Source organism: Pseudomonas sp. GW823-FHT06B06, assembly GCF_058795195.1.
Genome location: NZ_JBXAHO010000018.1, coordinates 76,718 through 133,523, shown reverse-complemented (window position 1 = coordinate 133,523; position 56,806 = coordinate 76,718). Strand labels below are relative to the sequence as shown.

Here is a 56,806-nt window from a genome sequence, read left to right as displayed (position 1 = left end):
CGACTCGCTAAAGGCGTAGTCAGCATGACTCAGGTCGCAGTCATATTGACAACATTCTGTAGAAAATCCTTACACACTCGGCGATCTACGGCACGACCAGGCCGCCCCAGGCTAGCTACGCTGATAATCCAGCCTGCAAAAACCTGCCAAGGAGACCCGCCATGCTACATGTGCAAAAACTCACCCCTTGCCTGTGGTTCGATGGTCAGGCCGAAGAGGCCGCCAAGTTCTACTGTGCGATCTTCGATCATTCGAAAATAACCGCCATCACTCACTACGGCGAGGCTGGAAAAGAGTTCCACGGCCGGGAAGTCGGTTCGGTCATGACGGTCAGCTTCGAACTCGACGGGCAAACCTTCACCGGTCTCAACGGTGGCCCGAACTTCACTTTCAACGAAGCGATCTCGTTCCAGGTCAACTGCCAGACCCAGGAAGAAGTCGACCACTTCTGGGGACGCCTGTCTGCCGGTGGGCCGGTCGAAGCACAGCAATGCGGCTGGCTCAAGGACAAATTCGGCGTGTCCTGGCAGATCGTGCCGGTCGCGATGATGGAAATGATCAAGGATCCCGACACGGTAAAATCCCAGCGCGCGATGCTGGCCATGATGCACATGAAAAAACTCGATATCGCCGAACTGAAACGAGCCTTTGAAGGCGAGAGCTAATACACTCAGGCGCTGATCTGCCAAGGATTGATCATGAAGCCCGCAAAGACCAGGGACACCGACAAGGCACCGCGCTTTTGGCGCGATGATGCCCTGCCCTTCATCGAAGCCCGCTCCATCGCCGACGGACGCGAGGTCTGTTACACCCGGCATGCCCACGAGCACTTTTCCATCGGTGCGATCACCGCCGGGCGCAGTACCTATGTCCATGAGCAATCGAACTTCGAGGTCTGCGCCGGGACCGTCGTGCTGATGAACCCCGGTGATGTCCATGCCTGCAATCCAATCGATGACCAGCCCTGGTCGTACCTGATGCTGTACGTCGACACCCCGTGGCTCACCGATTTACAGCATCAACTCGGGTTCGGCAACGATCTGGCGTTTCGCCGGTTCGCGGCCACCCACACCGCGGACCGTGCTTTGTTCGTTGGATTGCAGGCGTTGCATCAGGTGCTGGTCGATGCCCAGCAAGACGTGTTGGGTAAACACAGCGCGGCCGTGGAATTTTTCACCGAGGTGCAACTACGCCTGAACCCGGCCGAACAACCGCTGCACGAGCCCAATTTCAAGCTCGAACGCGCCGCCGACTTCATCCGCGAGCACTGCACGCAAATGCTCAAGCTCGAAGATATCTGCGAAGCGGCGCAGTTGTCGCCCTCCTACCTGATCCGCGCGTTCAAGCAGCATTACGGCATGACGCCCCACGCCTTCCTGGTCAACCGGCGTATCCAGTTTGCCCAGGATCAACTGCGCAATGGCAAGCTGATCGCCGACGTGGCGCTGGAAGCGGGGTTTGCCGACCAAGCGCATTTCCAGCGGGCGTTCAAGCAGCATCTGGCGGCGACACCGGGGCAGTATCGGGGGTGAACACGAGCAGTTGCACAACGAGCCGCCTGCTCCGATTACCTGATGGCATATTGGTGAATACACTCGATATTCCCAGCCAATCCGCACCGTTTAATCGCGATCATACTTCAGCTGGCGCTCTTTAATCTCTTGATTAACTTCCTGACGCCCTCGATATGCCGCTGCACTTTGTCCAAATGCCTTGAATAGATTATCCGATTGCGCGACAGTTCTTTCATGATTGCGTAAATAGGCATCGTACTCTTTCGGAGATTGAAGCCCCATCACTTCTTGAGAAATCGGATCTCGACCACTCATTCCAGGAAGATACGCCTCTGGATGCCACTGCACACCCATTACTGGCGCGCCATGGCGGGTTTCGAATGCTTCGACTTTACCTTCCGAAGTTGCAGTTATAATCAATTCACTTGGGGTTGTCGGCAACTTTGATTGATTCTGCAGTTCGCGTAAACCTGGCGCTGGGGTTGGGGTTGGAGTCTCGAGTGCGCTGGCCAAGGTGCCATCCTCGTTCGCCTTCACGCTAGCCCAGTGGGTAGTGTTCACCCACCCCAATTTGTCATCTCGCATAGCAGAAGGCTGCCCGTTATATCCATGCTCGTCTTTTTTCGGCATCGTACCGCTTAGGTTTGTATGCGAAAGCGTTATGTCGACGTCGTGACCCACATTCATGGTATCAGCACCTGGGCTGTAGTGTTTTTTAAGCTCGCTGCCACCAAATGTCTCTGTGCAGCCCCCATATGCTTCGGCCAAACGCCACGCTCCGGCGCAGATAGCCAATACCGGTTTCCCATGCAACCGCGCCTCTGCAATACTTCGGTGCTCGAACTGCGCACGACTATCCAGTTCGTTGCGCTTCGATTTATGTTTGCTATTTTGGCTCGGTATGTTAATGGCTTCCCCCTGCTGACTATGCACTGCCGATGGGGCGCCCGGGATGAACAGCCCATGCACTTCACTTAGTCCGCTATTGTGTTCATGCGCTGGCTGTTGAAAAGCCTCCTGTCGGCGTTGAATGACCTCCTTACTTTTCTGCGCATCCTCTTTATTGTTTCGAGTAAAATTGATGTTGGAAAGGCTCTTGGGCAAGGTGATCGGTTCACCGATCATGGGATTCAACTGACTCATCGTACGGACCGGAGGTTTATCGTACAAAGCATGCCCAGCACCAAAGTTATCTGGCCGGTAAATGATACCGATATGGACGTCACCACTTGCAGATCCCTTTGAAAACTGCACTGAAGAATTTGAAGCTTTAATGACCTGTGCAGCGAGCCTGTCTATTGGCTGAGAATGTTGCGGGAGGCTCGCTGATGAACTTTCAATCCTATCGCCGGTGTTCGAAATACTTGCTGAGATTTGCCGCGGGGTAATTAACGTCATTCATTTTTCCTTTTATGATTGGACATTTCCCGAGGCATTGAGAAGTGGCTCCGGTCGCATGAACGACGACGGTCGACCGCGCCACAATCGCCACAAAAAATTCGACCGGCGCAGGATGCCAAACAGCCCTTGGCTGATGATTGCAAATTTCGCTCATCATGAGTCGTTGTCACGAAATACCGAAGCGGGGGCCCTCAGGGCCTGAAGCTTTCCTGAAGTCACGTTTCTGTGCACCACCTTGAAATGGGTCGGGCAGCTCTCACGGAGTAACCCTGCACACCACAAAATGGCGTGTCAGTGCATCTCTGGCAACACCAAGTACACCGCACTCACCGCCAACAACAACGCCATCAACCGATTGAACACGCGCATGCCCGTCGGGTTGTCCAGGTAGCCACGCAAGAACGTCCCGGCGTAGGCCCAGCATCCGACCGACACGTAGCAAATCACCAGGTACACCGCAGCAAACTGCCACACCAGGTGGGCCTCGCCATCGGCGACGAACGCGCCCATGCCGGCCACGCAGGCCAGCCAGGCTTTCGGGTTGAGCCATTGCATGACCGCGCCATAGAGCATCGATGGCGCGCGGCCACTGTCCTTGGCCTCCAGCTGGCCGTTGTCGGCGGCCAGTCTGAACGCCATGTACAGAAGGAACGCTACCCCGGCCCATTGCACCACTTGCGTCATTGCCGGCCACCATTGCAGTAGCTCATGCAAACCCAACCCCATCAGGACCAGCAGCAGCACAAACCCCAGCGTCGCTCCGGCCACATGCCGCTGACTGGCGCGAAAACCGAAGCGCGCGCCCGAACCCAGCGCCACGATATTCACCGGCCCCGGCGTTATTGAAGCGGCCAATGCAAACGCCGCCATGGACATGATCAAACTCATCGCACACCTGCTCAGTCAATTGAACCAGGCGTCAAGATAGAGAGCCTGATGGTGCGCGTATTGAACAAAACTGCCCAAGGATGTGCCCGTCATGAGTAATAGCTGACCACCCTCTTCACCGTCACCAATGCCTGGCTTAGCGCGTCCATGTCCACCGAGCCCAGCGCCAGGCGTAGCGCATGCGGAACATGCTGGGTAATCGCAAAGGGTTCGGCGGGCGACACCGACACCTGCTCGCGCATCAGCGCCATGGCGATCTGATCGGCCCTGGCGTCTTCGGCCAAGGGCAACCAGATAAAGTACGAGGACGGATGGCTGATGATCCGCAGCCCCCTCAGCACCTCAAGAGCCAAGGCTTGGCGGGCCTGTGCGTCCGCGCGTTTTTGCGCCTCGAGCCGGCTGACAGTGCCGTCCTCTAGCCAGGCCGCGGCAATGGCGGTCATCACCCCGGGGGTGTTCCAGGTGGTCGCCATGATAGTGCGCTCAAACCCGGCAACCCATTGCGCCGGCGCGGCGACAATACCAACGCGCAAGCCGGTGGCGACATTCTTGGATAAGCCACTGACATACACGGTTCTTTCCGGTGCCATTTCCGCCAGCGGTGGCGGTGCGTTTTCGGCCAGGAAAGCGTAGGCCGCATCCTCAATGATCGTCAGGTCATACCGGCGTGCAATAGCCACCAGATGCTGGCGCTGATCAGCGTCCATTACCCAACCCAGCGGATTGTGCAGGGTCGGCATCGAATACACCGCTCGCACCGATCGAGTGCGGCAAAGTTTATCCAGGGCCGGCAGATCAGGTCCGTTGTCCGTTACGGGAATGGGCAGGACTTCGAGATGCAGTGTTTCCGCCAGCGTCTTGAAGCCCGGATAGGTCAAGGCATCCGCAACAATCACATCGCCAGGCTTGAGCAGGCTCATCAGTACCACTGCCAGGCCGTGCTGGGCGCCACTGACGATGAGCACCTGTTCGGCTGGCACGTTCAGGCCACGCTCGCCCAGATGTCGGGCGAACGCAGCCCGCTCATGCAGACGCCCGGCGTGAGGCTGGTAACGCAGGAGGGACTCCAGGTCACCGGACAACGCGAGCTGACGCAGGGCGTTGCGCAACAGGTCAGCCTGACCCGGCAAAGACGGATAGTTGAAGTTGAGGTCGATCATCCCCGCCGCGACCACCGATTGCGAAATGCCCTGGCCCGGCGGCAGTGAAGTCTCCCGGACAAAAGTCCCACGTCCGGTTTCACCACTGACCAGGCCCATGCTCTCAAGCTCGGCATACACCCGGCTCGCGGTGACCAACGCCAAACCGTGCTCAGTGGCCAATTGCCGGTGGGTCGGCAAGCGTGTACCCGGAGGCAAACGCCCCGAGCGGATGTCAGCGGCAAAGGCGTCAACCAGCGTTTTGTAGCGGGATCGAGGCATGTGCAAATGTATCCATGACAATTTTTTGATTGTATCGATAGTCAGCCATAGGATGGTTTCGTGCAATCAAACAATGAGCGTGAGTCACATGGAACGGACTTCTAACCTGCAAAACCCGACGCTGCAAAAAAATGCCAGCGGCTGGATCAACGGCCTGATTGGCGTGGTGATCTTCAGCGGCTCGCTGCCCGCGACGCGGGTGGCGGTACTCGAATTCGATCCGCTGTTCCTCACGGTAGCCCGCGCTACCCTCGCCGCAATTCTGGCGCTGTGCCTGCTGTTGCTGTTCAGGGAAAAACGCCCCGGCCGACATCAGCTTGTGCCCCTGACCATCGTGGCATTGGGCGTGGTGGTGGGGTTTCCGCTACTGACTGCGCTGGCGCTGCAGTACATCACATCCGCACACTCCATCGTATTTGTCGGCCTGCTGCCGCTGGCAACTGCGGTGTTCGGCGTCTTGCGCGCAGGCGAACGCCCCCGGCCAGTGTTCTGGGTCTTCTCGGTGCTGGGCAGCCTGCTGGTGGTCGGGTTCGCCGTAGCCCAGGGCCTGACGGCCTCACCCCTAGGCGACATCCTGATGTTGTTGGCGATCCTGGCTTGCGGCCTGGGTTATGCCGAAGGTGCAAAGCTATCGCGCACACTCGGCGGCTGGCAGGTGATTTCCTGGGCGCTGGTACTTGCGTTGCCAGCCATGGCTGCATTGACCTTGTGGCGGTTGCCTGGCTCGTTCGCCAGCATCAGTACGCCGGCCTGGTTCAGCCTGGGGTACGTGTCGCTGTTCAGCATGCTGATAGGCTTCGTGTTCTGGTATCGCGGGCTTGCGCAAGGGGGCATCGCCGTCGTCGGGCAACTGCAATTGCTGCAACCCTTTTTCGGCCTGGCACTGGCCGCCACCTTGCTGCATGAACACGTCAGCCTGTCCATGCTGGGCGTGACCGTGGCGGTGATCCTGTGTGTGGCAGGGGCGAAAAAATTCGCGCGCTAGCCACTGGTACGCTGCCTGTGTCCCTGACTGTACGGGTCAAGTCCCTGGGCAGCTGTGATAAAAATACGGCTTCTGCTGCTGGAGCCGAACATGGACCTCACCACCCTTACCCTCTTCCTTCCAGCCTGCTTCGCCCTGAACATGGCGCCAGGCCCGAACAACCTGCTGTCGGTCAGCAATTCGACCCGCTACGGCTACCGCACCGCTTGCCTGGCGGGCATGGGTCGCCTGCTCGCTTTCGCCGGCATGATCGCCCTCGCCTCGGCCGGTCTGGCGGTGGTGCTGCAAACCTCGGAATTGCTGTTCTACGCAATCAAGATTCTCGGTGCCGCGTACCTGTTTTATCTCGCCTGGCAATTGTGGCGTGCCCACCCCGGCGCAGAAACCGCGGTGAGCGCCCCGCCGGTGGGGATGCTGGCGTTGGCTCGGCAAGAGTTCCTGGTGGCGGCCGGCAACCCGAAGGCAATCTTGATCTTCACCGCGTTCCTGCCGCAATTCGTCGACTCGACCCACGCCATCGCACCGCAATTTGCGCTGTTGGGCGCGTTGTTCCTGATGCTGGAATGGATCGCTATCGGCGCCTACGCTTACATGGGCCTGCACATGCGCCGCTGGTTTGCCAAACCTTCGGGCAAGCGGATGTTCAATCGCTGCTGCGCAGGGTTATTGTCGGCGGCGGCTTCAGTGTTGCTGATGGCGCGTCGGGCCTGACCAAACTACCGCTCATGGGGACACCTGCCGATGGATCAATCAACGCCGGACGCACAGTCCATCTGCAGCCCCATTACCCGCAGCGCGATTTTTATCGTGGCAACCCTGGTTCCCGGCAGTGACGCCGCCAGCAAAGTGCGGGGCTGGTGCGCAGACATCGCAGCCCTCACACGCTCGGTAGGCAAACGGGTGCCCTCCGGTAACCTGTCGTGCATCTGTGGTTTTGGCTCCGCGGCATGGGACACCTTGTTTGGCCACCCGCGTCCCGCCTCGCTGCACAACTTCCGTGAATTCGGACCCGAGGAACGGCGCGCCATCTCCAGCCCTGGCGATCTGTTGCTGCACATTCGGGCTGAGCAGATGGACCTCTGCTTTGAACTGGCGACGCAATTGCTCTCAGCGCTGGGCAATGCGGTGTCGGTGGTCGATGAAGTCCAGGGCTTCCGCTATTTTGACATGCGCAGCATCATCGGCTTTGTCGATGGCACCGAAAATCCCGTTGGACGCAAGGCTGACAGCTTCGCGATGGTGGGCGATGAAGACCCGTGTTTCAGCGCAGGCAGCTATGTACTGGTGCAGAAGTACCTGCACAAGATGGATGCCTGGAACGCGTTATCCGTCGAGGCGCAGGAGCGGATTATCGGGCGGACGAAGTTATCCGATATCGAACTCGACGATTCGGTCAAGCCGAGCAATTCGCACAGTGCCTTGACGACCATTACCAAGGACGGCGAAGAAGTAAAGATCCTGCGCGACAACATGCCCTTTGGCCGGCCAGGCGCTGGCGAATTCGGCACCTACTTCATCGGCTATGCGCGCTCGCCCGAACCTCTGGAGCAGATGCTCGAGAACATGTTTGTCGGCAAGCCCGCCGGTAATTACGACCGCTTGCTGGATTTCAGCACCGCAGTCACCGGTGGCCTGTTTTTCGCTCCCTCCGCAGATCTTCTGGAAGAACTGGCGGATCGCGCGCCCTTGGGCACCTGCCGGTGAACGCGGGCAATTCCCTGTCGATTTTCCGGTGGAGGGGTTCTGCCCCGCCGCTTAAGCTCAACCCATGAACCTACAAAACACGCTACTGCCGCCCCACGCCGAGATGGTCCGCGCCATGCTCGAACGAGACACCGCCTACGAGGGGGTGTTTTTTACCGCGGTCAAGACGACCGGTATTTTCTGCCGTCCTGGCTGCACCGCGCGCAGCCCGAAACCTGAAAATGTCGAGTTCTTCGCCCACGCCGATGAATGCCTGGCGGCGGGCTACCGCGCTTGCCTGCGCTGCAAACCCATGGACGCCGCGGCGATAGCGCCGCACTGGGTCCAACAGTTGCTCAAGTCAGTGGACGCCGATCCCGAGCAGCGCTGGACCGATGCCCAGTTAATCGCCCAAGGCATCGAGCCGCTGAAACTGCGTCGCTGGTTCAAGCAGCATCTGGGCATGACCTTTCATGCTTGGCTGCGCACCCGACGCCTTGGCATGGCCTTGGGCGGGATCAAGCAGGGCCACTCCATCGACAGCGCCGCGTACGACTCCGGTTACGAATCCCTCAGCGGTTTTCGCGATGCATTCCAGAAGTCGTTCCACATCACGCCGGGCCGCGCCGTCAACAGTGAGCCGTTGCTGTTCACGCGCCTGATCACACCGCTTGGGCCGATGATCGCCATGGCCGAACGTCGCGGACTGGTGTTACTGGAGTTCCTCGACCAGCCCAGCCTGAGCCGGGAAGTGCAAGCGCTGCAAAACCGCTTTGGTTACGTCGTGGCGCCAGGGCATAACGGGCATTTGCAGCAAATCGAAGACCAACTGAGCGAATATTTCGCCGGAAAACGGACTGAATTCAGCGTTGCCCTGCACATGCCCGGCAGCGAATTTTCCCGCCAGGTATGGGCCGAACTGGCACACATCCCCTACGGCCAGACCACCACCTACGGAGCGATCGCATCCACCCTGGGCAAACCCGGCGCCAGTCGGGCCGTGGGGTTGGCCAACGGTCATAACCGCCTCTCGATTGTCGTACCCTGCCATCGGGTGATCGGCGCCGACGGCTCGCTGACCGGCTACGCTGGAGGACAGCCGCGCAAGGCATTCCTGCTCAGGCTGGAAAAGGCGGCGGTGCAGATTACCGAGCAACTGGCCTTTTGATCACAGGCGGCGTTCGTCAGCCGCTCCAAGGATGCTCTATGCCTGTCCCCTACCAACAGGCCACCCAATGGCTGGCGAACCTGGATGACGACTGGCGTCGCCACATCGACGCCATCGGCCCGTGCCTGCATCAACCTCACACAGCCCGCGATCCCTATGAGTCACTGGTGCGGGCGATCGCCTACCAGCAACTGCACGCCAAGGCCGGGGATGCGATTATCGGCCGGTTGCTGGCGCTGTACCCATCGGTGGCGTTTCCGCAGCCTGGGCAGATTGTCGCGACTGATTTTGAGCGACTGCGCAGTTGCGGCTTTTCCGCCAGCAAGATCGCAACCATTCAAGGCATCGCTCAGGCTGCACTGGACGGCGTGGTGCCGGATTACGCCACGGCGCTGGCCATGGACGATGAAGCACTGATCGAACGCCTGGTGACCCTGCGCGGCGTGGGGCGCTGGACGGTCGAGATGCTATTGATCTACAGCCTGGAGCGGCCGGACATCTTGCCGGCCGATGACTTTGGCGTACGCGAGGGTTATCGACGGCTCAAGGGGCTCCAGGTGCAACCGACGCGCAAGCAGATGATCGAGATCGGGTTGGCCTGGAGCCCGTATCGGACGGTGGCAGCGTGGTATTTGTGGCGGGTGCCCAGCCGTTAAACGGACTGTGGCGAGGGGATTCATCCCCGCTGGGCTGCGAAGCGGCCCCAAAAAATGGGACTGCTGCGCAGCCCAGCTCGCCACAGGTTTGCTTGGAGCTTGACTGCCCAAGCCCATCACAACCCCGATTTCAACCGGCTGAACGCCCGAATCAAAGCGCGGTTGAACGCCTTGCCATTGTCATTCTTGCTGTACAACGACGCTCGCACCGCCTGCGGCGGATAAGTCCCCGGATCATTGCGAATCGCCGGATCGATCAAGCTATCCGCCGCCGTGATGGCATTGGCATAGTGGATGGTGTCGGTAATCGGCGCGATCACTTCAGGTGTCATCAGGTAGTCCATCAATGCCAGTCCCGCCTCGGGATGCGGCGCGTCCTTGGGAATGACCATGGCATCGAACCAGATCAGCGTGCCCTCTTTCGGTATCCGGTACTTCAATGAAAACGGCTTTCCTGCCGCTTTTGCCTGGCCCGCCGCAATGGCCACGTTCCCGTTCCACGACATCGCCACGCAGGTATTGCCGTTGGCCAGGTCGCTGATGTTCAGGTCGTTGTCGAAGTAGCGAATGTAGGGGCGAATCTTCGCCAGCTGCTGTTCGGCCAGTTTCAGGTCATCGAGGTTCTGGCGGTTGATGTCCAGGCCCAGGTACTTCATGACCGCCGCGAACACTTCGTTCGGATCGTTGAGCAGGCTGACCCCGCAATCGGCGAATTTCGAAACCACCGTCGGGTCGAACAGCATTGCCCAGCTGTCCGTCGGTGCATCGGGCAGGCGCTGCTTGACCGCCTCCTCCTGATAACCCACGCCAGTGGTTCCCCAGGCGTAGATCCCGGCGTAACGGTTACCCGGATCGAACACGGCCATGTGCTGACGGAACTCTTCGCCGACGCCGGCAAAGTGCGGTATCTGCTGTTTATCCACGGTCTGGATCGCACCACTCTGGATGGCTCGCGACAGATGCTGCCCCGCCGTCAGCACCAGGTCGTAACCGCTACGACCAGTGAGCAATTTGGTCTCGACGGTTTCCAGGGAATCGAAGTGATCGACGACCACATGGATACCGGTTTTCTTCTCGAAGTTGGTCAAGGTGTCCGGGGCCAGGTACTCGCCCCAGATGTACAGGTTCACCACCGGTTTGGCGGTGTCGGCGGCCTGCACACACAGGGGTGCAAGCACCAGCAGTAACGCTTGGGTCAGTTTGTGCAGGCCCATGATCAAACTCCCTGTTCGTTGCAGGCAGTACCGGCGTACTGCGGCATGGTGATGCACGCGACATTGCCGCCACCGAGGAGAATTTCCCGGGAGTTTTCGATGCCGACGATCTTGTGCCTCGGGAACAGTTCGGCCAGGGTCGCCAACGCCACCTGATCATTGCGGTCGCCAAACAGCGGCACAACGATCGAGGTGTTACCGGCGTAGTAATTGATATAGGACGCGCAGATTTTCGTGCCAGCCCGGCGAGCATGCGTGCTGTCCTGTTGGTCCAGGCCCTCGGCCTCTTCGGCTGTCCACTCCAGCACATCCGGTTGTGGCAGCTTGTGCACGATCAGCTCGCGACCACGGCTGTCGCGGGTACTGCGCAGGATGTCGTAGGCCTCCTGGTAGATTTCCCACTGCGGGTCGTCGCGATTGTCGGTCCATTGCAGCACTACCTCGCCCGGGCGTACGAAGCACGCCAGATCGTCGACGTGGCCGTCGGTTTCGTCGAACTTGCAGCCCCGTGGCAGCCAGATGACCTGCTCGGCGCCGAGGTAATCGGTCAAGCGCCTGGTGACTTCGTCCTTGCCCAGATGCTGGTTGCGGTTACGGTTGAGCAGGCATTGCTCGGTGGTGAGAATGCTGCCCTGGCCGTCGCTCTGGATACCGCCCAGCTCTGCAATCAACGGTGCCCGATAGCGGTCGAAGCGTTCGATTTCGAGGATTTTGCTGGCGATCTGATCGTCCTTGTCCCACGGGTAGTACAAGCCGCCGTCGAGGCCGCCGTAGGCGTTGAACTCGAAATCCACGCCGCGCACTTCACCGCTCTGGTCGTTGACCACGAAGCACGGACCGCTGTCGCGGAACCAGGTGTCGTTGCAGGTCATTTCCACTACACGTACTTGCGGCGGCAACTGGCGGCGAGCGGTGGCGAATTGCGCGGCCGAAGCGCAGACGGTAACCGGCTCGCTCTGGGAGATCGCGGTGACGATCTGCACCCAGACTTTCTGCGCAGGCTTGGCGCCATTGCGCCAGACGTCGGTGCGTTCAGGCCAACCGAGCCAGCAGCCGGACTTGGTTTCGAATTCACCGGGCAACCGGAAACCGTCAAGTTTGGGCGTGGAGTCGAGCAAACGTGCCATGGGCAAACCTCATCAGCGGGGATTGGAATGACCACAGGCTAAGGTCGCGAGCGCCCTCCTCGCCAACGATGATTATTTCGGAACACTTGAATTCAACTCATCAATCGATCAGTTGATCGTTGAACCATTCGAGCATCTGCGTCACGGCAGGCCGCTCCAGGCGAACCCGCTCGCACACCAGCGCGTATTGCCCCAATGCCGTTATGCTTGAGGTGAATGGCCGGACCAGGCGACCGCTGAGCAAATCTTCCTGGGCCGTCAGGTTATCGCCCATGGCGACGCCCTGCCCCTGGGCCGCGGCTTCCAGGGCCAATCCGGCATGGGCGAAGTACAGTTGCCGTTCGGGGCGCTGGTCGCCGGCATGGCTGGTGAGCCAGGCGGTCCAGGTCTTGCCATCCTGATCGTCATGCAGCAAGCAATGGCGGGCCAGGTCCCTGGGGGTTTTCAGGGTGCCCTGGTTGAATAGGCCAGGACTGCACACCGGAAAAAACTGCAGCGCCGGCAATGGCCGGACGAAATACGCACTGCTGTCCACCGGGCCCGTGCCGTAGGTGATCGCCAGGTCGATGTCTTCTCCCGGCGCCGTGGCATCGATCGGCTGTTCGTAGAGGTGCAAGGTGATGTGCGGATAACGCGCATAGAAATCCGAAAGGCGACTCATCAGCCACTTCTGCGCCAGCTCGGCAGTGACCGCCAGGCGCAACACCGCCAGGGACGAAGGGTCGCGAAGCTCATCGCAGGCATCACCGATCAGTTCAAAGGCCTGCTGCAAGCTTTGCATCAGGCGCCCGGCGGCCACGGTCGGACGAATCTGCCGGCCTTCGCGCACGAACAGCGAAACGCCGAGCTGTTCTTCCAACTGGCGGATCTGATGACTGACGGCGCTGTCAGTCACGCACAACTCCGCCGCCGCCCGGCCAAAATGAGCGTGACGGGCGGCGCATTCGAAGGTTCTGAGGGCTGCGAGGGAGGGTAATCGGCGCATCGGGTCGAGTCCGGGTTTCGAGGCGCCCATGCTGACCCGGTGGAAGGTAGGCGTCCAGTGGGACCGCGTTATCGTTCTTCGCGAGCAGGCTCGCTCCCACAAAGGTTTTGTGGGCTTTGCGGATCATTGTGGGAGCGAGCCTGCTCGCGAAGGCGTCGGCAATCGCGCCGCATATCTTCTAGGCTGAACCGAGTCAATTCGGCCACTGGAGATTCCCATGCAACTCGAAGGCTCATGCCATTGCGGCGCGGTGTCGTTCAGCCTGACCAGCGCCCATCCCTACCCCTATCAACGCTGCTACTGCTCGATCTGCCGCAAGACCCAGGGCGGTGGCGGTTATGCGATCAATATTGCCGGTGACGCCCATAGCCTCAAGGTGCGCGGGCGCAAGAACATCGCGATCTACCATGCGCTGCTCAAGGGCGAAGGCGAGCAGCGCGCCCACCGCAGCAGTGCCGAGCGGCATTTCTGCTCGCTGTGCGGCTCGGGCTTGTGGCTATTCAGCCCTGAATGGCCGGAATTGATCCACCCATTCGCCTCGGCGATCGACACGCCGCTGCCCTTGGCGCCGCAGCACACACATTTGTTGCTGGACTCCAAGGCCTCCTGGGTGGAGGTCGAGGTGAAGCCTGGCGATAAACAGTTCGAGGGTTATCCCGAAGAATCGATCGCCGAGTGGCATGAGCGCCTGGGCTTGAGCCGTTAAGCCCGCGATTTGTTGATTTTTACGCCGCCACTGGCACGCCACTGTGGAAGCGAAACTCCACATCCGGCGATTCGATCAGTTCCTGCTCGGCGGCCCGCACCTTGTCTATCACCTGGGCGATGTCCTTGGCGTCCCCGTACTGGTACGCCAGTTTCAGGTAGCCCTGGAAGTGCCGGGCCTCGCTTTTGAGCAGGCCGAAGTAGAACTTGCCCAGTTCCTCGTCCAGGTGTGGTACCAACGCCTCGAAACGCTCGCAGCTGCGGGCCTCGATGAACGCACCGACCACGAGCGTATCCACCAGCTTGACCGGTTCGTGACTGCGTACCACCTTGCGCAGTCCCGAGGCGTAGCGCCCGGCGGACAGTTGGCGCAACCCGATCTTGCGTTTTTTCATCAGGCGCATGACCTGCTCATGGTGCACCAACTCTTCCCGGGCCAGACGCGACATCATGTTGATCAGGTCGACGTGGGAGTGGTACTTGGCAATCAGGCTAAGCGCCGTGCTGGCCGCCTTGAACTCGCAATTCTTGTGGTCGATCAGCAAGGTGTCCTGATCGGCCAAAGCGGCCTGAACCCAGCCATCCGGGGTGCGGCAGCCGAGGAACTCGTGAATTTCGGGAAGGATCATGGGGCTCACGGAAAAAGGGTAGAAAAGGTATAAAACGAAGGGCGCCGATTATACCGGCCTGCCCGAAGACCACCAGTCACACCGTTGATATGCATCAAGTCACCGATTGCCGCACAGCAACTATAGTTGTGCAACGCCATGCTTTTTCATTTTCAGGAGATCCCGATCATGCAAGCCATTCGCAGCATCCTGGTGGTCATCGACCCCGAGCATTCGGAAAGCCTGGCACTCAAACGAGCCAAACTGATCGCCGGTGTAACCCAGGCGCACCTGCATTTGCTGGTGTGTGACCGCAAGCACGATCACAGCGCCATGCTGGGCGTGCTCAAGGCTGCCCTGCTGCAAGACGGGTACAGCGTCACGACCGAACAGGCCTGGAATGAAAGCCTGCACGAAACCATCGTCGACGTGCAGCAGGCCGAGGGCTGCGGGCTGGTCATCAAACAGCATTTCCCTGACAGCTCGCTGAAAAAGGCCCTGCTGACCCCAGTGGACTGGAAACTGCTGCGCCACTGCCCTACCCCGGTGCTGCTGGTGAAAACCGCCGGTTCGTGGAAGGACAAGGTGATCCTGGCGGCTGTCGACGTTGGCAATATGGAAAGTGAACACCGTCATCTGCACAACACCATCATCGATTACGGCTACGACATCGCCAGCCTGGCCAAGGCGCATCTGCATGTGATCAGTGCTCATCCTTCGCCCATGCTGTCGGCAGCCGACCCAACGTTGCAGCTGAGCGAGACCATCGAGGCGCGCTATCGCGAACAATGCAAGGCGTTCCAGGCCGAGTTCGACATCGACAACGAACACCTGCACATTGCCGAGGGCCCGGCGGATGTGTTGATTCCGTTCATGGTGCACAAGCTGCAGGCGGCCGTGACAGTGATCGGCACCGTGGCGCGCAGTGGTTTATCGGGGACGTTGATCGGCAATACGGCGGAAGTGGTGCTCGATGCGGTAGAGAGCGATGTGCTGGTGCTCAAGCCCCAGGAAGTCGAGGATCACCTGGAGGAGTTGGCGGTCAAGCATTGAGATTCGTAGCGCCTGTCAGGCCGTCTTCGCGAGCAAGCCCGCTCCCACACTCAACCGCATATCAACTGGAGGAACGCGGTTGAATGTGGGAGCGGGCTTGCTCGCGAAGCTTTCAGGGTCTAGCCGCCAAACGCGTCCTTGAGGAACCCCGGCGCGATGTACCGCTGGTAATGCGCCTCGGACAGCAGGAAAAATTCCCGATCGATGGCGTCGCGCAGTTCCGGCAGGTTCCAGTCGCGAAACTCCGGCAACAACACCATCCCGTAGGCTTGCAGGTTGTTGATGACCCGCGCGCCCCGGGCGATCAACTGGTAGGCCCAGCAATACTGGGACTGATGCGGCACAAAGCGGATCTTGCGCTGTTCCAGCTGCGTTCGCAGCAACGCCGGATCGAAAATCTCCACCTTGGCGGCCATCACCTGGGACAACAACTGCTCGAGACGCAGCCATACTGCGCGCTTTTCTTCCTCGTTGTAGCCGTTCCAGTGAATCACTTCGTGGTGGAAACGCTTGCAGCCACGGCACACCAAATCACCGTAAACAGTGGAGCAAAGGCCGACGCAGGGGGTCTTGATGGTCTGATTGGGCATAGGTAGGCAAAACGCGAAAAAGCAAAACAGGACGGCATGTTAGCCCTTTGTCTAACATTGATCACCCCTCAAAGTTTCAGGTGCCAACTTACCTTTAATTTTTTTTTGCCGTAGAATCAGCCTGCCTTTTTAGGCGCCAATGTCCGTTAGAAGCTGTTTTCAAAGCGTCACGAGCACAGTCGTTCCTTCAGAGCGGTGTTGGCGAGGGGTTTTTCCAGCGGGGAAAAGCCCAACGCCAACCCTCATCAGCTCCCGTTCTGCAGGCGTAAAACTTTGAAAGCAGCTTCTGTAAGGAATTGTCGGTAATTCTGGCTAAGTGGCTCACAACGCCACGCAGCGCATGAGTACGGCAATTTCGGGATGAGCGTCCCGGACACCCATTTGGGACCACTGATGAGGGTAATAACTGTGCTTGAAGCCTACCGCAAACATATCGAAGAGCGTGCAGCACTGGGTATCGTTCCCCAGCCGCTTAACGCCGAACAAACTGCAGGCCTGGTTGAGCTGCTGAAGAACCCCCCGGCTGGCGAAGAAGCATTTCTCGTTGACCTGATCACCAATCGCGTTCCGCCTGGAGTGGACGAAGCAGCCTATGTCAAGGCCGGCTTCCTGTCCGCCATCGCCAAAGGCGAAGCCAAATCCCCCCTGATCGACAAGAAGCGCGCTGTTGAACTGCTCGGCACCATGCAGGGTGGCTACAACATCGTGACCCTGGTCAACCTGCTGGACGACGCCGAGCTGGCACCAGTAGCGGCCGAAGAACTCAAGCACACCCTGCTGATGTTCGATGCCTTCCACGACGTCGCTGAAAAAGCCAAGAACGGTAACGTACACGCCAAAGGCGTGCTGCAGTCCTGGGCTGACGGCGAGTGGTTCGTGAAACGCCCTGTGCTGGCCGACAAGATCAGCCTGCGTGTGTTCAAGGTGACTGGCGAGACCAACACCGACGACCTGTCCCCTGCACCTGATGCCTGGTCCCGCCCGGACATCCCGCTGCACGCCCTGGCCATGCTGAAAATGGCTCGCGACGGCATCGTGCCTGACGCACAAGGCGTCACCGGCCCGATGAAGCAGATCGAAGAAATGCGCAACGCCGGCTTCCCGATCGCCTACGTTGGCGACGTGGTCGGTACCGGTTCTTCGCGTAAATCGGCCACCAACTCGGTACTGTGGTTCTTCGGCGACGACGTTCCCTACGTGCCGAACAAGCGTGCCGGCGGTTTCTGCTTCGGCAGCAAGATCGCTCCGATCTTCTACAACACCATGGAAGATGCTGGCGCACTGCCAATCGAATTCGACGTATCCAACATGCACATGGGCGACGTGATCGACCTGTACCCGCATGCTGGCAAAGTCTGCAAGCACGGCACCGACGAAGTCCTGACCACCTTCGAAATGAAGACCCCGGTCCTGTTGGACGAAGTGCGCGCCGGCGGCCGTATCCCGCTGATCATCGGCCGTGGCCTGACCGAGAAAGCTCGTACCGAGCTGGGTCTGCCACCTTCGACGCTGTTCAAGAAGCCTGAAGCTCCAGCTGAAAGCACCAAGGGCTTCACCCTGGCGCAGAAAATGGTCGGCAGGGCTTGCGGCGTGACCGGCGTTCGCCCGGGCACCTACTGCGAACCGAAGATGACCACCGTGGGTTCCCAGGACACCACCGGTCCAATGACCCGTGACGAACTGAAAGACCTGGCGTGCCTGGGCTTCTCGACCGACCTGGTGATGCAGTCCTTCTGCCACACCGCGGCTTACCCCAAGCCGATCGACGTGACCACCCACCACACCCTGCCTGACTTCATCATGACCCGCGGCGGCGTTTCCCTGCGTCCGGGCGACGGCATCATCCACTCGTGGCTGAACCGCATGCTGCTGCCAGACACCGTCGGCACCGGTGGTGACTCGCACACCCGTTTCCCGATCGGCATCTCGTTCCCGGCCGGTTCCGGCCTGGTAGCATTCGCCGCGGCCACCGGCGTCATGCCGCTGGACATGCCTGAGTCGATCCTGGTTCGCTTCAAAGGCGAACTGCAGCCAGGCGTCACCCTGCGTGACCTGGTTCACGCCATTCCTTACTACGCGATCCAGAAAGGCCTGCTGACCGTAGAGAAGAAAGGCAAGAAGAACGCCTTCTCCGGCCGCATCCTGGAGATCGAAGGCCTGCCTAAGCTGACCGTAGAGCAAGCGTTCGAACTGTCTGACGCCTCGGCCGAACGTTCGGCTGCCGGTTGCACCATCCAGCTGTCCAAAGAGTCGATTGCCGAATACCTGCAGTCCAACATCACCCTGCTGCGCTGGATGATCGGCGAAGGCTACGGCGATGCACGCACTCTGGAACGTCGCGCTCAAGCGATGGAAGCCTGGCTGGCCAACCCTGAGCTGCTGCAAGCGGACAAAGACGCTGAATACGCCGAGATCATCGAGATCGACCTGGCCGACATCAAGGAGCCTGTGCTCTGCGCGCCGAACGACCCGGACGACGCTCGCCTGCTCTCCAGCGTTGCTGGCGAGAAGATCGACGAAGTGTTCATCGGTTCGTGCATGACCAACATCGGTCACTTCCGCGCTGCCGGCAAGTTGCTGGAACAGGTCAAGGGTCAGCTGCCAACCCGTCTGTGGCTGTCGCCGCCGACCAAGATGGACGCTCACCAGCTGACCGAAGAAGGCTACTACGGCATCTACGGCAAGGCTGGCGCGCGCATGGAAATGCCAGGCTGCTCGCTGTGCATGGGTAACCAGGCACGTGTAGAGCCGAACTCGACTGTAGTGTCGACTTCGACCCGTAACTTCCCGAACCGTCTGGGTGACGGCGCGAACGTCTACCTGGCTTCGGCTGAACTGGCGTCCGTGGCTTCCATCCTGGGTCGCCTGCCGACCGTCGAGGAGTACATGGAATACGCTGGCAAGATCGACAGCATGGCGGCCGATGTCTACCGCTACCTGTCCTTCGACCAGATTGCCGAGTTCCGTGAAGCTGCTGCGAACGCCAACATCCCGGTCGTTCAAGCCTAACGTTTCAAAGCAATGAAAAACGCCGCCCATCGTGAGATGAGCGGCGTTTTTTTATGCCTGTACCGATCGTTCCCACGCTCTGCGTGGGAATGCCTCAAGGAACGCTCCGCGTTCCAGCTCTGGAAAGGGACGCGGAGCGTCCCGGGCTGCATTCCCACGCAGAGCGTGGGAACGATCAATCAAACCAGCAATCAGGCACTCAGCGAATAGATCAACGCCGAGATCGCCACCAGCCCAACTGCCACTACAAACACGTTCGACGCCTGGCCACGATAACGTGCCATCGCCGGTATCTTGCGGATGGCGTACATCGGCATCAGGAACAGGATTGCCGCGATCACCGGACCGCCCAGGGTTTCGATCATGCCGAGGATGCTCGGGTTCAGCGTGGCGACGATCCAGCACACCACCAGCATGAACGCCGCGACGATGCGGTCCAGGGTCTTGGCTGCTGGACGTTTGCCGCTCTTGACGATCAGGCCCTTGAGGCCTTCGCTGGCGCCGATGTAGTGCCCCAGGAACGACTTGGAGATGGCCACGAAGGCAATCAACGGTGCCGCGAAGGCAATGGTCGGATTGCTGAAGTGGTTGGCCAGGTACGACAGGATCGACAGGTTCTGTGCCTTTGCCTCGGCCAGTTGCGCCGGCGATAGGGTCAACACGCAGCTGAACACGAAGAACAGCACCATCACCACCATCAACGCGTGGGCCCGGGACAGGATCTGCGAGCTGCGCTCTTCGGCGTGCTCGCCGTATCGGCGCTTCTGGTCCACGGCGAATGCCGAGATGATCGGCGAATGGTTGAACGAGAACACCATTACCGGAATCGCCAGCCACAAGGTGCGCAGCAACGCCGATGGCTCAGGCAGCGTGCTGGCCGTGGTCAGGATGCCGCCGTTCCAGTGTGGAATCAGGAACACCGCCAGGAACAGCAGCGCGACGATGAACGGGTAGACCATCAGGCTCATCGCCTTGACGATCACCTGCTCGCCGCAGCGCACCACGGCCAGCAGGCCGAGGATCAGCACGAACGACAGGACCGCACGCGGTGGCGGCATGATGTGCAGTTGATGTTCGAGGAAGCTGCCCACGGTGTTGGTCAGGGCCACGCTGTAGATCAACAGGATCGGGAAGATCGCGAAGAAGTACAGCAAGGTGATCAACGCACCGGCCTTGAGCCCGAAATGCTCTTCCACCACTTCGGTGATGTCCGCGCCTTCGCGGCCAGACAGCACAAAGCGGGTCAGGCCTCGGTGTGCGTAGAACGTCATCGGAAACGCCAGCAATGCCAGGACCAAAAGCGGCCAGAATCCGCCCAGGCCCGCATTGATCGGTAAAAACAGGGTTCCCGCGCCAATCGCCGTACCAAACAAGCCCAGCATCCAGGTGGTGTCCTGGCGATTCCAGCTCGTAAGAGTTGCGGGTGTCGCTGCTACAAAGCGTTCGTTAACGCTATTGGCCTGATCATTCATCCGGTGGGATCTCCACATTCCGGTCACTTGCCACCCGGCCAGGACGCGTCGGAATACCCGACAGGCAGCGCCTGGCCGAAACAGGGGCGCGATTCTGGAGGATTAGTGAACAGAAGCAAAGACTTAGGTGAGGAACGGTGGTACCAGGTTGCACCTTTGCCCCCCTGCAAGGACTCGCAATCAATGGCAGACGACGATGCGCGCTTGATAAAGGTTATTCATCATGTATTTTTAAAGAACCTGTCAACCCTCTGGAGTCACCCCATGCCCCTGGTTCGCGTCGACCTCAAGAAACAGCAGGACCCCACCTACGCCAAACGTGTCGGACAACTGATCTACGCTGCCTTGCGCAGTGCGATTGGCGTGCCGGAAAACGATAACTTCCAGATTCTTGCCGAGCACGACGACCAGCATTTCATCTTCGATCCCCAGTACCTGGGCATCCAGCGCACCGACAACCTGGTGGTCATCCAGATCACCCTGAGCGAAGGCCGAACCCTGGAGCAGAAAAAGCTGCTCTACAAAACCATCGTCGAAAGCCTCAATACGCAACTGGCCGTGCGCTTGGACGATGTTTTCATTAATCTGGTGGAAGTGAAGAAAGAGAACTGGTCGTTCGGCAATGGCATTGCCCAATACGCACTCTGATCGCCAACTTATTGACCTGTGAGCCGCCCATGCCCCGCGTTTCCCGCAAACAAGCCGACCTCAACCGTGAAATCATCGTCGATGCCGCCACACGGTTGTTTCGCGAACGCGGCCTGCACGGGATCAGCGTCGTCGACGTGATGGCGGCGGCGGGGCTGACCCATGGCGGCTTCTATGGTCACTTCCAGTCCAAGGAAGCGCTGGCCAGGGAGGCCAGCGAGCGGGCATTCAAAGAAGTGGGTACGCGATGGCGCGAACGAATCACCCAGGGCGACGACAAGGCGGCGGCGCGCCAGGCACTGATCAAGCCTTACCTGTCGGTCTACAGCCGCGATAACCCCGGTGAAAGCTGCCCGGTGGTGGCCTTTGCCGGCGACATGTGCCACGAGCACGCCGACAGCAGCCTGCGCGAGCCGTTCATGGCCGGCCTGAACCGACTGCTCGATGCCCTGGGCGAACTGATGGATTCGGACGATGCCGCCGAAAAGCGGCAGCAAGCGCTGGTGCAGTATTCACTGATGGTCGGCGCGCTGACACTGGCGCGGGCCACCCGGGGTGACGCCCTGTCGGAGGAAATCCTCGAGGCGGCCCAGAATTTTCTGACAGAGTCCCCTGCCCCGGACTGAATATTCGGCGTCATCAAAAATATTCGCTGCCTTAAAAAGATCGCAGGCTTCGCCAGCTCCTACACTGAGGAGCGACGCCAGTGAGATTGCCAAAAAGGTTCGCAACCAGCACTCTCGACCGACGTTCGCGCCCGACTGCCCGCTGCCCACAGGAGCAAAGCATGCCTGCAACCGTTCTGGTACTGGTTGAAACCATCAATGATTACTTGCCCATCCTCGAACATCAGGGCTTTCACCTGATCCTGGCGCCCACGCCTGCCGAGCGCGCCGAGGCCGTCACCCGACACAGCGGCCAGATCGACGCCGTCCTGACCCGGGGCCCTCTCGGTCTATACGCCGATGAAATCGCCGCCCTGCCCAACCTCAAGATCATCTGCGTGATTGGCGCGGGATACGAACAAGTCGACCTGCAAGCCGCCGCCGACCGGGGCATCACCGTCACCAATGGCGCCGGGGTCAACGCCTCTTCGGTGGCAGACCATGCCATGTCATTGCTGCTGTCGCTGGTGCGCGATATCCCCCGCTGCGATGCCGCGGTACGTCGGGGTGAATGGCCAAAAATCATGCGCCCTTCCCTGGCCGGCAAGCGCCTGGGCATTCTCGGCCTCGGCGCGGTCGGCATGGCCATCGCCAAACGTGCCGCCGCGGGCTTCGACATGACGGTGAGTTACCACAACCGCCAGCACCGCAGCGATGTGCCCTACAAGTTCTGCTCGACACCCACCGAACTGGCCCGTGCCTCGGACTTTTTGATCGCCGCCACCCCGGGAGGACTGGGCACCAAGCACCTGATCAATCGGCAGGTGCTCGAGGCCCTGGGGCCCAACGGATTTTTCGTCAACATCGCCCGCGCCAGCGTAGTGGTCACAGCCGACCTGATTACCGCGCTTGAGCAGCGGCGGATCGCCGGTGCTGCGCTGGATGTCTTCGATGCCGAGCCCAAGGTGCCGGATGCCCTCAAGGCCCTGGCGAACGTCATCCTCAGCCCGCATGTGGCCGGGCTTTCCCCCGAGGCCACCCAAGGCACCGTGGAACTGGTGGGGCGCAACCTCGTGGCGTATTTTTCCGGCCAGCCCGTGCTGACCCCCATCGAATTGCCCAAGGGTGTGGTTACACAAGCCGTCCAGTAAGGCAATTCAAACGGGTGTATCAAAAGCAATGATTGCCCGGCAACACGCTCACCTATAAGGGCTGTTCGAGGTTGTGGGTGCCGGGTGCGCGCATTAGATTAGCCAATAGTTTCAGGCCTCCAGAATAAGCAGAAGGGATAAGCATGACGCTTACTGACCAATCCACCCGCACCCGCGCCGGCGAAGAACTCGATGCCAGCCTGATCGATCCCTATCTCAAGGCCCACATTCCGGGATTGAGCGGCCTGCCACGGATCAGCCAGTTCCCGGGCGGTGCGTCCAACCTCACCTACTTGCTGGAGTACCCCGAACAGGAGTTCGTCCTGCGTCGCCCGCCGTTCGGTCACAAAGCCAAGTCCGCCCATGACATGGGGCGCGAATTCCGCATCCTCAATCAACTGCGCGACGGTTTTCCGTATTGCCCGAAGGCCTACGTGCACTGTACTGACGAAGCGGTGATCGGCGCCGAGTTCTATGTGATGGAGCGAGTCAACGGCATCATCCTGCGCTCCGAACTGCCGCCGGAACTGGGGCTGGACTCGGCAAGGACCGAAGTACTGTGCAAGAGCTTCATCGACAAGTTCGTCGAACTGCACCGTGTCGACTACAACGCCTACGGCCTGGGCGACCTCGGCAAGCCCGAAGGCTACGTGGCGCGGCAGATCAAAGGCTGGAGCGATCGTTACGAGAAAGCCCTGACCCCCGATGCGCCGCAGTGGGAAGCCGTGAAAGCCTGGCTCAACGACAAGATGCCGGCCGATCATCCGACCTCCAGCATCGTGCACAACGACTACCGCTTCGACAACGTCATCCTCGACCCGAACAACCCGATGCAGATTATCGGCGTGCTCGACTGGGAACTGACCACCCTGGGCGACCCATTGATGGACCTGGGCAACACCCTCGCCTACTGGATCGAAGCCGGTGATCCGGCGCCGGTACAGTTGATGCGCCGTCAGCCCAGCCACGCACCGGGCATGCTGACCCGTCGCGAATTCGTCGACTATTACGCCCAGCGTTCAGGCATCGAAATCGACAATTTCGACTTCTACTACACCTACGGCCTGTTCCGCCTGGCCGGTATCGTGCAGCAGATCTACTACCGCTTCTACCATGGCCAGACCCAGGACAAACGCTTCGCGCAGTTCATTCACATGAACAAACTCCTGGAGCAGATGAGCTTGCAGGTCATCCACAAATCCAGCCTCTGATACCACTCCCACTTGTAGGAGCCCGGCTTGCCGGCGAAGGCGGCCTCAGGTACGCCTTCGCCGGCAAGCCGGGCTCTTACAGAAGGCGATTTCGGCTCCATAAAAAGGAAAAATCATGTCCAAGACTCAGTTGTTCGACCTCGACGGCAAGATCGCATTCGTCTCCGGCGCCAGCCGCGGCATCGGTGAAGCCATCGCCAAACTGCTGGCCCAGCAAGGCGCCCACGTGATCGTCTCGAGCCGTAAACTCGAGGGCTGCCAGCACGTGGCGGACGCGATCATCGCCGCCGGGGGCAAAGCCACCGCCATCGCCTGCCACATCGGCGAGATGGAACAGATCAGCCAGGTCTTCGCCGGCATCAAGGAACAGTTCGGGCGCCTGGACATCCTGGTCAACAACGCCGCGACCAATCCGCAATTCTGCAACGTGCTGGACACCGACCTCAGCGCCTTCCAGAAGACCGTCGACGTCAATATCCGCGGTTACTTCTTCATGTCAGTGGAAGCCGGCAAACTGATGCGCGAAAACGGCGGCGGCAGCATCATCAACGTCGCATCGATCAACGGCGTCTCTCCCGGGATCTTCCAGGGTATCTACTCGGTGACCAAGGCAGCAGTGATCAACATGACCAAGGTGTTTGCCAAGGAATGCGCGCAGTTTGGCATCCGCTGCAACGCCCTGCTGCCGGGCCTGACGGATACCAAGTTTGCGTCGGCGCTGGTGAAAAACGAGGCGATCTTGAACACTGCGCTGCAGCAGATCCCGCTCAAGCGCGTGGCAGACCCAAGCGAGATGGCCGGCGCCGTGCTGTACCTGGCGAGCGACGCATCGAGCTACACCACGGGCGTTTCGCTGAACGTCGACGGTGGGTTCCTGTCCTGATCTGATACACCCCTATGTAGGAGCGAGCATGCTCGCGATGGACCTGAGAACGACACGGGGTGTCAGGTTCCCAGCGTTATCGTTAACGACCATCGCGAGCATGCTCGCTCCTACAGGGGGCTTACGTTTTTACTGGGTGACGCACCGCGTCACGGTTGTTTCGCGTTTTACCTCCCCTTCCGCCCGCATATCGCCCATTACCTGGGTACTATCCGAGGTCTGGCAGGTCGTTTCAGGCGGCGGTGGTGGTGCAGCAGGTGGAGGTGGCGGCGGACTGGAGCAGCCACCGATAATCACGGCACACAATGCAACAGGAGCAAAAACGCGTTTCCCAAGACTTTTCATAGGCTGACCCGCGAAAAAGGATGTACACGTTTGTGTGACAACAGAACACCGCTGGAAAGTTCACGGTGCGGCTGCAGAAAAATCACTTTTGTACTTTCTTATCGCGTATTCACTCGTCCGGGCATGACAAACCTGGCAATTCCTACACTACCGGATCCGGGCGCTGCAGGCTGTTGCATTCCAGTTCATACCTCAATTCTTCGATAAGCGCCGCCACCGATTCGGGTGTCTGCAGCATCGTTACGTTCAATCCGCTGACGACCAGATCGACTTGTCCCGACACCGGGTGATAGAGCTTGATAGTCAAGGTATGATCGCCAGTAATATTGCACTCACAGGCCAGCGGCGAAAAGGTCTGTTCAAGCTGCGTGCGCAGCTGCGCTATGTAAATCATTGCGACAGCCCACCGCGGCCATCCAGTGCGTGGGTAATGCATTCGTCGAGCATGGCTGTTCCTTTTACGACCCAGGGAGGATGAATGATCGGTAAACGTCATTCGCCCGCTCCTAGCCTAAGGCTTGCCAGCTGCCTGCCAGAACCTGAGTTTGCACCCCCTCGATTAGTGCATTTGCACCTTACCCTTGAGTCTTTGGACGCCATGCACTGGAAAACAGTCCGCGTTCGCGCGCCCAGACAATCGCCTCGCTGCGGCTGTGCACGTCTAACTTGGAATACACGGTCGCAACGTGGTTGCGCACGGTATTCGTCGCCAGTTTCAGGCGCGCAGCGATTTCCTTGTCCGCCAGGCCTGCACAGATCAGTTCCAGCACGTCGCGCTCCCGAGCTGTCAGGTCGGTAAACGACACGCTGGGCAACTGCGGTGCGTTGACGTTCTTCACGTTGGCGAGTTTTTCGATCAGCGTGCGACTGAACCAGGAGGCATCTTTCATCACCTCTTCAATGGCCGCCACCAATTCCAGCTCGGTGCGTTTGCGCTCGGTGATGTCCATCAACACCAACAGGTAGCAAGGGCTACCCTGGATGTTCACGGTGTCGGCGGAAACGGCGCAATCGATCAGTTCGTTGTCTTTCCTGCGCACACGCACGTCAACGCGGTCCAGGCTTGCGGTTTTCTCCAGGGTGGTAAAGAACCGCGTGCGTGCCCCTTTGTCATGGAAAACCTCGATCTCGGCGATGGTTTTACCGGACACCTCTTCGCTGGAGTACGCGAGGGTATCGAGGAACGCATCATTGACATCCATCACCACCTGGTCGCTGGCGCTGCACACCAAGGTTGGCACCGGCGTCAGGCGAAAGGCCTTGGCAAACCGCTCCTCGCTCTGGCGCAGGGCCACTTCGACCTTGCGCCGGGGCTCCATGTCGACGAAGGAAAACAGCATGCAGGCTTCGTCATGCAGCTCAAGGGGCTGCCCGGCGACGATCACCTGCTTGGTACCGCCTGCGGGCAACTGCAGTTCGGCCTGCATCTGGGGAATGGTGGTGCCGTCGCGCAAGCATTGTTTCGCCAGATCCCTGTTTTCAGCCTGTGCCAGCACATCCAGCTCGTAGGTCGACGTGCCGATCACCTGGTCACGGGCGTAACCGGTCATCTCGAGGAAACCCGGATTGACCTTAATATAACGCAAATCGCTGAGACGGCAAATCACCGCGGGCGCCGGGTTGGCGGCAAAGGTTTTTTCGAAACGTTGCTCGGCGCTCGCCCAGTCGGTGACATCGTCCATGATCAATACCAGCGATTCCGGCTCGCCACGGTTGTCGGCCAGCACCAGGCTGCGCACGCGATGGACCCACATGGTCTCTTCATCCGCCGCTGGCGTCACCTCTACCAGCACATCGCTGAAGGTCTCGCCGCGAGCCACGCGGTTGATCGGATAGCTGTGCGCCGGGACCGGATGGTTATTGCGATACCGCAATGCGAAGCGCTTGGCATATTCCTTGGCATTGGCCCCCAGATCGCCGATGCGCTCGACGCCGTGCATCGCCAGCGCGGCGTCATTGGCCCAGAGAATGCACTGATCGGGGTCGAGCAGAATAACCCCGTCGGTCAGCCCTGCGATGATCTGCTGCAACTGGCGGCGATTGGTTTCGGTGGTCAGGACGTCCTGGCTCATTGCGACTCCACAAGTTGGGTGACTCTGTGAAGTCTCCGACCGCCTGTTTTTCGGATAGTGCAAAGAACCTGTGGGAGCGGGCTTGCTCGCGAAGGCGGTGTGTCATTCAACAGATTCAGGGACTGATCCACCGCCTTCGTGAGCAAGCCCGCTCCCACAAGCTGTGCGTTAAGCAAGCCGGTCTTGCAGGACCAGCTCACGCAACGTATCGAGAAACAGCTTGAGTACCGGCGAATCGTCGTCCGCTCGGTAGGTAGCGTACAACGGCACCTCCGGCAACGCCGGGGTCAGGCGCCGGAACACCAGGCCTGCCGGCGCCAGCTGTTCGATGGAGGCCGGCAACAAGGCCACGCCGAAACCAGCGCGGACCAGGCTGAGCAAGGTTTGCACCTCGATCACTTGCTGGCGGATCTGCGGCGTGAATCCGGCCTGGATACAGCACTGGTAGAGAAAATCGGCAAACCGCGATTGCTTGAGCTCCAGCGCCACGAACGGCTCGGGCGCCAGGTCCGCGGGTGCCAGAAGCTGTTTTGCGGCCAGCGGGTGATCGACCGGCATGACCACCCGGATCGGCTCGTAGATCAGCAGTTCATTGCGCAACTGCGGATCGTCATAGCCGACCCGAAACACGCAGGCGTCGATGCGTTTTTCCTTGAGCGCCTTGACCTGCGCCGCCGGCGTCATCTCATGCAGGCGCCAGCTCACCTGCGGATAACGTTCGCGAAACAGGTGCAAGGCCCGAGGCAGCACACCGACCATTACCGAACTGATCATGCCGATTTCCAGCTCGCCCAACTGGCCGCGACCGGTTTGCCGTGTCAGGTCGAGCGCACGGTTGAGCTGTTCGAATACCAGCGGTGCCTGCTCCTTGAGCATTTGCCCGGCGGCGGTCAGCTCGACCCGGTGATGACTGCGCTCGAACAGCGGCGTCCCGAGTTCCTCCTCCAGCAGCCTAATCTGCTGGCTCAGCGGAGGCTGGCATATGTGCAAGCGGGTGGCGGCCCTGCCGAAATGCAGCTCTTCGGCCAGCGCCATGAAGTAGCGCAACAGACGCAAGTCCATGACAACTACCCCAGGTTCAAGGGGGTCGAACGCTGGCGCACGCCGGTCAGGCTGAACAGGGCATTGGCGATGGCCGGGGCCACCGATGGGCTGCCCAGCTCGCCTACACCACCGGGCTTGCCCGGATCACCTTCGACCAGCAGGATGTCCAGCTCCGGCATGTCCGACATGCGCGTTACCCGGTAATCGTGGAAGTTGCTCTGCACCACCCTGCCTTGCCTGATGTCCAGGCGATCGAACAACGCGTGCCCCAGGCCCCACATCAGGCCGCCGTAGATCTGTTCTTCGACGCCGCCGGGCGAAACGGCCAGACCGCAATCGACAACGCAGGTGAGCTTCTCGACCTTGACTACGCCATCCTGTTTCGACACCCGTGCAACCACCGCGATGAAACTGCTGTAGCCCTGGTTGGTGGCGATCCCCAACGCCGTCCCTTCAGGCAGGGGCTGGCCCCAACCGGCGCGCTCGGCAGCGCTTTTGAGCACCGCAACGTGCCGTGGCCGATCCTGCATGTTGGCCAGGCGCATGGCCAACGGGTCTTGCCCTGCGCCATGGGCCAGCTCATCCATGAAGCTCTCCACGGCGAACACGTTGGGGATGAAGCTCACCGAGCGATACCAGCCGCTGGGCACCCGGGTTTCGTGCCTGACCCATGCAAGGTCGAGGTTTGCCGGGCGATAGGCGAAATCCCACGCGGTGATGGCCTCGGTGGTGCTGTAGTCCATTTTATCGGGACGTTCGAAGTAGCCCGGTTCCCACTGCTCTGGCGAGGCGGGTGACACGGCCTCCAGCTGCAACGCCGTCAAGTGTCCCTGGGCGTCCAGCGCACCCTTGGCCCGATGGAGCGTGGCCGGGTGCATGAACAATGAACGCATTTCGTCTTCACGGCTGTTCATCAGTTTTACCGGCACCCTGGTTTGCTGCGCCAGGTACGCCACTTCGAACAACCAGTACTTGGCTTCGCGCGCGCCGAAACTGCCGCCGGACACCAACTCATGGATGGTGACCTTGTCCTGGACGATCTTGCACACCGTTTTCGCCGCTTCCAGGGCCGAGGAAGGCACCTGCACGCCGCCCCAATAGGTGATGGCGTTATCCTTGACCTGTGCGGTGATGCAAATCGGCTCGAGCGGATTCTGCACCTTGTAGGGCATGCGGTACTCGGCTTCGAACAGTTTCGCCGCGTTCGGCCATTGTCCGCTCACGTCCCCGGCAGCCATTGCACGGACCCGTTGTGCGCCCTCGTCTGCCAGCGCAGCTGCCTGGGCCTTGTGCAGCTCATCGCTGTCGAAACCGGCCAGCGGTGAGTCGCTCCATTGCACCTCGAGCAACGCGCGGCCCTGATGCGCGGCCCAGTAATGGTCCGCCAACACCGCCACGCCCTCGACGTTACCGCCGAGTACGTCGGGACGGCCCGGCACCTTGATCACCTTGCGCACGCCCGGCACCTGCAGCGCCGCCGTGCTGTCCACCGATACGACGCTCGCCCCGACCACGGGCGCGCGCTGAATCACCGCCACCAGCATGTCCGGCAGCACCACGTCGATACTGTAGGTGAAGCGCCCGCAGACCTTGGCCTGGGCGTCGCGCTTGTGCCGCAGCTTGCCGATGTACTTGAACTGCGCCGGGTCCTTGAGCGTGACCTTGGTCGGTGCCGGCAGATGCGCGGCAACCACGGCCAGTTCACCGTAACCAAGGCTGCGCTGGGTCGCCGCATGCACGACGCGCCCCTCCTCGGTGGTACAGGTGTCGGCGCTGACTTTCCACTGCCTGGAGGCGGCGGTGAGCAACAACGTGCGCGCCGTCGCCCCGGCCATGCGCAGGCGCTCGTACTCCAGCGACACGCTGGTACTGCCGCCGGTGGAGAAGACCTTCCAGATCGGGTGAATGTAGGTTTCGAAGAACGGATTTTCCGGCGAGATCACCTGCACAGACATCGGGTTGACGTCCAGCTCCTCGGCTACGCACGCGGCCAGCGCGGTGTGCGTGCCGGTGCCGGAATCGTGCTTGTGCACCACCAGTTTCACCGTGCCGTCGGGCAGGATGCGCACCCAGGCATTGGGTTCGAAGTCACTGGCCGGCGTCGGGGCCTTGGGGTCTGTCGCAGACAGGCCGCAGGGCAGGTAAAACGCGATGGCCAGGCCGCTGGCAGCGGTCGCGGTTTGCTTGAGAAACGTACGTCGCGAGAGATCCATCCGTGAAATCGACATCACGCCTCCTTCGGCGCGTTGGCCGCGCGTTTGATCGCCTTGTTGATCCGCCCGTAGGTGCCGCAGCGGCACAGGTTGCCGGACATGGCATTGCGGATCGAGTCGTCGCTCACTTCTGCACCGGTGCTGAGCAACGCGGCGGCGGACATGATCTGACCGGATTGACAGTAACCGCATTGCGGCACATCTTCGGCAACCCAGGCCAGTTGCAGCGGATGCTGCCCAGTGGGCGACAGGCCTTCGATGGTGGTGATCCGATGCCCCGCCACGGCGGCCACCGGCAATTGGCAGGACCGCACCGCGACACCGTCCAGATGCACAGTGCAGGCGCCGCACAGGCCCATGCCGCAACCGAACTTGGTGCCGGTGAGTTTCAAATGGTCGCGCAGCACCCATAACAAGGGCATGGAGGGGGACGTCTCTACCAGCTCGCGTCGTTCGCCGTTTACCGTGAATTCGATCATTGTCAGGCTCCAAGAGAGCGGCCCGTCTTTGTGCAGGCCTGATGCTCGATTATTGGAAGCCTGGTGAAAATCGGGCCAGCGACGATTTCTGCCATCCTGTGTAAGTAGGACTAACAGCATGTACAAGCGATACCCGTCGGTGCAGTCCATGAGTGCCTTCATCCAGGCCGCCCGCAGCGGCAGTTTCTCCAGCGCCGCGCGCAAACTGGACCTGACCCACAGCGCCATCAGCCAGCAGATCCGTGCCCTGGAAGACTTCATCGGTCAGCCGCTGTTCGTGCGCGAAGGGGGTGGCAGCAACCTGACCGACGCCGGGCAGTTGTTTGCCAGCGTGTTGTCGGACGGCCTGGCGCAAATCGACCGGGCGCTGTCTTCGGTGAAGAACCGCAGTGTGGCGCAGAGGCTGACGATCGACGTAGACAGCGAACTGGCCCAGAGCTGGCTCAATCCGCGCTTGCCACAGTTGTTGGACCTGTTGCCCGAGCATGAGGTGGTGTTGTTGTCGATGCCGCGCTCGGACCGCAGCACGTTTGAACGCGTGGACCTGGCCCTGCGCTACGGCTATGGCGATTGGGACGACTGCGAGATGACGCAGATTTGCGGGGATCGGGTGATGGCGGTGGCGTCGCCCCGATTGCTTGAGCGGCACGGTTTGCAGTTACCGCTGAGCCCGGCGCAGATCCTCGAACTGCCGTTGCTGGGGTATACGCGACGGTCGTGGATTCCTTGGCTGGATGCGGCGGGAATGCCTCCCGTCGAGCCTGCGGCAAGGGTGGTGTTCGATAACGCGGCCAATCTGATTGCGGCGGCCGAGGCCGGTGTTGGCGCGGGACTGGTGCGCGGTTTGCTGGCGGCAGATGCGTTGCGTAGCGGTCGGCTGGTGATGTTGAACGAGGCGCAGATTGCGGCGCATTACAACCTGTATGCGGTGTGGCCGCCGGGCCAGGCCGAGCGAGTGGCGCCGGTGGTCGAGGCGGTCAAGCAGTTGGCTTTGCGTACACAACACTGACGCCTTCGCGAGCAGGCTCGCTCCCACAGTTGACTGCATTGGAATGCAGTTGAAGGTGGGAGCGAGCCTGCTCGCGAAGAGGCCGGAAAAGCCCACCACTCATGCTCCATATCGAACGCATATCAAACCCCTACCCAATTAATATTGTACGAACCTCTCCCCCCCTTCCAATACTCCTCCCCAAGCAGCCAGCGTCCCGAGCCGGATGCGACCAGGCGAGGGAATGCGTGAGTCTTTGCGCATAGAAATGGCCGATTGCCCGGACGTGGCTGCTAGCGAACCGCAAGGGTTCCTTTCCCCGCTATCAGGAGATCGACTTCAATGATCATCGATATCAGTTGCTATCCCACCGATCTGGTGGACCTCGCCTGGAGGCATGACGGTGACCCGTTCACCGGCGAGCGTCTGCTGCAGATGATGGATGGCCCGTACATGGTCAACGGCAAACCTCGCCGCATCGACAAAGCCTTCATCCAGCCCCCGCAGGGCAACACCATCTACACCTGGACCGACGGTGAACTCAGCGGGCGCGAATCCATCGACGCCTACATGGCCTACACGCTGAAAATGGTCCAGGCCTACCCGGATCGCTTCATCGGTTGCTTCGTCTACAACCCGCGCTGCGGCGTGGAAAACGGCGTCGAGGCCATCGAGCGCTACGTCAAGGAACACGGCTTCAAGATGGTCCAGATGCAGGCCAACATGCACGCCTACCGTCCTGACCGCGCCCTGGACTGGGTGCGCCCGGCCTTCGAGAAGTGCGCCGAACTGGGCATCCCGGTCAAGCTGCACACCGGCGATGGGCCGTACAGCATCCCGTCGGAATGGGTGCCGATGATCAAGGAGTTTCCCAACGTCGATTTCATCATGGCTCACTTCGGCGTGCAGACCGGCGGCGTCTACGTGTTCGAACCGATGCAATGGGCGATGGAGTTGCCCAACGTCTACTGCGAATCGGGTTGGTGCCTGCAATCGCGGATCGTCGAGTTCGCCAAGGTCTTGCCCACCCACAAGATTCTCTTCGGTACCGATACGCCGCCGAACGAACCGGGCATGTGGCTGCGCCTGCTGGAAGTGCTGTGCCATGAACCGCCGCAAGGCCTGAACCTCGACGAAGACACCCTTGAAGAGTACCTGGGCAACAACACCGCACGGATGATCGGCCTCGAACCCACGCCGCCACCCCGTTCCGTTTCCGAAGCAGAGGCGCAACTCAAGCGTCCCGTCACCACGCAACTGGCCAGGAGCTGAACCGATGATCATCGATACCCATCTGCACCCCACCAACCTGGTCGACGAGGCCTGGCGCCACACCGGCGAACCCTTCACCGGCGAGCGCATGCTCAAGCTGATGGACGGCCCGTACATGATCAACGGCAAGCCGCGCCGCATCGACATGGGTTTCATCCAGCCACCGCCGGGCAACACCGGTTACCGCGACGGCAACCGCCGTGGCCGTGAGGGTGTGCGGGACTACATGTCCTACGTCGCCGAACTGTGCGTGAAATACCCCGACCGTTTCATCGGCAATTTCAACTTCAACCCGCGCTGGGGGCCGGAAAACGGTGCGGCGGAGCTGGAGTTCCACATCAAGGAATACGGTTTCAAGATGCTCAAGCTGCACGCCAACATGCACGGTTATCGCCCCGACCGGGCGCTGGACTGGCTGCGTCCGGCAATGAAGGTGTGTGCCAAGTACAACATCGTGGTGCTGATCCACACGGGCGACGGCCCGTACACCATTCCAACCATGTTCTACCCGATCATCCGTGAGTTCCCGATGGTCAATTTCATCATCGGCCACTTCGGTATCCAGACCGGCGGCAACTACTCGTTCGAAGCGTTCTGGATGGCCATGGACACGCCGAACGTGTTCTGCGAATCGGGCTGGTGCTTCCAGTCACGGATTGTCGAGTTCGCCAAGGACCTGCCACGCAACAAGATCGTGTTCGGCACCGACTCGCCGCCGAACGAGCCGGGCATGTGGCTGCGCGAGCTTGAGGTGCTGTGCTCGCCCGCACCACAAGGCCTGGGCATCGACGAGGACCACCTTGAGGATTACCTGGGCAACAACATCGCCCGGTTGTGCGGCATCGAACCGACGCCGCCACCCAAGGACCTGGCCGAGGCGGACATTCGCCTGACCACGACGTACCCGTAGTACCCCATGTGGGAGCGAGCCTGCTCGCGAAAGCGGAGTGTCAGGCGGTACGGATGTCGCCTGACACGGCCTCTTCGCGAGCAGGCTCGCTCCCACAGGGACCTCGCTGTCCCTTTTTCACGAGGTGAAACCATGACCCTCTCGACGCTCGGCGATACCCAGGATTTTCATGTTTTTCTAGACGCCTATCGCCGGCAATACCCGGACGATGTGCTGACGGTCCGGCAATCCCTTTCAGCCGACCAGGACGTCACCGCCCTGGTCGATGCCCTGGCCAACCAGGGCCACGACCCGCTGCTGATCTGCGAAAAAGTCGGCACCTTCGGCGTGCCAGTGGCCACCAACCTGTTTGCCTCCCGTACCCGTATCGCACGAATGTTCGGCGTTGCCCCGGCGCAACTGCACGAGACGTTCCAGCAACGCGCCAACAACCCCATCGCCCCGCGCTACGTGGAAAGCGGCCCGGTGCTGGACGAGATCTACGAAGGCGAAGCCGTGGACCTGGCGCTGTTGCCGATGCTCAAGCATTTCGCCAGTGATCGCGGCCCCTACATCACCAACGCGATCATCATTGCCGAGGACCCGGTCAGCGGCATCGCCAACATGAGCTACCACCGCTCGATGCGCCACGCCCGGCAAACCCTCGCCACCAGCCTGCACTCACGGGGTCACCTGTGGCGCATGCTGCAAACCGCCCGCGAGCGTGGCGAAGAATTGCGCGTGGCCATGGTGGTCGGCGCGCACCCTTTGTTCATGCTCGCGGCGGCCGCACGCTTGCCGTTCGGCAGCGATGAGCGCGCCGTGGCGGGCGGATTGTTCGGCGCGCCGCTGGAGCTGGTGAAGACCCCGCGCTACGGGATCGGCGTCCCGGCCTGCGCGGAGTTTGTCCTCGAAGGCGCGATCGATCCAACGGCCTATGCCGAAGAAGGTCCGTTCGGTGAATTCAGCGGCTACTCCTCGGATCGCTCGACCAACAATGTACTGCGGGTCGATACCCTGATGCGGCGCAAGGACGCCTGGCTGGTGGACGTGGTCGGCGGTCGCTACGCCGAACACCTGACCCTGGCGCGACTGCCCCGGGAAGCGGAGATGAGCGAAAAGCTCAAGGCACGCTTCCCCGCCGTCACCGCCGTGCACTACCCGAATTCGGGCACCCATTTTCATTGCTACGTCGCGCTGGAGCAAAGCCGCGACGGCGAAGCGCGACAGATCATGCTGGCCCTGCTCGGCTGGGACCCGTACCTGAAGACCGTGATCGCGGTGGACAGCGACATCGATATCAGCGACGACAGTCAAGTGCTGTGGGCGCTGGCCACGCACTTCCAGCCGCACCAGGACATCTTCGTCATCGATGGCTTGCCTGGCAGCCCGCTGGACCCGTCATCGTCCGTCAACGGCACTACCTCGCGAATGGGCCTGGACGCTACCCGCGGCTCAGGCTTCGACGGGATCAAGGCGCAACTTGAACGGGATGCGGTCGACCGCGCCCGCCAACTGCTCGCTGGCCTGCAATCATGAACCGCCAGCGCATGGTGGTCGGCATCAGCGGTGCGTCGGGTTTTATCTACGGCGTACGCCTGCTGCAATTGCTCGCCGAACTGGACATTGAAAGCCACCTGGTCATCAGCCGCGCCGCGCTGCTGACCATGGCCCACGAAACCGATTACAAACTGGCCGACGTCACGGCGCTGGCCAGCCATTACCACCGCGCCGATGACGTAGCGGCCGGTATCGCCAGCGGTTCGTTCCGCTGCCTGGGCATGGTGGTCGCGCCCTGTTCCATGCGCACCCTGGCGGAAATCGCCACCGGCACCTCTTCAGGGCTGATCGGGCGGGCCGCCGACGTCACGCTCAAGGAACGCCGCACGCTGGTACTGATGGCCCGGGAAACCCCGCTGACCCTCGCCCACCTGCGCAACATGACGGCTGTCACGGAGATGGGCGGAATCATCGCGCCGCCCGTTCCGGCCTTCTACGCCCGCCCGCAAGACCTGGCACAGATGGTCGACCACAGCCTCGGTCGCGTCCTCGACCTGTTCGGCCTCGATGCCGGCACGGCAACGCGCTGGCGAGAACCCACAACCCCCTGTGGGAGCGAGCCTGCTCGCGAAAGGGGTGAATCAGCCGCCAACTTCGCTGATTGACACGCCGCATTCGCGAGCAGGCTCGCTCCCACAGTTGATAGCACTCAGACCCTTCAGTTATTCAAGGAGCCTCACATGAACACCCCCTTCAACGCCCCAACCCCCAACACCAAAATCCCGGTGACCATCCTCACCGGCTTCCTCGGCGCCGGCAAAACCACCCTGCTCAACTACATCCTCAAGGAGAACCACGGCCGCAAGATCGCCGTGATCGAGAACGAGTTCGGTGAGGTCGGCATCGACGGCGACCTGGTGCTCAGTTCCGAAACCGAAGAAATCTACGAGATGGTCAACGGCTGCGTGTGCTGCACCGCCGAGGTTCGCGAAGACCTGGTGCGCATCGTCCGTGAACTGGTAGCGCGCCCGGTGCGCCTCGATCACATCCTGATCGAGACCAGCGGCCTGGCCGATCCCTACCCGGTGGCCCAGAGCTTTTTCATCAATGACCCGATCGCCAATGAGGTGGAACTCGACGCCATTGTCACGATGGTCGATGCCAGGCACATAGCCCAGCACCTGGAAGACCTGCAACTCGATGGTGTGGACAACCAGGCCGTGGACCAGATCGTCTGTGCCGACCGCATCGTGATCAACAAGGTCGATCTGGTCAGCGAGGATGAAGTGGCATCCCTGAGCGGCAAGATTCGGGGCCTCAATGCTACGGCGGACCTGATGACCTCCAGCTACGCCGAAATCGACCTGTCGAAAATCCTTGGCATCGGCGCCTTCGAGTCCACGCAGAAACTCATGGAAATCGGTGCCGAGCACGATGACCACGCCGATGACCATCACCACGATCATGACGATCTCGACCATGACCATGATCCGAGCGTGTCGTCGGTGGGCATCACCGTGGACGGGGCGGTCAACCTGGGCGACTTCCATCGCTGGATCACACAGTTGCGCAACGAGCAGGCCGACAACCTGTATCGCATGAAGGGCGTACTGGCGGTGGCTGATCAGGACCAACGCTACGTGCTGCAAGGGGTGCACAGCCTCGTCGAGTTCCGTGCCTCCACCGCATGGGGCGCCGAACCGCGCTCCAGCAAGATTGTGTTCATCGGCCGCGACCTGGACCGCGCGGCCCTGAACCAGGGCTTTGCCGCCTGCCTGGCAGGCTGAAAAAAGGCATCGGAGCCGGTGGATGGCGGTTCCGGGCACATGAATGACTGGTGCCCATTTTTCAGAACGACCCAAACCCTGTAGGAGCTGGCTTGCCAGCGATGACGGCTTAACAGTCACCCGATTTGTCGACTGACAATCCGCTATCGCTGGCAAGCCAGCTCCTACAAGGAATTAGGTGCCGTTGAACGGACATCAGAACGAATACCCCTCTGTACCGAATAACAACAGCTAGAGGTGATTCCCCATGTCGTCAGCCAATACCCCCGCAACACCCACCATCCACCCCGTCGACCGGGTTCTGCCGGTGCGGCAAATGCTCACCCTCGGCCTGCAACACATGGCCGTCTCGTACATCGGCGCCATCGCCGTGCCGTTGATTGTCGCCAGCGCCCTGAAAATGTCCCAGGCCGACACGGTGGTGCTGATCAGCACCACGCTGTTCTGCTCGGGCATCGCCACCCTGCTGCAAACCGTCGGTTTCTGGAAATTCGGCGTGCGCCTGCCCATTCTCCAGGGCGTGGCGTTCAGCAGCGTCGGGCCGGTGATCGCCATCGGCACCAACCCGGATGTCGGGTTCACCGGGGTCTGCGGAGCGGTGATCGGCGCGGGGATTTTCACCATGCTGATCGCACCGTTCGTGGGTCGACTACGGCGCTTTTTTCCACCGGTGGTCACCGGTTGCATCGTCACCGTAATCGGCCTGCAGCTGTTTCCGATCGCCTATGAGTGGGTTGGTGGCGGGCGGCATGCCACCGACTTCGGGGCGCCGGCGTACCTGGCCGTCGCGGCGGTGGTGTTGCTCAGCATCCTGCTGGTCAACCGCTACGGCAGCCCGATGCTGCGCAACATGGCGGTACTGGTGGGCATGCTGGTGGGCGCGGCGCTGGCCTACGGGCTGGGCATGGGCAGTTTTCACAGCGTGCAGGAGTCGCCGTGGCTCACCGTGCCCTACCCGTTTTACTTCGGCCTGCCGACCTTCAGCCTGATCCCCATCGCCACCATGGTGGTAGTGATGATCGTGCAGATGGTCGAATCGATGGGGCTGTTCGTGGCCATCGGCGACATCGTCGATAAACCGGTGGAAGAAAAACAGGTGATCAACGGCCTGCGCGCCAACGGCCTGGCGAGCACCATCGCCGGGATGTTCGCGGCGTTCCCATTCATTGCCTTCATGGAAAACGTCGGGCTGGTGATCCTCACCGGTGTGCGCAGTCGCTGGGTGGTCGCCATCAGCGGCCTGCTGATGTGCTCGGTGGCGCTGGTGCCCAAGGCCGGGGCGATCATCGCCTCGATGCCGACTGCGGCGCTGGGCGGTGCCGGGATCGCCATGTTCGGCGTGGTCGCGGCAGCAGGGATCCAGACCCTGGCCAAGGTCGACTACGAGCGTAATCGCTACAACGTGCTGATCGTCGGCTTCACCCTCGCCGCCGCCCTCGTGCCGGTGCTGGCCCCGGCCCTGTTCAAGCAATTGCCCGAGTGGTCGCAGCCTTTCCTGCACAGCAGCGTGGTGATCGCCTGCCTGGTGTCGGTGTTGCTCAACGCCACCCTCAACGGCGTCAGCGTGCCTGACGCCGCCGCCAGCAAATCCGCCACCCACAGCCTCTGACTGGAGCCGACCATGACTCAACTGCAAAACATCCTGATCAAGAACCCGCAGGCAGTAATGACCGGCCTGCGTGGCCCGCGCGCCCGGGCCGGCGCCGTGGACATCCGCGTCGTCAACGGGCGCATCGCCGAAATGGCCGCAGGCCTTCAAGTGCAACCCGGCGAACGGCTGATCGATGCGCGCCACGCGGTGGTGTATCCGGGCTGGATCAACACCCACCACCACCTGTTCCAGAACCTGCTCAAGGCCGTGCCCGAAGGATTGAACCAGGACCTGCAAGGCTGGCTGGCCAGTGTGCCTTACCCGCGTCTGAACCGCTTCACGCCGCAACTGGCGCGGATCGCCGCACAACTGGGCATGGCCGAACTGCTGCTGTCGGGCGTGACGACCTGCGCCGATCACCATTACCTCTACCATGCCAACGGCACCACCGAGACCGGTGACCTGCTGTTCGATATGGCCGATCAGTTCGGCCTGCGTTTCGTTTTGTGCCGGGGCGGCGCGCTGGAGTCGGCCAGCGCCCACCCGGGGTTCTCGAAAACCGCGCTGCAACCGGAAACCCTCGACCAGATGGTCGGTGACATCGAACGACTGAAATCCCGCTATCACCAGGACACCCCGGACGCCATGCGCCGTGTAGTGGTCGCGCCGACCACCCCGACTTTTTCGTTGCCGCCGACACTGCTGCGTGAACTGGCCCATACCGCGCGCGGCCTCGGTTTGCGAATGCACACGCACTTGTCTGAAACGCAGAACTACGTGAATTTCTGCCGTGAAAAATACAACTGCCTGCCGGTGGAGTTCGTCGCCGAACACGAGTGGCTCGGCCCGGACGTGTGGTTCGCCCATGCGGTGCACATGCAGCCCGGTGAAATCCGCATGCTCGCGCAAACCGGCACCGGCATTGCCCATTGCCCGGTGAGCAATGCACGCCTGGGTAGCGGCGTCGCGCCGGTGCCGCAGATGTTCGAGGCCGGGGTGCCGATCTCCCTTGGGGTGGATGGCGTGGCCTCCAACGAATCCGGCAGCATGGTCGGCGAAGCGAACACCGCGTGGCTGATTCACCGGGCGCAGCAAGGCGCCTCGGCCACCACCGTCGAAGATGTCATTCACTGGGGCACGTCCGGGGGCGCGCAGGTGCTGGGGCTGGGGGCGGTCGGCACCCTGGAAATCGGCCAGGCGGCGGACCTGGTGGTCTACGGTCTTGACCATCCGCGGTACTTCGGTTTCCACGACAGCGCCGTCGCGCCGGTGGTGGCGGGTGAGCCGATTGCAGTGAAGTACAGTCTGGTCGGTGGTCGGGTGGTGGTCGATAACGGCGTGATCCCGGGGTTGGATGTGCAGCGGATGCGGGCCGAGGCGTGGGATGGGGTGCGGCAGTTGATGAACATCGACGACTGATCCACCACCCCGCATTCCTGTAGGAGCTGCCGCAGGCTGCGATCTTTTGATCTAGATCTTAAAGCAAAGTCAAAAGATCGCAGCCTGCGGCAGCTCCTACAGGGTCTCCTTCGTATTCAGGAACTGATTCCATGTCCGGCCTCAATGATCTTCTACAAGCCATCGACACCGCCGCCCACCAGGGCGAAGAAACCATCCTCGCCACCGTGGTCAAGGTGGAAGGCTCGGCCTACCGCCGTCCCGGTGCGCGGATGCTCATCCCCATACACGGCCGCACCGTTGGCACCGTCAGCGGCGGCTGCCTGGAGCAGGACCTGGCGAAAAAAGCCTGGTGGCTCACCAATTCCGGTGAACCGGTAGTACGTCGCTACAGCACGGGCGCCACTGAGGACGAGGACGACGAGCAAAGCGCCCTGACCTTTGGCCTGGGTTGCAACGGCACGGTATTCGTCATGCTCGAACGCCTTCCGGCAAAGTCGCCTGCCCCGGCCATCGAATTGCTGCGACGTGTGCGCGACAGTCAACAACCGGCCGCCATGGCCACGGTGATTGCAAGTTCTCGCGATGCATCTGCCCGAGTCGGTGACCGTTTGTTGTCGAATACCGAAGGCAGCCTGCGCAACCTGCAACTGAACAGTGCTATGCGCCGTGGTCTGCACAAGACCCTGATGCAGAAGAAGTCCTCGATACGCCTCTACAGCAACGCCCGTGGTGAAGTCGAAGTATTTTTCGAGTACATCGCCCCGCCGCCTCGCCTGGTGATTATCGGCGCCGGCCACGACGCACAGCCGCTGGTGCGCATGGCCAAGCTACTGGACTGGCACGTCAGCGTCGTAGACAGTCGCAGCCACTTCGCCCGCGCCGAACGCTTCCCGCAAGCCGACGCCGTTATCCTCGCCAGCCTCGACAACCCGTTCGACCTGGCCCCGCTGATCGATGGCGCCGCCGTCGCGGTAATGACCCACAGCTACCGCCAGGACCGCCATTGGCTCGGGCTGGCGCTGCAAGCCGCGCCCGCCTACATCGGCCAACTCGGTCCCAGAGAGCGCACCGAACGCCTGCTGGCGCAAATTGGCACGAGCACGTCTGCACTGCACTACCCGATGGGCCTCGACCTGGGTGGCGATGCGCCGCAGAGCGTGGCGCTGGCAATACTCGCCGAAATGACGGCGGTGATGAACCAGCGCCAGGGCGGGATGCTCAGGAATCGCGGGAAACCGATTCATCGGGTGGATCTTGTGGTCAGTGAAAAGCTTGAAAATACGGCAACCGTTTGAAGATCAAACAATCGCAGCCTGCAGGGACTGCCGCAGGCTGCGATCTATTGCATTTCAGGCAGCCGGAGCTGCCTTTGCCACCGCCGCCGAAGCCGCCAGCATCGCCCGCAACAGCACCGCACACCCGGCCGCCAGGTCATCCGGGGCGGCATTTTCGATTTCGTTGTGGCTGATGCCGCCTTCGCACGGCACGAAGATCATCCCGGCCGGACCCAGCTCGGCAAGGAAGATCGCGTCGTGTCCGGCGCCGCTGACGATGTCCATGTGCGACAGGCCCAGCCCTTGCGCCGCGTAACGTACCGCTTCGACGCAGCCCTTGTCGAAGTACAGCGGCGGGAAGTCGGCGGTGGGTGTCAGTTCATAGGTCAGGCCATGTTCTTCGCAGGTGGTCTCGATGACTTCGCGCACTTCAGCGATCATCGAGTCCAGTCGCGACGGCTCCAGGTGACGGAAGTCCAGGGTCATGCGCACCTCGCCCGGAATGACGTTGCGCGAGCCGGGGTAGGCTTGCAGGCAACCGACAGTGCCACAGGCATGGGGCTGATGACCGAGGGCCGCGCGGTTGACCGCACCGACGATCACTGCCGCGCCGACCAGGGCGTCCTTGCGCAGGTGCATCGGCGTTGGGCCGGCGTGGGCCTCGACGCCACGCAGTTTCAGGTCGAACCATTTCTGTCCGAGGGCGCCCATGACCACGCCGATGGTTTTGCGTTCGTCTTCGAGAATCGGACCTTGTTCGATGTGCGCCTCGAAATAGGCGCCCACCGCGTGGCCGCTAACCGCGCGTGACCCGGCATAGCCGATAGCGTTGAGCGCTTCGTCCACCGTCACGCCCTCGGCGTCAACCTTGGCCAGGGTCTCTTCCAGGGTGAATTTCTCGGCGAATACGCCGGAACCCATCATGCATGGGGCGAAACGCGAGCCTTCTTCGTTGGTCCACACCACCACTTCGAGCGGCGCTTCGGTCTCGATGCCCAGGTCATTGAGGGTACGCAGCACTTCCACGCCGGCGAGCACGCCGAAACAGCCATCGAACTTGCCCCCCGTGGGCTGGGTGTCGATGTGACTACCGGTCATCACCGGTGGCAGGTCCGGGTTGCGCCCCGGGCGACGGGCGAAAATATTGCCGACGGCGTCGATACTGACGGTGCAACCGGCTTCCTCACACCACCTCACGAACGTATCGCGGGCCTGGCGGTCGAGATCGGTCAGGGCCAGGCGACAGACACCGCCCTTGACCGTGGCGCCGAGCTTGGCCAGTTCCATGAGCGACTGCCACAGACGGTCGCGGTTGATGTGCTGATGGGTCGATTGCAGAACGTCTACGGCTGCGTTCATGGGGATCTCCTGAGGCTGTTTGGATCTGATAGTTCCCACGCTCCGCGTGGGAATTCATCCATGGACGCTCTGCGTCCAGGCTTGGGACGCAGAGCGTCCCGGGCTGCATTCCCACGCAGAGCGCGGGAACGATCATTACAGGGTTGACTTGGCAACCACGGGGCTCGGGCGCATCGCGCATAGCCCGTAATAAATCAACCCCCCCAGGGCCGAGCCGGTAAACCAGCCATAGCTGTAGAACCAGCTGAAGGCATCACTGCCGAGCGACAGCAGCGTCAACACCACCGGCACCCCGAAGGCGATGAAACCGTTCCAGTTCCACGCCGGATACACGTCGTCGCGGTACAGCCCGGCCAAATCCAGTTGCTGTTTCTTGATCAGGAAATAGTCCACCACCATGATCCCGGCAATCGGCCCCAGCAAGCTGGAGTAGCCGAGCAGCCAGTTGGAATAGACCGTTTCCAGGCTCAGGTCGGAAACGATCAGGCCGAGCTTTTTCAGCAGTTCATGGGCCATCAGCGCCAGCCCGACCAGCCCGGTGAGCATCACCGCCTTGGTCCGGTTGATCGCCTTGGGGGCGATGTTCTGGAAATCGTTGGTGGGCGACACGATGTTGGCTGCGGTGTTGGTCGACAGCGTCGCGATGATGATCAGCGCCATGGCCAGCGCCACCCACACCGGGCTCTGGATATGGCCGATCAGGGTCACCGGGTCGGACACCGTCACACCCACCAGCTTCACCGAGGCGGCGGTCATCACCACGCCCAGGGAGGCAAACAGGAACATGGTCAGTGGCAGGCCAATGATCTGCCCGACAATCTGGTCTTTCTGGCTTTTCGCGTAGCGGCTGAAGTCAGGTATGTTCAGCGACAACGTGGCCCAGAACCCGACCATCGCGGTCAACCCCGCCGCAAAGTAACTGGCCACCCCCGCGCCTTCGGGACGCTTGGCCGGGATCGCCAGCAGCTCGGACATCGATACATTGGGCATGGCCCACACCAACAACCCCACCCCCACCAGTACCAGCAGTGGTGCCGAGAGGGTTTCCAGCCATTTGATCGACTCGGCGCCGCGAATCACCACCCACAGGTTCAGCGCCCAGAACACCATGAAGCCGATGACCTCGCCGGTGCCGCCCAGGGATTTCCAGCCCTCGAACACCGAGCCCAGGAACAGATGGATTGCCAGGCCACCGAACATCGTCTGGATGCCGAACCAGCCACACGCCACCAGGGCGCGGATCAGACACGGGATGTTGGAGCCGAAGATGCCGAAGGACGAACGCAGCAACACCGGAAACGGGATGCCGTATTTGGTGCCGGGAAACGCGTTGAGCGTCAGCGGGATCAATACGATGATGTTGGCGAACAGAATCGCCAGCAGCGCTTCACCGACGCTCAGGCCGAAGTACGCCGTTAGCACTCCGCCCAGGGTATAGGTGGGCACGCATATCGCCATGCCCACCCACAATGCCGTGATGTGCCATTTGTTCCAGGTTCGTTCGTGCACCTTGGTCGGTGCTATGTCGTGGTTGTAACGGGGACTGTCGAGGACATCGCTACCGGCTTCCAGCTCGAACAAGCCGTCGCGCTCGTTCACTTGCGATCTGATCTGTTGCATGGCCGCTCCACTGATCTTTGAATTATTTTTGCTCATCAGGGGCTGGCGGCTTCAATAAACGTGCCGGTTGCCCCGCTTGCGCATCGGGCAGTTCCATAAACACTCTGTAAACAACTGATGTTTATCAATTTTACTGGATCAACCAGGTAACCCTCGGTGACTTGTCACGCCACTGGAAACGATCTGCGCCAAGTTGTCCGAACAGTCAGGACTCAATCTGGTGCATCGATATTTTTCTCACGGTCGCGCATCAACCATAGACCATCCTCAAACGGCTGATTTCACATAAGAAATCTTGACCATATTTAGATCCTGTCAAGTGCGTCAAAATGGTGAGCGACCTCACCATTTTGGTGAAAACAGTGTTTTATCGTTATTTATCAGTTGGTTAAAACAGTAATAAGCTTATAAAAAATATTCTTGCTCATTCCCATAACTCAGACTAGCTTTTAATCCTGACAGCGCTGACAGGAATAGTCCGGTTAACGCTGGCGTCATACAAAACATCTAGAACCGGCATCAGTCGGTCATGCCTGCGAGGAACCCGGAATGTCTCTGTTGATCCGTGGCGCTACCGTTATTACCCATGATGAAAGTTATCGCGCCGATGTGTATTGCGCAGACGGCGTAATCAAGGCCATCGGCGAAGACCTCGACGTTCCAGCAGGTGCCGAGATACTCGACGGCAGTGGTCAGTACCTGATGCCCGGCGGCATCGACCCCCACACCCACATGCAACTGCCCTTCATGGGCACCGTGGCCAGCGAAGACTTTTTCAGTGGCACGGCGGCGGGTCTGGCCGGTGGCACCACGTCGATCATCGACTTCGTGATCCCCAATCCGCAGCAGTCATTGATGGAGGCCTTCCACCAGTGGCGTGGCTGGGCCGAGAAGTCGGCGTCCGACTACGGCTTCCACGTCGCCATCACCTGGTGGAGCGAACAGGTCCGCGAAGAAATGGCCGAGCTGGTGATTCATCACGGGATCAACAGTTTCAAGCATTTCATGGCCTATAAGAACGCGATCATGGCGGCAGACGACACCCTGGTAGCGAGTTTTGAGCGCTGCCTGGAACTGGGCGCGGTGCCGACCGTGCATGCGGAAAACGGTGAGCTGGTGTATCACCTGCAACGCAAACTCATGGCCCAGGGCATGACCGGGCCGGAGGCGCATCCACTGTCGCGTCCCTCGCAGGTGGAAGGCGAAGCCGCGAGCCGTGCCATCCGTATTGCCGAAACCCTCGGCACGCCGTTGTACCTGGTGCATGTATCGACCAAAGAGGCGCTGGACGAAATCACCTACGCCCGCGCCAAGGGCCAACCGGTCTACGGCGAAGTGCTGGCCGGGCATCTGCTGCTGGACGACAGCGTCTACCGGCACCCGGACTGGCAAACCGCCGCCGGCTACGTGATGAGCCCGCCGTTCCGCCCGCGGGGTCATCAAGAAGCCCTTTGGCACGGTTTGCAGGCAGGTAACCTGCACACCACCGCCACCGATCACTGCTGTTTCTGCGCGGAGCAAAAAGCCGCCGGCAAGGACGACTTCAGCAAGATCCCCAACGGCACCGCCGGCATCGAAGACCGCATGGCGGTGTTGTGGGATGAAGGCGTGAACACCGGGCGTTTTTCGATGCAGCAATTTGTGGCGCTGACCTCCACCAACACCGCGAAAATCTTCAACCTCTACCCACGCAAAGGCGCGATCCGCGTCGGTGCCGATGCCGACCTGGTGCTGTGGGATCCGCAAGGTACGCGGACAATTTCCGCCAAGACCCATCACCAGCAGGTCGACTTCAATATTTTCGAAGGCAAGACCGTGCGCGGTGTACCGAGCCACACCATCAGCCAGGGGCGCGTGGTCTGGGCCGATGGCGATCTACGGGCTGAGCGCGGTGCCGGGCGCTACATCGAGCGGCCGGCTTATCCGGCGGTGTTCGATTTGCTGAGCAAGCGGGCTGAGTTGAACCAGCCGGTGGCGGTCAAACGCTGAAATCAAGGCCTTCAATCGCTCCCACATCTGGAATGCGAACCCTGTAGGAGCTGCCGCAGGCTGCGATCTTTTGATTTTGCTTCCAAGATCAAGATCAAAAGATCGCAGCCTGCGGCAGCTCCTACAGGGGATGGCGTAGCACTGAGTAATGCCCAACAGAGGCAGCACCTCAATTACCGTGAGGCCAAATACCGTGATCAAGACCCTGACCCACCTCCCGCATCCCGTTGAGAATGCGGCCGCCCTCGCCGGCCATTTCACCGATCTGGCGCCGCCACTCAATGATCGCCAGGCCCATCTGGAGGCCTCGCGCTGCCTGTATTGCTACGACGCACCCTGCGTGAATGCCTGCCCGAGTGAAATCGATATTCCCTCGTTCATCCGTAACATCCACCAGGACAACGTGCAGGGCGCGGCGCAGAAAATCCTCTCCGCCAACATCCTCGGTGGCAGTTGCGCCCGGGTCTGTCCGACAGAAATTCTTTGTCAGCAAGCCTGCGTGCGCAACAACGCCCATGAGTGCGCGCCGGTCTTGATCGGCCTGTTGCAACGTTATGCCGTGGACAACGCGCATTTCAGCCAGCATCCATTCTCCCGCGCGGCCGCCACCGGCAAGCGCATCGCCGTGGTCGGGGCCGGCCCCGCCGGGTTGTCCTGCGCCCACCGCAGTGCGATGCACGGCCATGACGTGGTGATTTTCGAGGCCAGGGAAAAGGCCGGTGGCCTGAACGAATACGGGATCGCGAAATACAAACTGGTGGACGATTACGCACAAAAGGAGCTGGACTTCCTGTTGGAAATCGGTGGCATCGAAATCCGCCATGGGCACAGGCTCGGGGAAAACCTCAGCCTCAGCGACCTGCATCAACAATTCGACGCGGTGTTCCTCGGCCTCGGCCTGGCGGCCAGCAAACAGCTTGGCCTACAGCATGAAGACGCGCCCGGCCTGGTAGCCGCCACCGACTATATCCGCGAGCTGCGCCAGGCCGACGACTTGACCCAGCTGCCGCTGGCTGACCACTGCATCGTGCTCGGCGCCGGCAACACCGCCATCGACATGGCGGTGCAGATGGCCCGGCTCGGCGCCCACGACGTCAACCTGGTGTATCGCCGTGGTGTCGAGGACATGGGGGCCACCCACCATGAACAGGAGATTGCCAAGGCCAATCAGGTACGCCTGTTGACCTGGGCCCAACCGGAGGAAGTCTTGCTCAATGACCAGGGCCAGGTGCGCGGCATGCGATTCGCTCGCACCCACTTGGTTGAAGGCCGCCTGCAAACCACTGGCGAAACTTTTGAGCTGGCTGCCGACGCGATATTCAAGGCCATCGGCCAGGCCTTCGACAGCAGCGCACTCAGCGATCCGCTGGCCCGGGAACTCAAGCGCGAGGGTGATCGCATCCAGGTGGACGAGCATCTGCGCACCAGCATTCCTGGCGTGTATGCCGGCGGCGACTGCACCAGCCTCGACCAGGATCTCACCGTTCAGGCAGTACAGCACGGCAAGCGCGCCGCCGAGGCGATCAACGCTCAACTGATGCTCAATGTGGAGGCTGCATAAATGGCCGATCTGTCGATTGTCTTCGCTGGCATCAAGTCCCCCAACCCGTTCTGGCTGGCCTCTGCACCGCCGACCGACAAGGCCTACAACGTGGTCCGCGCCTTCGAGGCTGGCTGGGGTGGCGTGGTCTGGAAAACCCTGGGGGAAGACCCGGCGGCGGTCAACGTTTCTTCGCGCTATTCGGCGCACTTCGGGGCTAATCGGGAGGTACTGGGTTTTAACAATATCGAACTGATCACCGATCGCTCGCTGGAGATCAACCTGCGGGAAATCACCCAGGTCAAGAAGGACTGGCCGGACCGCGCGCTTATCGTGTCGCTGATGGTGCCTTGCGTCGAAGAATCGTGGAAACACATCCTGCCGCTGGTGGAAGCCACGGGTGCCGACGGCATCGAGCTGAACTTCGGTTGCCCTCACGGTATGCCTGAGCGCGGCATGGGCGCAGCGGTTGGCCAAGTCCCGGAATACGTCGAGCAGGTCACCCGCTGGTGCAAGACCTATTGCTCATTGCCGGTGATCGTCAAGCTCACGCCGAACATCACCGACATCCGTGTCGCTGCCCGCGCGGCGCATCGTGGCGGTGCGGATGCGGTGTCGTTGATCAATACGATCAACTCGATCACCAGCGTCAACCTGGAGCGCATGGTCGCCAATCCCATTGTCGGCAGCCAAAGTACCCATGGCGGCTATTGTGGCTCGGCAGTCAAGCCGATCGCCTTGAACATGGTCGCCGAAATCGCCCGCGACCCGCAGACCCAGGGCCTGCCGATCAGCGGCATTGGCGGCATTGGCAACTGGCGCGATGCCGCCGAATTCATTGCGCTGGGCAGCGGCTCGGTGCAAGTGTGCACGGCGGCAATGCTGCATGGCTTCCGGATTGTCGAGGAGATGAAGGACGGCCTGTCCCGCTGGATGGACAGTCAAGGTTACGCCAACATCGCCGAGTTTTCCGGGCGTGCGGTGGGCAATACCACCGACTGGAAGTACCTGGATATCAACTATCAGGTGATCGCGAAGATCGATCAGGAGGCGTGTATTGGGTGTGGGCGCTGCCATATTGCCTGCGAAGACACCTCGCACCAGGCGGTCGCCAGCGTCAAGCAGGCGGACGGTACCCACAAGTATGAAGTGATCGATGATGAGTGCGTGGGCTGCAACCTGTGCCAGATCACCTGCCCGGTGCAGGACTGTATCGAGATGGTGCCGATGGAGAACGGCAAGCCATTTCTGGACTGGAATCATGATCCGAGGAATCCGTATCACGTCGCGGTTTGAGTTCAGCGGCGTCTGAACTCACTCCTTCGCGGGCAAGTCGGATCGCCGCACCGCCCGCTCGAACTGCATATCGGACAACGGTTGATGATCATTCAAAATATTCACCTGATGATCAAAGTCGGCATAGTGCTGTGTCGAAGCCCAGATCATGTACAACAGGCTTGAAGGCTCCACCGGCAGGATGCGCCCGTCGTCCACCCACTGGCGGATCTTCGCTTCTTTCATCTTGGCCCAGTCATACAGGCTCGCGTCCAGCTTCGCGCCCAGGGTCGGCGCGCCGTGGATGATTTCGTTGGCCCAGACCTTTGAACCGTAGGGCCGGCTGCGCGAGTGGTTCATCTTGGCGCGGATGTAGCTGCTGAGCACCACGCGGGGGTCGTCGAACATCTCGAAGCACAGCGCGTCCTGCTTCCACACTTCCAGCAGGTCCAACAGCACGGCGCTGTACAGTTCGGTCTTGGTGCTGAAGTAGTAATGCAGGTTGGAGCGCGGCAGTTGCACCTCGGCGGCGATGTCGGCCATGGCGGTGCTACCAAAGCCTTTTTCGGCGAAGACCTTCTCGGCCCCCAGCAGAATTTTCTCGACGTTACTGCGACGAATCTCGATCTTGTGATTGCCCATGAGGGCTCCCTGACAACAACATTAAACAAGACTAGCACCGCTCTACGGCGCGGCGACAGGGGACCGTCGATTCCGGCGCATGGTCAGGGCACCTCTTGACCGCATTTCATACCTTCAAACCATGCCTGCGGTCTCTACCCATATAACCCCTTAACCCCGGGGGAACGAATTACCTCAAGTCATCGTATAACTTCCGATTGACAACCCCCAAAAATCCCGCAAATATCTGCGCCAATGTTGTACGACGACGTATGACAAATAAAAACAAAAAAAGCAGCAAGGGAGCGTCAAAGTGAGCAAGCTCGTCCTCGATTCGTCCGTCCGTACTCCACGCCCAACCATCACCCGCTTGCAGACACTGAGCCTGTACGGTTGCGCCAGCCTGGCCCTGAGCCTGCCCCTCACCTGCCAGGCCGAAGGCTTCACCGATGACGCCAAAGCCACGCTGAACCTGCGCAACGCCTACTTCAATCGCAACTACACCAACCCGGCCTACCCTCAGGGCAAGGCTGAGGAGTGGACACAGAACTTCATCCTCGACGCCAAATCCGGCTATACCCAGGGCCCGGTGGGCTTCGGTGTGGATGTGCTGGGGCTGTACTCGCAAAAGCTCGACGGCGGCAAGGGCACCACGGGAACGCAGTTGCTGCCGGTCCATGGTGACGGCCGCCCGGCCGACAACTTCGGGCGCCTGGGCGTGGCACTCAAAGGCAAGATCTCGAAAACCGAACTGAAGGTCGGCGAATGGATGCCGGTATTGCCGATCCTGCGTTCCGACGACGGCCGTTCGCTGCCGCAAACCTTCCGCGGTGGCCAGGTGACGTCCACCGAGATCAGCGGCCTGACGCTCTACGGCGGGCAGTTCCGCCAGAACAGCCCGCGCAACGATGCGAGCATGGAAGACATGTTCATGAACGGCAAGTCGGCGGCCTTCAGCTCGGATCGTTTCAACTTCGGCGGCGGTGAATACGCCTTCAACGAAAAACGCACCCAGGTCGGCGTCTGGTACGCCGAACTCAGCGACATCTACCAGCAGCAGTACTTCAACCTCAGTCACAGTCAGCCAATCGGCGACTGGACCCTGGGCGCCAACCTCGGCTACTTCATCGGCAAGGAAGACGGCAGCGCCCTGGCCGGTGACCTCGACAACAAGACCGCCTTCGCCCTGCTCTCGGCCAAATACGGTGGCAACACCTTTTATGTCGGCCTGCAAAAACTCAGCGGCGACGACGTGTGGATGCGGGTCAACGGCACCAGCGGCGGGACCCTGGCCAACGACAGCTACAACTCCAGCTACGACAACGCCAGGGAGAAGTCCTGGCAGGTGCGTCACGATTACAACTTCGTGGCCCTGGGCATTCCCGGCCTGACGCTGATGAACCGCTACATCAGCGGTGACAACGTGCACACCGGCACCATCACCGACGGCAAGGAATGGGGCCGCGAATCGGAACTGGCCTACACGGTGCAGAGCGGCGCATTGAAAAACCTCAACGTCAAATGGCGCAATGCGAGCATCCGCAAGGATTTCAGCACCAACGAGTTCGATGAGAACCGGATTTTCATCAGCTACCCGATTTCGTTGTTGTAAGAGCAAAGGATCAACACATGCCCCTGTGGGATCGAGATTTACGGGAGCATTGATCGGGGTGACCCTCCGTCAATTTCCACCAATGTCGCGTTGACAAAAACCGGAAAGCCTACCGATACTTGAGCATAGTCGTACGACAACCTACAACGACCCAATAACAATAACTGCTTGTCCAGGAATTCCCATGACGACCACTGCAACCGCCCAAACGCCCTTCAATCGCCTGTTGCTGACCGGTGCTGCCGGTGGCCTGGGCAAAGTCCTGCGCGAGAGCCTGCGCCCGTACGCCAACGTCATTCGCCTGTCCGACATCGCCGACATCGCCCCCGCCATCGATGATCGCGAAGAAGTCGTGCCGTGCGACCTCGCCGACAAGCACGCGGTGCATCAGTTGGTCGAAGGCGTGGATGCGATCCTGCATTTTGGCGGGGTGTCGGTTGAGCGCTCGTTCGAAGAAATCCTCGGCGCCAACATATGCGGCGTATTCCACATCTATGAAGCGGCACGTCGTCACGGCATCAAGCGCGTGATTTTCGCCAGTTCCAACCACGTCATCGGCTTCTACAAGCAGGATGAAGTCATCGACGCCCACTCCCCTCGCCGCCCGGACAGCTACTACGGCTTGTCCAAGTCCTACGGCGAAGACATGGCTACGTTCTACTTCGATCGCTACGGCATCGAGACCGTCAGCGTGCGCATCGGCTCTTCGTTCCCCGAGCCGCAAAACCGCCGGATGATGAGCACCTGGCTTAGCTTCGGTGACCTCACCCAATTGCTCGAACGCGCGCTCTACACCCCCAACGTTGGACACACCGTGGTCTACGGCGCCTCCGACAACAAGGACGTCTGGTGGGACAACCGTTATGCCACGGCCTTGGGGTATGCCCCGCAGGACAGCTCCGAAGTGTTCCGTGAAAAAGTCGAAGCCCAGCCGCTGCCGGCCGCCGATGACCCGGCGCGGATCTACCAGGGCGGTGCCTTTTGCGTGGCCGGCCCGTTCGGCGACTGATCGCCCCGGCCACGAGCCCAACCACCAACAGCCAAGGGAATGAGTTGCCATGCAAGCCGAACTGATTGTCGATGCGCGCAATACGGTGGGTGAAAGCCCGGTCTGGGTCCCCGAGGAAAACGCCCTGTACTGGGTCGATATTCCCGCCGGGGGCCTGCAATGCTGGAGCGCGAAAACCGGTCATGTGCACGCCTGGAAAGCCCCGCAAATGCTCGCCTGCATCGCCCGTCACCCCGATGGTGGCTGGGTCGCCGGCATGGAGACCGGGTTCTTCCATCTGCATGCACATGCCGACGGCAGCCTCGACAGCACCCCCCAGGCCCACGTCGCTCACCCCCGCCCGGACATGCGCCTCAACGATGGTCGCTGCGACCGCCAGGGCCGCTTCTGGGCCGGGAGCATGGTGCTGGACATGGGCGCCAATGCCGCCGTGGGCACGCTCTATCGCTATGGCGCCGGGCAACAAGGCCCGCTCCAGGCACAACTGAACGGCCTGATCGTGCCCAACGGCCTGGCCTTCAGCCCGGACGGCCGGACGATGTACCTGTCCGACTCCCATCCGCTGGTGCAGCAGGTCTGGGCATTCGATTACGACATCGACAGCGGCACCCCTTCCAACCGCCGCGTGTTCATCGACATGAATCAATATGCCGGCCGCCCTGATGGCGCGGCGGTCGATGCCGAGGGTTGTTACTGGATCTGCGGTAACGATGCCGGGTTGGTCCACCGCTTCACCCCCGACGGTCGACTGGACCGCTCCCTTGCCGTACCGGTGAAAAAACCGAGCATGTGCGCCTTCGGTGGCAGTCGCCTGGACACCTTGTTCGTGACCTCGATTCGCCCGGGAGACGACCACGACGAGCATTCGCTGGCCGGTGGCGTGTTCGCCCTGGATCCCAGCGTCAAGGGATTGCCCGAGCCGCACTTCAAGCAATGAATGCAATTGTTGGCGCTACACCGCTGTGCCCTGAATAACAAAAACAACAAGACTGGAGACACCCCCGATGGACTTCAAACGCACCTTGCTCGCCGCAGCACTCCCTCTGGCCTTCACCCTCAGCAGCGCCGCCCATGCGCTGGAAATCAAGTTTGCCGACATCCACCCCGCGGGCTACCCCACCGTGGTCGCTGAAGAGCAATTGGGCAAGACACTGGTGGCCGACAGCGACGGCAAGCTGACCTTCAAGATGTTCGCAGGCGGTGTGCTCGGCTCGGAAAAAGAAGTGGTCGAGCAGGCCCAGGTTGGCGCGATCCAGATGGCTCGGGTCAGCCTCGGCATCGTCGGCCCGGTGGTGCCGGACGTGAACGTGTTCAACATGCCGTTCGTGTTCCGCGACCAGGCGCACATGCGCAAGGTCATCGATGGTGAAGTCGGCGACGAGATCCTCGACAAGATCACCAACTCCGAATTCAACCTCGTCGCCCTCGCCTGGATGGATGGCGGCACGCGCAACATCTACACCAAAAAACCGGTGCGCAGCCTGGAGGATCTCAAGGGCATGAAGATTCGCGTGCAAGGCAACCCGATGTTCATCGAAACCATCAACGCCATGGGCGGCAACGGCATTGCCATGGACACCGGTGAAATCTTCAGTGCCCTGCAGACCGGTGTGATCGACGGTGCGGAGAACAACCCGCCGACCCTGCTCGAACACAATCACTACCAGAACGCCAAGTTCTACAGCCTGACCGGGCACCTGATCCTGCCCGAGCCGATCGTGATGTCGAAAATCACCTGGAACAAACTCACCCCCGAGCAGCAGGTGCTGGTGAAGAAGACCGCCAAGGCGGCGCAGGCGCAGGAGCGCACCCTGTGGGATGCCAAATCGGCCAGCAGCGAAGAAAAACTCAAGGCTGCCGGCGTCGAGTTCATCACCGTCGACAAGAAACCTTTCTATGAAGCGACTGCCTCGATCCGCGAGAAATACGGCGCACCCTACGCCGACCTGATCAAGCGCATCGAAGCCGTCCAGTAACTCTCCCGCTCTCTTGAAAGGCCCGGCGCGACGTTCGTTGGTAGACGCTCGTGCGCGCCCGGTTACGGTGAAACCCGATGAAGAATCTATTGCTGCGCATCAACGACAGGATCTACATGACCTGCATCTGGGTCGCGGGCCTGTCGGTCCTGGCCATTGCCCTGATCATTCCCTGGGGCGTCTTCGCCCGCTACGTCCTCGGCACTGGCTCAAGCTGGCCTGAGCCCACGGCGATTCTGCTGATGATGGTCTTCACCTTCATCGGCGCCGCCGCCAGCTACCGCGCTGGCGCACACATGGCCGTGGCCATGCTTACCGACCGCATGCCCCCCGAACTGCGCAAGGCTGTAGGCGTGGTCTCGCAACTGTTGATGGCAACCATCGCGTTGTTCATGACCATCTGGGGCAGCAAGCTGTGCCTGTCGACCTGGAACCAGTTCATGAGCGCCCTGCCCACCCTGCGCGTAGGCATTACCTACATGCCGATTCCGATTGGCGGCCTGCTGACGCTGATCTTTGTCCTGGAAAAACTCTTGCTCGGCGACCAGAGCAATCGTCGCGTCGTGCGTTTCGACATCGTTGAAGAAAACGAAGGGGCTGCCTGAATGGACGCTGTGATTCTGTTGGGTAGCTTCATAGCATTGATCCTGATCGGCATGCCGGTCGCCTACGCGCTCGGGCTCTCTGCGCTGATCGGCGCGTTCTGGATCGACATTCCGTTCCAGGCGCTGATGATTCAGGTGGCCGGTGGCGTCAACAAATTTTCCCTGCTGGCGATTCCGTTCTTCGTCCTCGCCGGTGCGATCATGGCCGAGGGCGGCATGTCTCGGCGCCTTGTGGCATTTGCCGGTGTGCTGGTCGGGTTCGTGCGCGGAGGACTGTCACTGGTCAACATCATGGCCTCGACCTTCTTTGGCGCTATTTCCGGTTCGTCGGTGGCGGATACCGCCTCGGTCGGTTCGGTGCTGATCCCGGAAATGGAACGCCGCGGCTATCCCCGTGAGTTCGCCACCGCCGTGACCGTCAGCGGCTCGGTGCAAGCCCTGTTGACGCCGCCAAGCCACAACTCGGTGCTCTACTCGCTGGCGGCAGGTGGAACGGTGTCGATCGCCTCGCTGTTCATGGCCGGCGTGGTGCCGGGCCTGTTGATGAGCGCGTGCCTGATGGTGCTGTGCCTGATCTTCGCCAAGAAGCGTGACTACCCCAAGGGCGAAGTCATCCCGATGCGCGAAGCCTTGAAAATCTGCGGCGAAGCACTTTGGGGCCTGATGGCCATGGTGATCATCCTCGGTGGCATTCTGTCGGGCATATTCACGGCGACCGAGTCGGCGGCCATCGCGGTACTGTGGTCGTTCTTCGTGACCATGTTCATCTACCGCGACTACAAGTGGAGCGAGCTGCCGAAACTGATGCACCGCACGGTGCGCACGATTTCGATCGTGATGATCCTGATCGGCTTCGCCGCCAGCTTCGGCTACATCATGACGCTGATGCAGATCCCGGCGAAGATCACCACGATGTTCCTGACCCTGTCGGACAACCGTTACGTGATCCTGATGTGCATCAACGTCATGCTGCTGTTGCTTGGTACCGTGATGGACATGGCACCCTTGATCCTGATCCTTACGCCGATCCTGATGCCAGTGATTCTCGGCATTGGCGTGGACCCGGTGCAGTTCGGCATGATCATGCTGGTGAACCTGGGGATCGGCTTGATCACACCGCCGGTAGGCGCGGTACTCTTTGTCGGGTCGGCGGTGGGCAAGGTCAGCATCGAATCAACCGTCAAGGCCCTGCTGCCATTCTACGGCGTGCTGTTCCTGGTGCTGTTGGCCGTGACCTACATTCCTGCGCTGTCGCTGTGGTTGCCGCATCTGGTGTTGTAATCCGGCTGATCCTGCAACCGCTGAACTGTAGGAGCGGGGGGGGGGGGGGGGGGGGGGGGGGGGGGGGGGGGGGGGGGGGGGGGAGGG

50 protein-coding genes are annotated in these 56,806 nt (G+C 60.9%); 33 read left to right on the top strand and 17 right to left on the bottom strand.

The features are described 5' to 3' along the window. Window positions 1–161: 161 nt before the first annotated feature. Both AC1Q8Q_RS18275 and AC1Q8Q_RS18270 read left to right on the top strand, forming a co-directional pair. Window positions 162–665 carry a VOC family protein gene (locus AC1Q8Q_RS18275; protein ID WP_020796304.1) on the top strand — a complete coding sequence of 168 codons (504 nt, stop codon included), beginning with the start codon at window positions 162–164 and terminating at the stop codon, window positions 663–665. A gap of 33 nt (window positions 666–698) precedes the next feature. Further along, window positions 699–1,532 carry an AraC family transcriptional regulator gene (locus AC1Q8Q_RS18270; RefSeq protein ID WP_020796305.1) on the top strand — a complete coding sequence of 278 codons (834 nt, stop codon included), beginning with the start codon at window positions 699–701 and terminating at the stop codon, window positions 1,530–1,532. Window positions 1,533–1,622: 90 nt separating this feature from the next. Here AC1Q8Q_RS18270 and AC1Q8Q_RS18265 read toward each other — a convergent pair whose 3' ends face one another. The 3 genes from AC1Q8Q_RS18265 to AC1Q8Q_RS18255 all read right to left on the bottom strand — a co-directional run bounded on the left by AC1Q8Q_RS18265 (window position 1,623) and on the right by AC1Q8Q_RS18255 (window position 5,224). After that, a complete protein-coding gene (locus AC1Q8Q_RS18265; protein WP_492599211.1) occupies window positions 1,623–2,912 on the bottom strand; it encodes a gamma-glutamyl-gamma-aminobutyrate hydrolase family protein in 1,290 nt (429 codons plus the stop codon). 294 nt (window positions 2,913–3,206) lie between these two features. Then, complete coding sequence (locus tag AC1Q8Q_RS18260; protein WP_020796307.1) at window positions 3,207–3,803, bottom strand: LysE family translocator; 597 nt, start codon at window positions 3,801–3,803, stop codon at window positions 3,207–3,209. A gap of 89 nt (window positions 3,804–3,892) precedes the next feature. Next, on the bottom strand, window positions 3,893–5,224 hold the full coding sequence (locus AC1Q8Q_RS18255) for an aminotransferase-like domain-containing protein (RefSeq protein ID WP_492615326.1): 1,332 nt from the start codon (window positions 5,222–5,224) through the stop codon (window positions 3,893–3,895). Between the two features lie 88 nt (window positions 5,225–5,312). Here AC1Q8Q_RS18255 and AC1Q8Q_RS18250 point away from each other — a divergent pair, with 88 nt between their 5' ends. The 5 genes from AC1Q8Q_RS18250 (at window position 5,313) to AC1Q8Q_RS18230 (ending at window position 9,716) form a co-directional block, all read left to right on the top strand. After that, window positions 5,313–6,209 carry a DMT family transporter gene (locus AC1Q8Q_RS18250; protein WP_033045613.1) on the top strand — a complete coding sequence of 299 codons (897 nt, stop codon included), beginning with the start codon at window positions 5,313–5,315 and terminating at the stop codon, window positions 6,207–6,209. Between the two features lie 90 nt (window positions 6,210–6,299). After that, window positions 6,300–6,920 (top strand): LysE family translocator, encoded by a 621-nt coding sequence (locus AC1Q8Q_RS18245; protein ID WP_033045614.1) that lies wholly within the window; start codon window positions 6,300–6,302, stop codon window positions 6,918–6,920. Window positions 6,921–6,950: 30 nt separating this feature from the next. Further along, complete coding sequence (locus AC1Q8Q_RS18240; protein WP_492615325.1) at window positions 6,951–7,913, top strand: Dyp-type peroxidase; 963 nt, start codon at window positions 6,951–6,953, stop codon at window positions 7,911–7,913. A gap of 64 nt (window positions 7,914–7,977) precedes the next feature. Continuing rightward, window positions 7,978–9,060, top strand: a complete 1,083-nt coding sequence (locus tag AC1Q8Q_RS18235) for a bifunctional transcriptional activator/DNA repair enzyme AdaA (RefSeq protein WP_492615324.1) — start codon at window positions 7,978–7,980, stop codon at window positions 9,058–9,060. A gap of 38 nt (window positions 9,061–9,098) precedes the next feature. Next, window positions 9,099–9,716 (top strand): DNA-3-methyladenine glycosylase family protein, encoded by a 618-nt coding sequence (locus AC1Q8Q_RS18230; protein WP_492615323.1) that lies wholly within the window; start codon window positions 9,099–9,101, stop codon window positions 9,714–9,716. A gap of 116 nt (window positions 9,717–9,832) precedes the next feature. Here AC1Q8Q_RS18230 and AC1Q8Q_RS18225 read toward each other — a convergent pair whose 3' ends face one another. From AC1Q8Q_RS18225 to AC1Q8Q_RS18215, 3 genes are all read right to left on the bottom strand, one after another. Next, window positions 9,833–10,930: an extracellular solute-binding protein gene (locus tag AC1Q8Q_RS18225; RefSeq protein ID WP_020796314.1), complete on the bottom strand. Its 1,098-nt coding sequence runs from the start codon at window positions 10,928–10,930 to the stop codon at window positions 9,833–9,835. 2 nt (window positions 10,931–10,932) lie between these two features. Further along, a complete protein-coding gene (gene aguA / locus AC1Q8Q_RS18220) occupies window positions 10,933–12,057 on the bottom strand; it encodes an agmatine deiminase (RefSeq protein ID WP_489325146.1) in 1,125 nt (374 codons plus the stop codon). Between the two features lie 100 nt (window positions 12,058–12,157). Continuing rightward, window positions 12,158–13,042, bottom strand: coding sequence for a LysR substrate-binding domain-containing protein (locus tag AC1Q8Q_RS18215; RefSeq protein WP_168758002.1), 885 nt, complete (start codon window positions 13,040–13,042; stop codon window positions 12,158–12,160). Window positions 13,043–13,259: 217 nt separating this feature from the next. On the opposite strand from AC1Q8Q_RS18215, the gene AC1Q8Q_RS18210 reads away from it, so the two are divergent. After that, window positions 13,260–13,748 carry a GFA family protein gene (locus AC1Q8Q_RS18210; RefSeq protein WP_151142416.1) on the top strand — a complete coding sequence of 163 codons (489 nt, stop codon included), beginning with the start codon at window positions 13,260–13,262 and terminating at the stop codon, window positions 13,746–13,748. 19 nt (window positions 13,749–13,767) lie between these two features. On the opposite strand, the gene AC1Q8Q_RS18205 is transcribed toward AC1Q8Q_RS18210, so the two are convergent. After that, window positions 13,768–14,376 (bottom strand): MiaE family protein, encoded by a 609-nt coding sequence (locus AC1Q8Q_RS18205; protein ID WP_008063957.1) that lies wholly within the window; start codon window positions 14,374–14,376, stop codon window positions 13,768–13,770. A gap of 168 nt (window positions 14,377–14,544) precedes the next feature. Between AC1Q8Q_RS18205 and AC1Q8Q_RS18200 the strand changes: the two genes are divergently transcribed. Next, the gene (locus tag AC1Q8Q_RS18200; protein ID WP_032831959.1) at window positions 14,545–15,408 is read left to right on the top strand and encodes a universal stress protein; all 864 of its coding nucleotides are present in this window, start codon (window positions 14,545–14,547) and stop codon (window positions 15,406–15,408) included. Between the two features lie 119 nt (window positions 15,409–15,527). Here the strand turns inward: AC1Q8Q_RS18200 and AC1Q8Q_RS18195 are convergent, their stop codons facing one another. Further along, window positions 15,528–15,998 carry a DUF1289 domain-containing protein gene (locus AC1Q8Q_RS18195; RefSeq protein ID WP_033042326.1) on the bottom strand — a complete coding sequence of 157 codons (471 nt, stop codon included), beginning with the start codon at window positions 15,996–15,998 and terminating at the stop codon, window positions 15,528–15,530. 408 nt (window positions 15,999–16,406) lie between these two features. Between AC1Q8Q_RS18195 and acnB the strand changes: the two genes are divergently transcribed. Further along, window positions 16,407–19,007: a bifunctional aconitate hydratase 2/2-methylisocitrate dehydratase gene (acnB, locus tag AC1Q8Q_RS18190; RefSeq protein ID WP_020796321.1), complete on the top strand. Its 2,601-nt coding sequence runs from the start codon at window positions 16,407–16,409 to the stop codon at window positions 19,005–19,007. Between the two features lie 191 nt (window positions 19,008–19,198). Here acnB and AC1Q8Q_RS18185 read toward each other — a convergent pair whose 3' ends face one another. Further along, window positions 19,199–20,479 (bottom strand): serine/threonine transporter, encoded by a 1,281-nt coding sequence (locus tag AC1Q8Q_RS18185; protein WP_020801253.1) that lies wholly within the window; start codon window positions 20,477–20,479, stop codon window positions 19,199–19,201. Between the two features lie 264 nt (window positions 20,480–20,743). On the opposite strand from AC1Q8Q_RS18185, the gene AC1Q8Q_RS18180 reads away from it, so the two are divergent. The 5 genes from AC1Q8Q_RS18180 to AC1Q8Q_RS18160 all read left to right on the top strand — a co-directional run bounded on the left by AC1Q8Q_RS18180 (window position 20,744) and on the right by AC1Q8Q_RS18160 (window position 24,977). Beyond that, entirely contained in the window at window positions 20,744–21,127 is a 384-nt protein-coding gene (locus tag AC1Q8Q_RS18180) for a tautomerase family protein (RefSeq protein ID WP_033042324.1), read from the top strand. Window positions 21,128–21,156: 29 nt separating this feature from the next. Next, window positions 21,157–21,753 carry a TetR/AcrR family transcriptional regulator gene (locus AC1Q8Q_RS18175; protein WP_033042322.1) on the top strand — a complete coding sequence of 199 codons (597 nt, stop codon included), beginning with the start codon at window positions 21,157–21,159 and terminating at the stop codon, window positions 21,751–21,753. Window positions 21,754–21,914: 161 nt separating this feature from the next. Beyond that, window positions 21,915–22,883, top strand: coding sequence for a 2-hydroxyacid dehydrogenase (locus AC1Q8Q_RS18170; protein ID WP_083348952.1), 969 nt, complete (start codon window positions 21,915–21,917; stop codon window positions 22,881–22,883). A 143-nt stretch (window positions 22,884–23,026) separates the two neighbouring features. Then, window positions 23,027–24,094: a phosphotransferase family protein gene (locus tag AC1Q8Q_RS18165; protein ID WP_489325284.1), complete on the top strand. Its 1,068-nt coding sequence runs from the start codon at window positions 23,027–23,029 to the stop codon at window positions 24,092–24,094. Between the two features lie 115 nt (window positions 24,095–24,209). Then, window positions 24,210–24,977, top strand: coding sequence for an SDR family oxidoreductase (locus AC1Q8Q_RS18160; protein ID WP_007976320.1), 768 nt, complete (start codon window positions 24,210–24,212; stop codon window positions 24,975–24,977). Between the two features lie 487 nt (window positions 24,978–25,464). On the opposite strand, the gene AC1Q8Q_RS18155 is transcribed toward AC1Q8Q_RS18160, so the two are convergent. From AC1Q8Q_RS18155 to AC1Q8Q_RS18135, 5 genes are all read right to left on the bottom strand, one after another. Beyond that, complete coding sequence (locus AC1Q8Q_RS18155; RefSeq protein WP_033045404.1) at window positions 25,465–25,716, bottom strand: DUF1652 domain-containing protein; 252 nt, start codon at window positions 25,714–25,716, stop codon at window positions 25,465–25,467. A gap of 181 nt (window positions 25,717–25,897) precedes the next feature. Beyond that, window positions 25,898–27,394 carry a helix-turn-helix transcriptional regulator gene (locus tag AC1Q8Q_RS18150; RefSeq protein ID WP_492615322.1) on the bottom strand — a complete coding sequence of 499 codons (1,497 nt, stop codon included), beginning with the start codon at window positions 27,392–27,394 and terminating at the stop codon, window positions 25,898–25,900. A gap of 168 nt (window positions 27,395–27,562) precedes the next feature. Next, window positions 27,563–28,456 (bottom strand): LysR family transcriptional regulator, encoded by an 894-nt coding sequence (locus tag AC1Q8Q_RS18145; protein WP_492615321.1) that lies wholly within the window; start codon window positions 28,454–28,456, stop codon window positions 27,563–27,565. Window positions 28,457–28,461: 5 nt separating this feature from the next. Then, on the bottom strand, window positions 28,462–30,666 hold the full coding sequence (locus tag AC1Q8Q_RS18140) for a xanthine dehydrogenase family protein molybdopterin-binding subunit (protein ID WP_492615320.1): 2,205 nt from the start codon (window positions 30,664–30,666) through the stop codon (window positions 28,462–28,464). After that, a complete protein-coding gene (locus AC1Q8Q_RS18135) occupies window positions 30,666–31,130 on the bottom strand; it encodes a (2Fe-2S)-binding protein (RefSeq protein ID WP_168757996.1) in 465 nt (154 codons plus the stop codon). The genes AC1Q8Q_RS18140 and AC1Q8Q_RS18135 overlap by 1 nt, the downstream gene beginning before the upstream one ends. 118 nt (window positions 31,131–31,248) lie before the next feature. Here AC1Q8Q_RS18135 and AC1Q8Q_RS18130 point away from each other — a divergent pair, with 118 nt between their 5' ends. The 9 genes from AC1Q8Q_RS18130 to AC1Q8Q_RS18090 all read left to right on the top strand — a co-directional run bounded on the left by AC1Q8Q_RS18130 (window position 31,249) and on the right by AC1Q8Q_RS18090 (window position 41,853). After that, window positions 31,249–32,139, top strand: a complete 891-nt coding sequence (locus AC1Q8Q_RS18130; RefSeq protein WP_168757995.1) for a LysR substrate-binding domain-containing protein — start codon at window positions 31,249–31,251, stop codon at window positions 32,137–32,139. 321 nt (window positions 32,140–32,460) lie between these two features. After that, entirely contained in the window at window positions 32,461–33,390 is a 930-nt protein-coding gene (locus tag AC1Q8Q_RS18125; RefSeq protein WP_083348949.1) for an amidohydrolase family protein, read from the top strand. 4 nt (window positions 33,391–33,394) lie between these two features. After that, window positions 33,395–34,300: an amidohydrolase family protein gene (locus AC1Q8Q_RS18120; RefSeq protein WP_020800998.1), complete on the top strand. Its 906-nt coding sequence runs from the start codon at window positions 33,395–33,397 to the stop codon at window positions 34,298–34,300. A 132-nt stretch (window positions 34,301–34,432) separates the two neighbouring features. Further along, on the top strand, window positions 34,433–35,818 hold the full coding sequence (locus tag AC1Q8Q_RS18115; protein WP_492615319.1) for a UbiD family decarboxylase: 1,386 nt from the start codon (window positions 34,433–34,435) through the stop codon (window positions 35,816–35,818). Continuing rightward, window positions 35,815–36,444, top strand: a complete 630-nt coding sequence (locus AC1Q8Q_RS18110; RefSeq protein WP_020800996.1) for a UbiX family flavin prenyltransferase — start codon at window positions 35,815–35,817, stop codon at window positions 36,442–36,444. The genes AC1Q8Q_RS18115 and AC1Q8Q_RS18110 overlap by 4 nt, the downstream gene beginning before the upstream one ends. Window positions 36,445–36,519: 75 nt before the next feature. After that, on the top strand, window positions 36,520–37,566 hold the full coding sequence (locus AC1Q8Q_RS18105) for a CobW family GTP-binding protein (RefSeq protein WP_492615318.1): 1,047 nt from the start codon (window positions 36,520–36,522) through the stop codon (window positions 37,564–37,566). Window positions 37,567–37,813: 247 nt separating this feature from the next. Next, entirely contained in the window at window positions 37,814–39,175 is a 1,362-nt protein-coding gene (locus AC1Q8Q_RS18100) for a nucleobase:cation symporter-2 family protein (protein ID WP_492615317.1), read from the top strand. Window positions 39,176–39,187: 12 nt separating this feature from the next. Continuing rightward, window positions 39,188–40,576 (top strand): amidohydrolase family protein, encoded by a 1,389-nt coding sequence (locus tag AC1Q8Q_RS18095; RefSeq protein ID WP_492615316.1) that lies wholly within the window; start codon window positions 39,188–39,190, stop codon window positions 40,574–40,576. A 131-nt stretch (window positions 40,577–40,707) separates the two neighbouring features. Then, window positions 40,708–41,853, top strand: coding sequence for an XdhC family protein (locus tag AC1Q8Q_RS18090; protein ID WP_492615315.1), 1,146 nt, complete (start codon window positions 40,708–40,710; stop codon window positions 41,851–41,853). A gap of 54 nt (window positions 41,854–41,907) precedes the next feature. On the opposite strand, the gene AC1Q8Q_RS18085 is transcribed toward AC1Q8Q_RS18090, so the two are convergent. Together AC1Q8Q_RS18085 and AC1Q8Q_RS18080 are read right to left on the bottom strand one after the other, a co-directional pair. Further along, window positions 41,908–43,191 (bottom strand): Zn-dependent hydrolase, encoded by a 1,284-nt coding sequence (locus AC1Q8Q_RS18085; protein ID WP_489325298.1) that lies wholly within the window; start codon window positions 43,189–43,191, stop codon window positions 41,908–41,910. 135 nt (window positions 43,192–43,326) lie between these two features. Next, a complete protein-coding gene (locus AC1Q8Q_RS18080) occupies window positions 43,327–44,811 on the bottom strand; it encodes an NCS1 family nucleobase:cation symporter-1 (RefSeq protein ID WP_020799413.1) in 1,485 nt (494 codons plus the stop codon). A 549-nt stretch (window positions 44,812–45,360) separates the two neighbouring features. Here AC1Q8Q_RS18080 and hydA point away from each other — a divergent pair. The 3 genes from hydA to preA all read left to right on the top strand — a co-directional run bounded on the left by hydA (window position 45,361) and on the right by preA (window position 49,636). Next, window positions 45,361–46,800 carry a dihydropyrimidinase gene (gene hydA, locus AC1Q8Q_RS18075; RefSeq protein WP_020799412.1) on the top strand — a complete coding sequence of 480 codons (1,440 nt, stop codon included), beginning with the start codon at window positions 45,361–45,363 and terminating at the stop codon, window positions 46,798–46,800. Window positions 46,801–46,993: 193 nt separating this feature from the next. Further along, the gene (locus AC1Q8Q_RS18070; RefSeq protein ID WP_033038447.1) at window positions 46,994–48,361 is read left to right on the top strand and encodes an NAD(P)-dependent oxidoreductase; all 1,368 of its coding nucleotides are present in this window, start codon (window positions 46,994–46,996) and stop codon (window positions 48,359–48,361) included. After that, window positions 48,362–49,636: an NAD-dependent dihydropyrimidine dehydrogenase subunit PreA gene (gene preA, locus AC1Q8Q_RS18065; RefSeq protein ID WP_020799410.1), complete on the top strand. Its 1,275-nt coding sequence runs from the start codon at window positions 48,362–48,364 to the stop codon at window positions 49,634–49,636. It abuts the gene before it with no gap. 18 nt (window positions 49,637–49,654) lie between these two features. Here the strand turns inward: preA and AC1Q8Q_RS18060 are convergent, their stop codons facing one another. After that, on the bottom strand, window positions 49,655–50,257 hold the full coding sequence (locus tag AC1Q8Q_RS18060) for a TetR/AcrR family transcriptional regulator (RefSeq protein WP_492615314.1): 603 nt from the start codon (window positions 50,255–50,257) through the stop codon (window positions 49,655–49,657). A 292-nt stretch (window positions 50,258–50,549) separates the two neighbouring features. Between AC1Q8Q_RS18060 and AC1Q8Q_RS18055 the strand changes: the two genes are divergently transcribed. From AC1Q8Q_RS18055 to AC1Q8Q_RS18030, 6 genes are all read left to right on the top strand, one after another. Next, the gene (locus AC1Q8Q_RS18055) at window positions 50,550–51,848 is read left to right on the top strand and encodes an OprD family porin (protein ID WP_454865778.1); all 1,299 of its coding nucleotides are present in this window, start codon (window positions 50,550–50,552) and stop codon (window positions 51,846–51,848) included. Between the two features lie 184 nt (window positions 51,849–52,032). After that, window positions 52,033–52,857, top strand: coding sequence for an NAD-dependent epimerase/dehydratase family protein (locus tag AC1Q8Q_RS18050; RefSeq protein WP_168757986.1), 825 nt, complete (start codon window positions 52,033–52,035; stop codon window positions 52,855–52,857). Window positions 52,858–52,906: 49 nt separating this feature from the next. Next, window positions 52,907–53,794 (top strand): SMP-30/gluconolactonase/LRE family protein, encoded by an 888-nt coding sequence (locus tag AC1Q8Q_RS18045; RefSeq protein WP_492615313.1) that lies wholly within the window; start codon window positions 52,907–52,909, stop codon window positions 53,792–53,794. Window positions 53,795–53,861: 67 nt separating this feature from the next. Continuing rightward, entirely contained in the window at window positions 53,862–54,833 is a 972-nt protein-coding gene (locus tag AC1Q8Q_RS18040) for a TRAP transporter substrate-binding protein (RefSeq protein WP_020799405.1), read from the top strand. 77 nt (window positions 54,834–54,910) lie between these two features. Beyond that, window positions 54,911–55,438, top strand: coding sequence for a TRAP transporter small permease (locus tag AC1Q8Q_RS18035; protein ID WP_020799404.1), 528 nt, complete (start codon window positions 54,911–54,913; stop codon window positions 55,436–55,438). Beyond that, window positions 55,439–56,719 carry a TRAP transporter large permease gene (locus tag AC1Q8Q_RS18030; RefSeq protein ID WP_110752004.1) on the top strand — a complete coding sequence of 427 codons (1,281 nt, stop codon included), beginning with the start codon at window positions 55,439–55,441 and terminating at the stop codon, window positions 56,717–56,719. Window positions 56,720–56,806: the final 87 nt, after the last annotated feature.

Excerpts from the sequence above, each read along its gene's own strand:
- AC1Q8Q_RS18275 (WP_020796304.1), top strand. The coding sequence starts at position 162 with ATGCTACATGTGCAAAAACTCACCCCTTGCCTGTGGTTCGATGGTCAG.
- AC1Q8Q_RS18270 (WP_020796305.1), top strand. The coding sequence starts at position 699 with ATGAAGCCCGCAAAGACCAGGGACACCGACAAGGCACCGCGCTTTTGG.
- AC1Q8Q_RS18265 (WP_492599211.1), bottom strand. The coding sequence starts at position 2,912 with ATGACGTTAATTACCCCGCGGCAAATCTCAGCAAGTATTTCGAACACC.
- AC1Q8Q_RS18260 (WP_020796307.1), bottom strand. The coding sequence starts at position 3,803 with ATGAGTTTGATCATGTCCATGGCGGCGTTTGCATTGGCCGCTTCAATA.
- AC1Q8Q_RS18255 (WP_492615326.1), bottom strand. The coding sequence starts at position 5,224 with ATGCCTCGATCCCGCTACAAAACGCTGGTTGACGCCTTTGCCGCTGAC.
- AC1Q8Q_RS18250 (WP_033045613.1), top strand. The coding sequence starts at position 5,313 with ATGGAACGGACTTCTAACCTGCAAAACCCGACGCTGCAAAAAAATGCC.
- AC1Q8Q_RS18245 (WP_033045614.1), top strand. The coding sequence starts at position 6,300 with ATGGACCTCACCACCCTTACCCTCTTCCTTCCAGCCTGCTTCGCCCTG.
- AC1Q8Q_RS18240 (WP_492615325.1), top strand. The coding sequence starts at position 6,951 with ATGGATCAATCAACGCCGGACGCACAGTCCATCTGCAGCCCCATTACC.
- AC1Q8Q_RS18235 (WP_492615324.1), top strand. The coding sequence starts at position 7,978 with ATGAACCTACAAAACACGCTACTGCCGCCCCACGCCGAGATGGTCCGC.
- AC1Q8Q_RS18230 (WP_492615323.1), top strand. The coding sequence starts at position 9,099 with ATGCCTGTCCCCTACCAACAGGCCACCCAATGGCTGGCGAACCTGGAT.
- AC1Q8Q_RS18225 (WP_020796314.1), bottom strand. The coding sequence starts at position 10,930 with ATGGGCCTGCACAAACTGACCCAAGCGTTACTGCTGGTGCTTGCACCC.
- aguA (WP_489325146.1), bottom strand. The coding sequence starts at position 12,057 with ATGGCACGTTTGCTCGACTCCACGCCCAAACTTGACGGTTTCCGGTTG.
- AC1Q8Q_RS18215 (WP_168758002.1), bottom strand. The coding sequence starts at position 13,042 with ATGCGCCGATTACCCTCCCTCGCAGCCCTCAGAACCTTCGAATGCGCC.
- AC1Q8Q_RS18210 (WP_151142416.1), top strand. The coding sequence starts at position 13,260 with ATGCAACTCGAAGGCTCATGCCATTGCGGCGCGGTGTCGTTCAGCCTG.
- AC1Q8Q_RS18205 (WP_008063957.1), bottom strand. The coding sequence starts at position 14,376 with ATGATCCTTCCCGAAATTCACGAGTTCCTCGGCTGCCGCACCCCGGAT.
- AC1Q8Q_RS18200 (WP_032831959.1), top strand. The coding sequence starts at position 14,545 with ATGCAAGCCATTCGCAGCATCCTGGTGGTCATCGACCCCGAGCATTCG.
- AC1Q8Q_RS18195 (WP_033042326.1), bottom strand. The coding sequence starts at position 15,998 with ATGCCCAATCAGACCATCAAGACCCCCTGCGTCGGCCTTTGCTCCACT.
- AC1Q8Q_RS18185 (WP_020801253.1), bottom strand. The coding sequence starts at position 20,479 with ATGAATGATCAGGCCAATAGCGTTAACGAACGCTTTGTAGCAGCGACA.
- AC1Q8Q_RS18180 (WP_033042324.1), top strand. The coding sequence starts at position 20,744 with ATGCCCCTGGTTCGCGTCGACCTCAAGAAACAGCAGGACCCCACCTAC.
- AC1Q8Q_RS18175 (WP_033042322.1), top strand. The coding sequence starts at position 21,157 with ATGCCCCGCGTTTCCCGCAAACAAGCCGACCTCAACCGTGAAATCATC.
- AC1Q8Q_RS18170 (WP_083348952.1), top strand. The coding sequence starts at position 21,915 with ATGCCTGCAACCGTTCTGGTACTGGTTGAAACCATCAATGATTACTTG.
- AC1Q8Q_RS18165 (WP_489325284.1), top strand. The coding sequence starts at position 23,027 with ATGACGCTTACTGACCAATCCACCCGCACCCGCGCCGGCGAAGAACTC.
- AC1Q8Q_RS18160 (WP_007976320.1), top strand. The coding sequence starts at position 24,210 with ATGTCCAAGACTCAGTTGTTCGACCTCGACGGCAAGATCGCATTCGTC.
- AC1Q8Q_RS18155 (WP_033045404.1), bottom strand. The coding sequence starts at position 25,716 with ATGATTTACATAGCGCAGCTGCGCACGCAGCTTGAACAGACCTTTTCG.
- AC1Q8Q_RS18150 (WP_492615322.1), bottom strand. The coding sequence starts at position 27,394 with ATGAGCCAGGACGTCCTGACCACCGAAACCAATCGCCGCCAGTTGCAG.
- AC1Q8Q_RS18145 (WP_492615321.1), bottom strand. The coding sequence starts at position 28,456 with ATGGACTTGCGTCTGTTGCGCTACTTCATGGCGCTGGCCGAAGAGCTG.
- AC1Q8Q_RS18140 (WP_492615320.1), bottom strand. The coding sequence starts at position 30,666 with ATGTCGATTTCACGGATGGATCTCTCGCGACGTACGTTTCTCAAGCAA.
- AC1Q8Q_RS18135 (WP_168757996.1), bottom strand. The coding sequence starts at position 31,130 with ATGATCGAATTCACGGTAAACGGCGAACGACGCGAGCTGGTAGAGACG.
- AC1Q8Q_RS18130 (WP_168757995.1), top strand. The coding sequence starts at position 31,249 with ATGTACAAGCGATACCCGTCGGTGCAGTCCATGAGTGCCTTCATCCAG.
- AC1Q8Q_RS18125 (WP_083348949.1), top strand. The coding sequence starts at position 32,461 with ATGATCATCGATATCAGTTGCTATCCCACCGATCTGGTGGACCTCGCC.
- AC1Q8Q_RS18120 (WP_020800998.1), top strand. The coding sequence starts at position 33,395 with ATGATCATCGATACCCATCTGCACCCCACCAACCTGGTCGACGAGGCC.
- AC1Q8Q_RS18115 (WP_492615319.1), top strand. The coding sequence starts at position 34,433 with ATGACCCTCTCGACGCTCGGCGATACCCAGGATTTTCATGTTTTTCTA.
- AC1Q8Q_RS18110 (WP_020800996.1), top strand. The coding sequence starts at position 35,815 with ATGAACCGCCAGCGCATGGTGGTCGGCATCAGCGGTGCGTCGGGTTTT.
- AC1Q8Q_RS18105 (WP_492615318.1), top strand. The coding sequence starts at position 36,520 with ATGAACACCCCCTTCAACGCCCCAACCCCCAACACCAAAATCCCGGTG.
- AC1Q8Q_RS18100 (WP_492615317.1), top strand. The coding sequence starts at position 37,814 with ATGTCGTCAGCCAATACCCCCGCAACACCCACCATCCACCCCGTCGAC.
- AC1Q8Q_RS18095 (WP_492615316.1), top strand. The coding sequence starts at position 39,188 with ATGACTCAACTGCAAAACATCCTGATCAAGAACCCGCAGGCAGTAATG.
- AC1Q8Q_RS18090 (WP_492615315.1), top strand. The coding sequence starts at position 40,708 with ATGTCCGGCCTCAATGATCTTCTACAAGCCATCGACACCGCCGCCCAC.
- AC1Q8Q_RS18085 (WP_489325298.1), bottom strand. The coding sequence starts at position 43,191 with ATGAACGCAGCCGTAGACGTTCTGCAATCGACCCATCAGCACATCAAC.
- AC1Q8Q_RS18080 (WP_020799413.1), bottom strand. The coding sequence starts at position 44,811 with ATGCAACAGATCAGATCGCAAGTGAACGAGCGCGACGGCTTGTTCGAG.
- hydA (WP_020799412.1), top strand. The coding sequence starts at position 45,361 with ATGTCTCTGTTGATCCGTGGCGCTACCGTTATTACCCATGATGAAAGT.
- preA (WP_020799410.1), top strand. The coding sequence starts at position 48,362 with ATGGCCGATCTGTCGATTGTCTTCGCTGGCATCAAGTCCCCCAACCCG.
- AC1Q8Q_RS18060 (WP_492615314.1), bottom strand. The coding sequence starts at position 50,257 with ATGGGCAATCACAAGATCGAGATTCGTCGCAGTAACGTCGAGAAAATT.
- AC1Q8Q_RS18050 (WP_168757986.1), top strand. The coding sequence starts at position 52,033 with ATGACGACCACTGCAACCGCCCAAACGCCCTTCAATCGCCTGTTGCTG.
- AC1Q8Q_RS18045 (WP_492615313.1), top strand. The coding sequence starts at position 52,907 with ATGCAAGCCGAACTGATTGTCGATGCGCGCAATACGGTGGGTGAAAGC.
- AC1Q8Q_RS18040 (WP_020799405.1), top strand. The coding sequence starts at position 53,862 with ATGGACTTCAAACGCACCTTGCTCGCCGCAGCACTCCCTCTGGCCTTC.
- AC1Q8Q_RS18035 (WP_020799404.1), top strand. The coding sequence starts at position 54,911 with ATGAAGAATCTATTGCTGCGCATCAACGACAGGATCTACATGACCTGC.
- AC1Q8Q_RS18030 (WP_110752004.1), top strand. The coding sequence starts at position 55,439 with ATGGACGCTGTGATTCTGTTGGGTAGCTTCATAGCATTGATCCTGATC.